This is a genomic window from Rhodospirillaceae bacterium, from assembly GCA_028819475.1.
GTDB lineage: Bacteria > Pseudomonadota > Alphaproteobacteria > Bin65 > Bin65 > Bin65.
In genome coordinates, this window is record JAPPLJ010000053.1 from 1 (window position 1) to 56,440 (window position 56,440).

Here is a 56,440-nt window from a genome sequence, read left to right on the forward strand (position 1 = left end):
CGCCAGATCCCTCCCTACCGGCCTTTTGCAGAGGAATCCTCTGAAGAGGGGGAAGGACAAGTCTCCGGCGGCCCGGCCCTTTTCGCAGAGGAATCCTTGGGGGAGGGGGGACGCTTTGAGGCCCGGTATCTGGCCGGAAACGGAGAAACATGACGAATCATGACATTCCCTGACGCCTGCGTGCGTACAACTGCCGCCGCTTGCCCTGTCCGTCATCCCGGCCGGGCGCTCTCCCTTTCCGTCATCCCGACTGAGCGAAGCGAATGGAGGGATCTCGGCTCGAACTCGACGACAAGAACCCGAATCCGGCGACGGGATTCCTCCACTCCGCCCCGGATTCAATCCGGGGCTACGGGTCGGAATGACGATTGGAGCGGAGAGGGACGCCATGACGAATCATGACAAAACATGACACATCATGACATCCGCAGACGGCTACCGCGCCAGAAAGGCGGCCAGCCCGGCCCGCTCGGCGGCGGCGATGGCGCGGTCCTGGTGGGGCTGGAGGGCCTGCCAGGGGTTGCCGGCGAGCGCCGGCAGGAAGGGGTCGGTCACGCCGGTCGTCTCGCCGGCGAGCGCCTCGAACACGGCGAGCGCCATGAAGGGCACGATATGGGGCGCATAGCCGCCCTCGTGCAGCATCACGATGCGCCCGCCGCACAGGTCGCCGGCCGCCGCCAGCAGCAGCTCCGTCATGCGGCGGAAGCTCTCGCTGGTCAACATCATGCGGGCGAGCGGGTCGTGGCCGCCGGAATCGAAGCCGCTGGGCACGAAGATCAGGTCCGGCCGGAAGGCGGTGAGCGCCGGCAGCACGACGCGCTCGAACGCCGCCAGATAGGCGCCTTCGCCGGAACCCGGTGGCAGGGGAATGTTGATGTTGGTCCCGGCGCCGGCGCCTTCCCCGGTCTCCTCCGCGGCGCCGCTGCCGGGCGGGAAGGCGCAATCCTGGTGCAGCGAGATGGCGAGCGCCCGCGGATCGGTCCAGAAGGCCGCTTGGGTGCCGTTGCCGTGATGGGCGTCCCAGTCGACGAAGGCGATGCGCGCCAGCCCGCCGGCGTCCAGCGCATAGGCGCCGGCAATCGCCGCGTTGGCGTAGATGCAGAAGCCCATGGCCTCGTCCGGCTCGGCGTGGTGGCCGGGCGGCCGGTGCAGGCAATAGGCGTTGTCGGCCGTTCCGGCGAGCACAGCGTCGACCGCCGCGATCCCGGCGCCGGCGGCGAGGCGGGCGATCTTCTCGCCGTCCGCGCCGACCCGCGTCGTGGCGAAGCGGCGGGCGACGTTGCCGCCGCCGGCCGCGCTCACCGCCGCCACATGGTCGAGATGCGCCTGGGTATGGACGCGCAGCAGGTCGGCATCGCTCGCCGGCGCGGGCGCGAGCATGACCAGCGCGCGGGACAGGCCGCTGGCGTCGAGCAGGTTCTTGATCCGCCGCTTGCCCGGCGCGCTCTCCGGCGGCTCGACGGGCTCCATCCAGTCGAGCCCGCCGATGGGTCCGAAGCGCGTGCCCGTGTCGTGCCACATGAAGCGCTCATCCCAGACCAGGCCGGTCGTCATGGCCGCCTCCCCTGCCTTCGGTTTCCCGCCACCGTCCGCGGGCGCGTCATCCACTGCCGCCGAACCAGTCGGGCGGCACCCGTTCGGCGCGGAAGATCGCCCAGCCCTGCCCGGCGTCGCCGTCGCGGTCGTTCAGTTCGGCGTGGAACAGGATTTCCGGCGGGTCGGTCCGCGTCACCTCGAAGACCTCCGCGCTGCCGTAGCCTTTCGGCGGCAGGTCGGTGCGCGCGCCCTCCGGCCGGGTCAGCGTGATGCCGCCGAAGGTGACGAAGACGTTGCCGGTCTCCGGCAGTTCGCAGGCGCCGCTGACATACATGGAATAGGGCCCTTCGAACGACCAGGCCGGCTTGCAGGTCATCGCCCCTTCGTCGATCCGGTAGGCGATGGCGCGGCTGACCAGCGTATCGATGTCCGGCTTGGGCGCCGGCGGGAAAGCGCCGCTCTCGCCGTTGTCGAACAGCAGCAGGGAGCCGTCCTGCATGAGGCTCGGATCGTGCAGATGCCAGAACCAGTCCGGCCGGCCGGCGGGGTTCAGCAGCTTCGACGCCCAGGGCTCGCGCCAGCCGTCCGGCGTGCCGAGGATCCATGTGAGCGCGCCACTCTTGCGGTCGATCTTGATGGCGCAGTCCTGGTGGCGGACCGTGACGATGAAGCTGTCGTCCGACGGATCGTGGATCAGCCCGTTGGCGTGGGTCCAGTCCGCGCCGCCGGGCACGACCTCCGCGATGGTCCAGAAAGGCGCGTCCAGCCCGTGGCCGATCCGGTGCGGGTCGATGATGTCGAAGAAATCGTGTTCGCGCACCACCGTGCCGTCGGCCGTGAATTCGACGACCGTGTCGCCGGCCAGCTCGCGCTGGCCGCGCGGCCCGGCGATGTCGTGTTCGGAGAGCGGGTAATCGTCGAAGGTCCGCGTCGTCAGCGACAGGGCGGCGAAATTGCCGTCCGGCAGTTCCTGCACCGAATGGTGGAAATACAGCGTATCGACGGGGATCGCGTTTTCCGCCTGCGGGCCGCGGCCCGGCGACGACCAGGCGCGGATCGTCTCGCCCGATTGCGCGACCTCGAGGATGCAGCCGTCGGTCGTCAGGACCAGCAGCGTGTCGCGCGGCGTGCGCTTGACGTCCATCAGCGAGCGGTTGCCGGGCGAACGCCATTGCCAGGCGACTTTGCCGTGACGGTCGAGCGCGACCAGCGCCTCGAACTCGGAATCGCGCGAGATCGCCCGCACCGCCTTGCCGACCGGCAGCACGATGAAGCCGGGCTCGCGCCGCTCCGGCTCGCAGACGTGGATTCGGAAAGGCGGGTGCTCCATGCTACGCGGCCTTCCGCCCCCACAGCCGGTCGGTCGCGAGCGCCGCGCCGTCCGCCAGCGCGCGCAGCTTCTCCCAGACGATGCTGGGCCAGACCCGCGGCAGGCTGGCCAGCGTGGAGAAGCCGCAATCGGTGCCGGCCTGGACCCGCTCGCGCCCGACGATATCGGCGTAGGCGCACAGGCGCTGGGCAACCAGCTTCGGGTGCTCGACATGGTTGGTGTTGGTGTCGATGACGCCGGGCGCCAGAATCTTGTCGCCGGGGATGGGCAAATCGGCCAGGTCTTCGTGCTGGTGGCCGTGCTGGGGATTGGCGCCCTCGAACAGCACGGTCGACGGCCTGGCCCGGAACACGATGTCCGCCATCGCGGCGAAGGGCACGTCGTGGGTGTGCGGGCCCGGATAGTTGCCCCAGCAGATGTGCATACGCATCGCTTCGGCCGGGATGTTGCGGGTCGCGTGGTTGAGCGCCTCGACGCCGACTTCGGCGGCGTGGCGGAAGTCTTCGAGGGACCGGCCGGCGAACTCCATGTGGCGGATCATGGCGAGGTCCGGGCAGTCGATCTGGAGCAGGAAGCCGGCCTCGTGGATCGCCTCGTATTCGCCGGTCAGCGCCTCGCCGAGCGCCAGGACATAGGCGTCGCGGGTCTCGTAAAAGGCGTTGGGCATGAAATGGGCGACGACGCCGGGGGAGGCGGCGTTCATGAAGGCGCCGGCCGGCTGAGCCGCGTCCACTGCCGCGCGATAGTTCGCAAGGTCGGTTTCCAGCGGCCCGGTATCGCCGGGCTCGATCGGCGCGCGGCAGGCCGGCGGGTCGAGGTTCGGCAGCTTGGCGTTCGCGCGCATGCTGGCGGCGTAGTCCGGATGGGCCTTCAGGTCCGACGGCAAAAAGCGCAGCGGCTCCGGATCGCCGAAGCCCCTGAGCCGGTGCTTGACATAGTTGGTGTAGGAGATTTTCGACATCTCGCCGTCGCTGACGATGTCGACGCCGCAGTCTACCTGTTTCCGGACGATCTCCGTCACCGATTCGGCGACGCGGCGCTCAAGCAGCGCAGCGTCATAGGGCCGGTCGCGGTCCCTGGCGACGAGCAGGTCGATCAGGTCGTCGGGCCGAGGCAGGCTGCCGACATGGGTGGCGAGGATGCGATCGGCGGGGAGGGTGTACGGAACGGGGGTCAAGGCTCAATTTCTCCCTATCGTCGGCGAGGCCCCTCGCGTTATGCCGAAGCCGTATAACGCTTCAAGCCGGTACGCGGTAGAAGCGCCTTTGCAGGCCGCCGGACAGAACAGCGACGACGCCGGGAACGAGCGACTGCAAATCCTGCAACCGGTTACGGGCGGCGATCATGATCACAACCGGAATCGGCAGGTCGTCCGCATTCTGTTGATGCTCGATGCCCCGGTCGACCGTAATGACGGCGGCGAATTCTCTGCCGGCGGCGAGGGACAGCAGAAGGCCGTTGTCAGTGCCCGTCCAGCCTATCTCCTGCACCGTGTGCACTGTAAACGATTTCGGAAAGTAAAATGCGAGCCGCCGCGGCACGGAATCGTCAAGCAGCAGCTTCATCGGTGCCGGACATCAGCATCGCCGTTGCACGCTCCAGCACTGCGATCGCCTGGCGCCGCGAGACGGACGGGTAGTCCTCCAGAAATTCGTCAAGCCGGTCGCCCGCTTCCAGATGCTCCATCAGGATGCGCACCGGAACCCGGGTGCCGGCAAACACGGGAGTCCCGCCCAGGATTTCCGGGTTCCGGTCGATGAGTGAGTCGGTCATTGCCCTCTCCGCGGATGCGCTCCCGCGCCGATCGTCCCCAGAATACCGTACTTCAACGCGGCGTAAATGCGGCTATCCCGGCACCGGCGCACCTCGCCGGTCACGCCGCCGCGAACCGCTCGACCGCGATCCGGCCGGCGCGCTCGCGGGCCTGCCAGAGATCCCAGGCCATCTGCATGCCGAGCCAGGTTTCCGGCGTCGAGCCGAAGGCCTTCGACAGCCGGATCGCCATTTCAACCGAGATCCCGGTGCGCTCGTTCACCAGCTCCGAAAGCGCCTGCCGCGTGACACCCAACCCTTCGGCGGCCCGCGTCACGGTCAAACCCAGGGGTTCGAGGCACTGCCGTTTCACGATGCCGCCCGGATGCGGCGGGTTATGCATGCTCATGACCGACCTCCTCAGTGATAGTCCACATAGTCCACATCGACCGCCGCGCCATCCTCGAACCGGAACGTGACGCGCCAGTTGCCCGATACCGAAACCGCCCAATGGCCCTTTAAGCGTCCTTTCAGTTCGTGCAACCGAAAGCCCGGCAGGTTCATGTCCTCCGGCCCCCGGCTGAGATCGAGCGCCGCCAGGATATCCCGCAGTTTCCCGACATGCGCCGGTGCCACGCGCCGGGCCGTCCGGCCCTCGTAAAGCGCCTTCAGCCCGCGATGCCGGAACGAAACGATCATTGCGCAAGTATAATCTGTCGCCTGTCAGTTGACAATTTGCAACCGACACAGGCAGAGGGTATGAGGCGCCATTCCCATGTGAGTTGACCGGGCCAGCCCCCTGTCGGAGAAAATCGCGACAGAACCCAAGGAGAAGAGGCAACACTCATGCGCGTCATCATTACCGGCGGGGCCGGGTTTCTCGGGCGGAAGCTGGCGCGGGCGATCCTGGAGCGCGGTACGCTCGCCGGGCCGGACGGCGCGCCGGCGCAGGTAACGGAACTCGTGCTGTTCGACAACGTCCCGCCGGACGATCTCGGCGGACGGGCCGAAGCGGTGACCGGCGATATCGGCGACGCCGCTACGGTACGCGACCTAGTCGGCGGCGATGCGGCCAGCGTCTTCCACCTCGCCGCCATCGTCAGCGCCGGGGCGGAGGAGGATTTCGAACTCGGCTACCGGGTCAATCTGGACGGCACGCGCAACCTGCTCGAAGCCTGCCGCGGGCTGACCGCGCCGCCGCGCCTGGTCTTCGCCTCGTCTATCGCGGTCTATGGCGGCGACCTGCCGGAGACGATCGAGGACGATACCCCGCCCCTGCCGCAGACCTCCTACGGCATCCAGAAGCTGGTCGGCGAGCAACTGATCCACGACTACACCCGCAAGGGCTATATCGACGGCCGGGCGCTGCGCCTGCCGACGATCATGGTGCGGCCGGCGCCGAACCGCGCGGCCTCGACCTGGGCAAGCTCGATTATCCGCGAGCCGTTGCAGGGCAAGGATTACGACTGCCCGGTCGAGCCTCATGTCGCGATGGCCTGCCTGTCGCCCCGGCGCACGGTGGACGCGTTCATCGCCGTCCACGACCTGCCCGGCGAACGGCTCGGCCTGAAGCGGACGCTGCTGCTGTCGGGCCTCCGGGCGACGGCGTCGGACATGGCCGATGCGGTGGCGCGCAACGCCGGCAACCGCAGCATCGGCGCGATCCGCTGGAGGCCGGACCCGGCAATCATGAAGATCGTCGGCGGCTGGCCCGGCGCGGCGCACGGCGCCAGGGGCGAGGCGCTCGGCATCGCGCCGGACGCATCGATCGACGAAATCGTCCGCGGCTTCATCGCCGACGATCTGGCCGGGGGAAACGGGGCCGCCGAGGGGGATGCCGGCCCATGACCGATTTCGTCCTGGTCCATGGCGCCTGGCACTGGCGGGATGTCGCCGGACGGCTGCAAGCGGCCGGCCATCGGGTGTTTGCGCCGACGCTGACCGGCCTCGCCGACCGCGCGCATCTGCTGACCCGCGAGACCGGCCTGGAGACCCACATCCTGGACATCGTCAATCTGCTCGAATGGGAAGAACTGGACGACATCGTGCTGTGCGGCCACAGCTATGGCGGGATGGTCGTTACCGGCGCCGCCGACCGCGCGGCCGGGCGGCTGCGCGCGCTTGTCTATCTCGACGCCTTCGTGCCGGGGGACGGGCAGTGCGTCAACGACATGGCGCCGCCGGAGCGCGTCGCGGCGTTCGAGAGGTCTGCCGCGGAACGGGGCGACGGCTGGAAGGTGCCGCCTCTGCCGGCGAGCGCCTGGCTCGACGATCCGGCGCAGCAGGCCTGGGTCGAGCCCAAGGTGACGCCGCACCCCCTGCGCTGCCTTACCGACCCCCTGCCGCTCAGCGGCGCCTGGCAGACGGTCAGCCGCAGGATGCATGTCCTGGCGACCGCCAACGACCCGTCGCCCTTCCACGCGATCCATGCGGGCGTGGCGTCCGGACCGGGCTGGCTGCGCCGCCGCATCGACGGGCCCCACGACCTGATGATCTCGCACCCGGCCGAGACCGCCGCGCTGCTGCTGGAAGCGGCCGGCTAACGCCGCTCCAGCATCCCCTTGATCTCGTCCATCTGGCGCTGCAGGGCTGCCATGCGCTGCATCAGGGCGGAGGCTTCGGCCTCGGTGACGGCGTGCATCTCCTCCTTGAGCGCCGCGGATTCGGCCTGGCTCTGCTCGGTCATGGCGTTGACGATCACGGCGATGAACAGGTTGATGACGGCGAAGCTGGTCATCAGGATGAACGGCACGAAGACCATCCAGGCGCCGGGATATTGCTCCATCACAGGCCGGACGATGCCCATCGACCAGCTTTCCAGCGTCATGATCTGGAACAGGGAATACATGCTGTCGCCGACCGTGCCGAACCAGTCGGGGAAGGCCTTGCCGTAAAGCTTGGTCACCATGACGGCGAAGACGTAATAGACCAGCGCAAGCAGGGCGATGACGCTGGAGACGCCCGGAATCGCCGCCATCAGCGCCATCACCACCTTGCGCATCGACGGCACGATGGCGACCAGCCGCAGAACGCGCAGGATGCGCAGCGCGCGCAACACCGTGAGATCGCCGCTCGCCGGCGCGAGCGCGATGCCGACGATGATGAAATCGAAGACGTTCCAGCCGTTGGTGAAATAGCGCCAGCCGAAGGCGAACAGCTTGGCGAGCAGTTCGATCACGAAGATCGCCAGCACGATATCGTCGAGGAGCAGCAGAATCGGCCCGACGCGCTCCATGACGCCGGCCGAGGTTTCCAGGCCGAGGGTGATCGCGTTGAACACGATCACCGCGGTGATCGCGCGCGTGACCCGCGGGCTCTCCATGAAGGCGCCGACCCGGCGGCGCACCCGGTTGAGCGGCGAGGTCGGCTCCGGCAACGCGGTCACGGTTTTTCCGCCAGCAGGGATTTGAGCTCGCGGATCTCGGCCTTGAGCGCGCCGATCTCGGCCGTCAGCTCCCCGGTCTGGGCGTCGACCTTCTGGCCGAGGATTTCGGTCCGCGCCTTCGCTTCCTCGGTCAATTTCATGGTCTGCTCGGCGATATCCTGTTCGAGCGTATCGCGGGCCTCCTCGAGATCGTAGGCCTGCTGCTCCTGCATGGCGTTGACGATCACCGCGATGAACAGGTTGAGCACGGCGAAGCTGGTGACGAGGATGAAGGGCACGAAGACCAGCCAGGCGTTCGGGAAGGTTTCCATCACCGGGCGGACGATGCCCATGGACCAGCTTTCCAGGGTCATGATCTGGAACAGCGAATACATGCTCTCGCCGACCGTGCCGAACCATTGCGGGAAGGTCTCGCCGTAGAGCCGCGTTGCGATCACCGCGAAAATGTAGAAGACCAGCACCATCAGCATCATGATCGAACTGACGCCGGGAATGCTGGCGAGCAGGGCGAGCACCACCTTGCGCATCGCCGGCACGATCGAGACGAGCCGCAGGACCCGCAGGATGCGCAGGGCGCGCAGGACCGAGAAGGCGCCGGCGCTCGGTACCAGTGCGATCCCGACAATGACGAAATCGAAGACGTTCCAGCCGCGCCGGAAGAAGCCGAGGGGCCCGTAGGCGACCATCTTGAGCAGGATTTCGACTACGAAAACGCCGAGAATGATCCGGTCCAGCCCGGCGATCAGCCCGCCGGCATGGGCCATGGCGACCTTCGAGGTTTCGAGGCCGAGGGTGAGCGCGTTGACGGTGATGAGCGCGGTCACTGCCCACTGGAAGTGCGGCCTGTCGATCACGGCGCGCAGCCGGCCGCGCAGCCCGTCCGCGTCCGCGGCGGGCGCACTTTCCGCCTGCTTCCTTCCGGCGCGGCTCCGGCCGGGCAGCGCTTCGCCCGGCCTCATGGCGCCGACCCAGCGACGGGCTCTCACTCCGATACCTCCCTCGTGCTCCGCGACGGGCGGAAGAAAGCGACAGTCGGCTTGTGTTTTAGAGGCGGCGGGCGGCGGATCAACCCTGACTCCGCGTCGCGCGGCTGGTGGCGCACGCCGGTTTCACAGCGCTGTTATGTCGATTTGTGCTGAAAGCCCGGTTCGCGATACCCACATGGAAGCCGATCCCGAACCCCGTACCGTGCGGAGGCCCCGATGACTCTCTCCCGCCGCTTCCTTCTCGCCGCAGCCCTCGCCGCGCCGGTCGCGGCCCTTGCGGGCCATTACACCGTCGCGCCGGCGACCGCCGCCAAGCCGGAAATCTTCGCGCCCGGCGGCATGGCGATCCGCGGCTACGATCCGGTCGCCTATTTCACCGAGGGCAAGCCGGTCGCCGGCAAGCCGGAATTCACCCACGTATGGAAAAGCGCGACCTGGTATTTCTCCAGCGCCGCCAACCGGGACAAGTTCAGGCAGGATCCGGAGCGCTGGGCGCCGCAATATGGCGGTTATTGCGCCTATGGCGTCGCCCAGGGCTACGCCGTCAAGATCGAGGTCGACCAGTGGTCGGTCGTCGACGGCAAGCTCTACCTCAACTACGACCGCAGCGTACAGCGGACCTGGAAGCGGGACATTCCCGGCTACATCCGCAAGGCCAACAAAAACTGGCCCGGCGTGCTCAAGTAAGCCGCCCGCGCAGCCAGGCCAGAACGTGGAGCCGCAGGGCGCTCGACAGATTGCCTTCCGACGCTTCGTCCACTTCCGCGATCAGGCCGGCGAGCGAGCGGCCCTCGGCGGCGGCGATGTCTTTCAGCGCTTCCCAGAACGGCGCCTCCAGCGATACGCTGGTCCGGTGCCCGCGGATCGTGACCGAGCGCTTGACGACCCGCTCCGTCATCGGGAGACAACCGCCATGCTGATCCTGAAACCGGGTTGCGAATGCTGCGACCGGGATCTGCCGCCGGACGGTGCCGATGCGCGCATCTGCAGCTTCGAGTGCACCTTCTGCGCCGCCTGTGCCGGGAGCCGGCTGAACGGCATCTGCCCCAACTGCGGCGGCAACCTGGTAGCGCGCCCGATCCGTCCGGCGGCCCTGCTGGCCAAATTCCCGGCTTCGGCCGAGCGGGTGTTCAAGCCGGAGGGTTGCGCCGCCTGATCCATTCATTTGCCGGGCCGGGATCGCCGATCCGCGCCTCAGCCCGGCCGCGTCATCTTCTCCGGGCGCACCCAGGCGTCGAACTGTTCCTCCGTCAGCAGGCCGAGTTTCACGCCGGCTTCCTTGAGGGTCGAGCCGTCGGCATGGGCCGTCTTGGCAATCTTCGCCGCGTTGTCGTAGCCGATATGCGGGTTGAGCGCCGTCACCAGCATCAGCGAATCGCTCATCAGCCGGTCGATCCGCGCCTCGTTCGCCTCGATGCCGGCCACGCAATTGTCGGCGAAGGAGACGCTGGCGTCGGCGATCAGGCGGATCGATTGCAGCAGGTTGTGGATGATCACCGGCTTGAAGACGTTGAGCTCGAAATGGCCGTTCGAGCCGGCGACGGTGATCGCCGTGTGGTTGCCGATCACCTGGCAGCACACCATGGTGAGCGCCTCGCACTGGGTCGGATTGACCTTGCCGGGCATGATCGAGGAGCCGGGCTCGTTAGCCGGCAGCACCAGCTCGCCCAGGCCGGAGCGCGGGCCGGAGCCGAGAAAGCGGATATCGTTGGCGATCTTCATCAGCGAGGCCGCCAGCACGTTGAGCGCGCCCGACGCCTCGACCGCCGCGTCGTTGGCCGCCAGCGCCTCGAACTTGTTGCGCGCGGTGCGGAAGCGGAAGCCGGTGATCTCCGACACCCGGGCGGCAAACGCCTTGTCAAAGCCCTTCGGCGCGTTCAGGCCGGTGCCGACCGCCGTGCCGCCCTGTGCCAGTTCCGACAGACGCGGCAGCGTCTGCTTCACCCGGTCGATGCCGTATTTCATCTGCTGGACGTAGCCCGAGAATTCCTGGCCGAGGGTCAGCGGAACGGCGTCCTGAGTATGGGTCCGGCCGATCTTGATGACCCGGTCGAAAGCCTTGCGCCGTCCGTCAAGCGTGTCGCGCAGATGCCGCAGCGCCGGCAGCAGCAGCGTCTCGATCTGCACCACCGCTGCGATGTGCATGGCGGTCGGGAAGGTGTCGTTGGACGACTGGCTGCGGTTGACATGGTCGTTCGGATGGACGGGGTTCTTCGAGCCGATCTCGCCGCCCATCAGCTCGATGGCGCGGTTCGAGATCACCTCGTTGGCGTTCATGTTCGATTGGGTGCCCGAACCGGTCTGCCAGACGACCAGCGGGAAATGATCGTCCAGCTTGCCCTTCATCACCTCGGTCGCCGCTCTGACGATTCCCTTGCCGGTCTTCTTCTCGAGCGCGCCAAGCTCCATGTTGACTTCGGCGGCCGCCCGCTTGAGCACGCCGTAGGCGTGGATCACCTCGCGCGGCATCCGCTCCTCGCCGATGCGGAAGTTGCCGAGCGAGCGCTGGGTCTGCGCCCCCCAGTAGCGGTCCGCCGGCACCTTCACGGCGCCCATCGTATCGGATTCGGTGCGCATTTCCCGTTTATCGTCCATCGTCTCTCGCCCGTGCTTCAGGGAGTGTCGGTCGGTGAGGATGTAACCCGCGGCCGCCCGCCGGTGAACCGGCAGCGGCGACGCATGACGGGCCTTCCGGAAATGCCGCCTTTCCCCGCTTTGACGCGCCCGCCTGTTGGTATAGGCTACCGGCAAAATACCTTCCGGAGGGATGGCCATGCACAACATCGCGACGCTGCCGGCCCCGCGTAACGCGTGGTATGTCGGCGCCTGGTCTCACGAAGTCACCGAAAAGCCTCTGGCGCGGACCATCCTGAACGAGCGGGTCGTGCTGTTTCGCGACCGGGAGGGCAAGGCGGCGGCGCTGGAAGACCGGTGCAGCCACCGCGCGACGCCGCTGTCGCTCGGCGAGGTTACCGAGCGCGGCCTGGAATGCGGCTATCACGGCCTGACCTTCAACGGAGACGGCGACTGCGTCTTCATCCCGGGCCAGGACAGCATCCCGCCCCAGGCCTGCGTCCGCGCCTATCCAGTGGTCGAACGCCAGGGCATGGTGTGGCTCTGGACGGGCGATCCGGAGCGGATCGACGATTCGACCCTGATCGACTGGCCGTGGAACGACGACGCCGAGAACTGGCCGGTCCGCTACGGCCGGATGCACCTCAAGTGCAACTACATGCTGGTCATGGAAAACCTGATGGACCTGACCCACATCCCCTACATCCACCGCAAAACCATCGGCGGCGGCGACCAGATGGGCCAGGTCAACGCCGAGATGATCACGAAGCGGACGGATACGGGCGTCCACTACATTCGCTGGATGGAGGGCATCCAGCCGCCGCCGACCTACGTCAAGGCGGCCGGATTTGCCGAGGGCGCGAAGGTCGACCGCTGGCAGGAATTCGAATACGTCGCGCCGATCACGGTGCTGCAATGGACCGGCGCCCTGGAGAGCGGCCGCGGCGCGCGCGAGAACCGGGACCAGGACGGCGGCTTCTCGCTGCGCATCTATCACGGCGCGACTCCTGAGACCGACACCAGCTGCCACTACTATTTCGCGATCAACAACGGCTGCATGGCGCGCAGCGAGGCCGACAACGACAAGCTGTTCCAGGAAATCTGGAACACGTTTCTGGAAGACATCGACTTCGTCGAGCGGCAGCAGGCCTGCCTGGAAACCGATCCCGAACGCCCGCTGGTCGACATCAAGCACGACAGCGCGCGCATCCACGCCCGGCGCAAGATCGAGCGGATGGTGGCGGCCGAAAGCGCGATGGCAGTGGCGGCGGAATAAGACGCCCCCCGGGCGCCGCAGTCCCCTCCCGCCCTTTCCCGGCATTCGGGCCCGTCCACTGCGGCTCTTTCCTCTCCCGTCATTCCGACCGGAGCCGCCCGAAGGGTGGCGGAGTGGAGGAATCTCGTCGCCGAACACGGGCTCTTGTCGTCGCGTTCGAGCTGAGATCCCTCCACTCCCTCCGGTCGGTCGGGATGACGAGTGAGGTGGTCGGTGGTGATGACCGGACAGGGCGATATGCCCCGCCGGAACCCGCCCGCATATCCGCCCATTGCGCTTCGGCGCAAAAATCGACACTCTCCGGGCTATTGCGATACCCGAGCGACGAGAGTGACATGAGCGACGACAGGACCAGCGATTCGATGCGGGCGACCCGCGCTTCCGGCGGGATCGGGCCGCGCTACCAGCCGCGTTCCCTGATTGACCGGGGGACCGACCCGGGCGGCCGTGCGCCCGGCGGCGGCCCGCCGCTGGCCGCTCCGACCCGCCCTGCGCCCGCAGCGGCAGCCTCGGGCGGCGGCAAGAAGGACATCCTGTGCGCCATCGGGATCGATGTCGATGCGGTCGCCGGCTGGCTCGGCTCCTACGGCGGCGAGGATTCGCCCTGCGACATCTCCCGCGGCCTGTTTTCCGGCGAAATCGGCTCGCCGCGCCTGGTCCGGCTGTTCGACAAGTTCGGCATCCGGACGAGTTGGTTCATCCCCGGCCATTCGATCGAGACCTTTCCGAAGCAGATGAAGATGGTGGTCGACGCCGGCCACGAGATCGGCATGCACGGCTATTCCCACGAGAACCCCATCTCCATGACGCCCGAGCAGGAAGAGGCGGTTCTGGACAAGTGCATCGAGCTGATCGAGCGGCTGTCCGGCCGCCGGCCGACCGGCTATGTCGCTCCTTGGTGGGAGTTCAGCACCGTTACCAACGAACTGCTGCTGAAGAAGGGTATCAAGTACGACCACAGCCTGATGAACAACGATTTCCACCCCTTCTACGCGCGGGTCGGCGACAGCTGGACCAAGATCGACTATTCGAAGAATGCGGAAGAGTGGATGAAGCCGCTGGTGCGCGGCGTCGAGACCGACCTGGTCGACATTCCGGGCAGCTGGTATCTCGACGACCTGCCGCCGATGATGTTCATCAAGTCGGCGCCGAACAGCTTCGGCTTCGTCAACCCGCGGGATATCGAAGACCTGTGGCTCCAGCAGTTCGAATGGGTCTACCGGGAATACGACTACGCGGTCTACACGCTGACCATCCACCCGGACGTCGCCGGCCGGCCGCAGGTCCTGCTGATGCTGGAGCGGGTGTTCGACTATATCAGCCAGCATGCCGGCGTGCGCTGGTGCACCTTCGACGAGATCGCCGACGATTTCATCCAGCGCTATCCGCGCGAAGGGGCGGCGCGGCCGGAATCGGTGCTCGTCTGAGCGTGGCGCCGGCCCGGCTTGGCGGATAGTTGCGTCGCGGCGGCTCCGCCATGTGCAGCCTGTGCGGCGTGCTCGGCGGGCGCGGCCACTGGACCGAGAGCAGTTCTTCGCCCGAAGCCTTCGCCAGCCGCCGGGAAGAGGTGACCCGGCGGCGCGAGCGCCAGGAGCGCATCCGCCTCGCCAACCGCATCCTCGGTCATTACGGCCTGAAGCTCGCGGATTTCAGCGGCGGTTCCTATGTGCTGTCGACCCACACCGGGCGCTCGAAGATCGTCGACAACATCACCGAGGTCTGGATTGCGGCCGAGGCCCTGACCGGCCGCGGCTGCGATCCCCTGGACCCGGCGCTGCTCGCCGGCCTTGCGGCGCGATGACCGCCTACGACACGCTGATCCCGATCAACATCGTCACCGGCTTCCTCGGCAGCGGCAAGACGACGCTGCTGGCCCGGCTGCTCAGGTCGCCGGCCCTGCGCGACACCGCCGTCCTCATCAACGAGTTCGGCGAAGTCGGCCTCGACCATCACCTGATCGAGCATGCCGAGGAAAGCGTCCTGCTGATGGACAGCGGCTGCCTGTGCTGCGCCATTCGCGGAGATTTGCAGGGCGCGCTGAGAAGCCTGTTCTCCCAGCGCACGCGGGGCGAGATCCCGCCCTTCCGGCGCGTCGCCATCGAGACCTCCGGCCTCGCCGACCCGACGCCCATCGCCTACACGATTCTCGCCGAGCCGGTGCTCCAGCATCACTTCCGGCTCGGCAACGTCGTCACCGTCATCGATGCGGTGAACGGGGCGGCGCAGCTCGAACGCCATCCCGAATCGGTCAAGCAGGCGGCGATCGCCGATCGGTTCGTGCTGACCAAGACGGCGATGGCGGACGACGGCGGCCGGACCGTCCGCGCCGCCGTGCGCGAAATCAACGCCGCCGCGCCGGTATTCGACATGGACGCCGATCCGTTGAAACCGGACACCCTCCTGACCGACGATCTTTATGCGACCGGCGGCAAGCGGCGCGAGGTTGCCGGCTGGCTGGAGGGATTCGCCGCGGCTTCCGGCGACGGACACGACCACGACCATAGCCACGGGGTCGGCTCCTTCTGCCTCCGGTTCGACGGGCCGATGGACTGGACGGCGTTCGGCCTGTGGATGAGCATGCTGCTCAACCGGCACGGCGAGCGCGTCCTGCGCGTCAAGGGCATGGTGAACGTCGCCGGCGTCGCCGATCCGGTGCTGATCAACGGCGTCCAGCACATCGTCCATCCACCGACCCACATGACCGGCTGGCCCGACGGCGACCGCCGCTCGCGCATCGTCTTCATCGTTCAGGATATGGACCGGGCGGAAATCGAAAGCTCGCTCAATGCCTTCAACGCGCTGGCGGCATAGCAGCCGCCTAGGCGTTCGAACTGCGGCGCGGCGGGGTGCGGCCCGGGCGGCGCCCGAGGCGGAAGGCGCGCACCATACGGTGCAGCAGGTAGAAGCCGATCGCCAGGATCACCAGCACGATCATTGCGAGCAGCTTGCGCCCGAAGAGCGGGTCGAGCACCGTGCCTTTATCGATCAGGTGCAGGCTCAGCATCTCGATCAGTTGGAGAATACCGCCGGCGCACAGGATCAGGGCGACCAGAAGCGCGACCTGCAGCGTGTCGAAGACCAGTCCTTCAGCGTCCAGATCGCTGACCCGGCGGAAGAAGTGCTGGCGGAACGACTGCCAGTGCGCAATGACGTAGGCGACGACGCCGACGAAGGCGGCGAACCAGAAGACGATGGTCGACGACGCCAGGCCCCGGATGCTGTCGCTGACCAGTTTCTCGAAGGGCGGATAGAAATAGACGAAGACCGCCAGGATCACGAGGCCGACGATAACGATCCAGAATCGAAGGGAACGTAGGCCCTCGGTTACCTGCGCCATGGCTCGAACGGGGTCCGGTGGTTGAAACGGCCGGCAGTACAGCATACCGGGTTTCGGAAAAAAAGCCCTGACGCAGGGGCCGATCGGTCGCCCCGCAACGGGCGCTGCATCGGTTGACGGCGCGGGCCGCGTTGGGAATTATCCGCCTGCGCGCCGGCCCGCGGACGGCGCGCGGGAGGAATGACGGAAAACCCCATGCCCCATCGCCTGGGTATCGATATCGGCAAGACTTTCACGGATTTGTTGCTGCGCGACGATTCCGGGACGGTGCATGCGCTCAAGACGGCGAACAGCCCCGGCGATCCGGCTTCCGCCATCGCTGGCGGCATTCGCGAACTGGCCGCCGGGGCCGGCGTCGCGCCCGGCGACATCGCGACGGTCGTTCACGGCGTCTCGGGGCTCGACCCTGCGGAAACAGACGGTCCGGCCGTCGGCCTGCTGGTCACGGCCGGCTTCGAGCATGTGCTGTTGCTCGGCCGCGGCCAGGGGGCGAGCCCGCTGGCCGGCCGCATCGTCGCAACCCTCGGCATTGACGAGCGCATGGAGGCCGGCGGCCAGGTCCGGCAGCCGATCGACGAAGCGAGGGCAAGAGACGCGCTCCAGACGCTGCGCGACCTCGGTGCGACGGCCATCGCGGTTTCGCTGCTCCACGCCGCCGCGAACCCGGCGCACGAGCGGGCGCTCAAGGCGCTGATCGGCGAAATCGCCGCCGACATGCCGGTCGTCCTGTCCAGCGATGTCGTCCGGGAAGCGGCCGACTACGAGCGGACGGTTGCGGCGGTGTCGACGGCGGTGCTGCGCCCGGCGCTCACCCGCTATTTCGAGGGCTTTGCAGACACGCTACATACCCTGGAAGCCGCGGCGGAGATCCGTGTCGCGCGCGCCGACGGCGGATCGATGTCGGTCGCGCATGCCGGCGACTCCCCGGTCGATGCGCTCAATGCCGGGCCGGCCGCGGGCGTTGCCGCCGCAGCTGTAGCGGCGGCGCATGCCGGCTGTCGCGATGCGCTCGCCCTGGATATGGGTGGCGGCGCGACCACGATCGGGATCATTCTCGACGGCGCGCCCGTCGTCACCCGCAAGACGCCGGTTGCCGGCGCGAACCTGACGCTGCCGTCCATCGCCGTCCTCCAGGCGGGCGCCGGCGGCGGTGCGGCGGTGCGGATCACGAGCCACGGTGCGCTGCGCGTCGGGCCGGAGGCCGCGGCCGGCGGACCCGCCTGCTTCGGCGGCGACGGGCCGACGCTTACCGATGCAAATCTCGTGCTCGGCCTGATCCCGGCCGGGTCCGACCAGGGTTCCGCGCAGGACAGGGCGCCCGACCGCGCCGCGGCGGAGGCCGCGATCGCCCGCCTCGCGGACCGGCTGGGCGTGAACCCCTATCACGCGGCACAAGGCGTTCGCGACCTGGCCAACGAGAAACTGTATGGCGCCCTGCGCCAGGCTACGGCGGCGCACGGCGTCGACATCGCGTCGATGCCGCTGGTCGCCTATGGCGGCGCCGGGCCGCTGCACGGCAATGCGCTCGCTATCCTGTGCGGCGACGGGCCGGTCGTCATCCCGGCGCGGCCGGGTTCGATGTCGGCCCGCGGCTTTGTCGATGCGCCGCCCCGGCAGGAATTCGGGCACAGCTGCCGCTGCCTGCTCGACGATACGAACGCCGCGGCGGTCGGAGAGATTCTCGATTCGCTGGGCGGCAGCGCCAACGCCTGGCTGGACGAGGAGGGCGAATCCGCAACCGGCCGGCAACTCCGCTTCGAAGCGGATGTGCGCTATCGCGGTCAGGGCAGCGATTTCACGCTCGATATCGATCCGGTGAACCTGCCCAACTGGGGCCTGCGCGACCTGGCGGACCGCTTCTCGACGGCCTTCGAGCAGCGTCACGGGGTCCGGCTCGATGCGCCGGTCGAACTGGTCCGGCTGCGCGCCGTCGCCGGCGGCAGGGCGGCAGGACGGCGCAACGGCGCATCGCCGGGCCGATCCGCGCCGCGGCCGTCCGGCCCGGGCGACGCTTCCGGCGCAAAGGTCGACGACCAGCGCATCTATCTCGACGGTAATTTCCTGACCGCGCCGGTTTATGCGGCGGGCCGGCTCGACGCCGGCAGCCGGGTCGCCGGTCCGGCGCTGGTCGCCGGGGACGGTTGGACGGCGGTGGTTCATCCGGGTTATGCCGGCGCGGCCGGGGCCGACGGCGCTCTCGTCATCGCGCCGGACCGGGACGGGGGCAACGCCGCATGACACCACCCCGTTCCTCGACGCCGTCCCTCGACGCGATGCTGGAATCGACCCGCGAGCAGTTCGACCGGACCTTCGCCGACCGGCTGCGCCAGGCGGACGCCGCCGGGCTGCGCAACCGCCGGCAGCGTGCTGCGGCTCCGGAAGAGCCGGCGACCGAACCGCACGCCGAAGCGGATTCGGACATCGATGCCGTGCTGAACCGGCGGTTCGGCGCGGACTGGTCTGCCGAGCTGGTCGAAACACAGGTGACCGGCAACACCCTTTCGGCGCTCTACCGGCTGACGGTGGACGGCCGCTCCGCGCTCGAATTCGGCGATGCGCCGGCAGACGGAAACCGCGAGGCGGCGCTGGAAGCGGCGCGCCGGTCGGCGCTCGCGAGGGCGGCCGATGCGCTGGCCCACGGTGCGCAACCGTCGGCGGCCACGACGGATCCTGCCCCGCTGCGCACACCTGCGTCCCCAACGACGACGGGGCCGCGCGCCGCTCCGGCCCCGAGCGGCGCGCTGGACGCGCTCGCCCTCGACCGGATCGAGGCGGCCTGGCGTCAGATCCGCAAGGAAGCGGGCAACGTTCTGGCACAGGCTGCGATTGCCGAACCGGCGCGGCAGAAGGCGGCCGAAACGGCGACGCTGACCGACGCCCGCGGCGCCACATTGATCGGCCGTCCGGTGCCGGCCGTCGCCGACCTGGCCCGCAACCGGTCGCGCGATCTCCGTCCGGGCGACGTATTCCTGGCCGGCGATCCCTACGCCGGCGTTCAGGCCGGGACGTGGACGGCGATCGTTCCGGTATTCGCCGCGGAAACCGGCGGCGATCCGGTCGGTTTCAGCGCCGCGACGGCGCCAATGGCCGGCAGTGCCGGCGCGGTCCCGGGAAGCGCCCCGAACGGCGCGCGCTCGGTCTACGGCGAAGGGCTGCGGATTCCGCCGATCCGCATTTTCGACGATGGCCAGGCCAGCAGCGCGGCGCTGGACCTTATGCTGAACAACATTCCCGAATCCGGGGCGGCCCACGGCGACCTCCGCGCGCTGGTCGAAGCGGCGCAGGCCGGCGAACGGGGGATCGCCGACCTGTGCGTCCGCTTCGGGGCCGAGAGCTACCGGCAGGCCTGCGCCGCGGCGCTGGAGCGCACCGGGCGGGCCCTGCGCCGGATCGTTGCCGAGCATCTCCCCGAAGAGCCGAAATCCTTCGAGGACAGGATCGACAGCGACGGCTGCGGCAACGGACCGTTCACACTCAAGCTGGCGGTATGGCGCGAGGGCGAGCAGGCGTTTTTCGACTGGACCGGCACGGCTGCCCAGGCCGAAGGGCCGGTCAACCTGCTGCTTGACGATACGGTCTTCGCCCATATCGCCGCCGGTCTGCTGGTTCGGACGTTCGATCCTGAAATCGCGGTCAACGACGGGGTGCTTGCGCCGCTGCGCATCACGCTTCCCCCGGGCAGCCTTTTGCACCCGCGTTTTCCGGCGCCGCTGGGCAACGGCGCCCAGACCCTGGCGCGGGTCTACGATGTGTTGAACGGCGCGCTCGGCCAGTTCGCGGGCGCAGCGGGCGCCGCGGCCGGCTACGGGTCCAGCCCGCAGCTTGTTTTCACCGGCGAGGACAGCCGCGGCAGGGCGGTTTCCCTGACTGACCGCCTGTTCGGCGGCGCGCCGGCGCGCTCCGGGCGCGACGGCGGGGACGGCCGGTCGCTTTCCGCCGGCGCCAGGAGCCGGCCGGCCGAGCAGCTGGAATCAAATTTTTCCGTCACGGTCGAGAGCGTAACGGCAATCGCCGACAGCGGCGGCGCCGGTGCGCATCGCGGCGGCTGCGGTGTCGAGAAAGTCTACAGGTTCCGGACGGCGGGCACGCTGAGCTTGCGCGACGAACGGGAGCAATCGCAGCCCTGGGGCCGCAACGGCGGCGAGGCGGGGGCGTGCTCCGAAAAGATCGTGGTGCGAACCGACGGATCGCGCGAACAGCCGGGCTCGAAGGCCGGCGGCGTGAGGGTGGCGCCCGGGGACCGGCTGATCTTCCGGACCGCGGGCGGCGGCGGATGGGGCAATCCGCTGGACCGCAGCCCCGAACAGGTCCAGAAAGACGTCCGGCGCGGCCTGGTCTCGACGGCCGGGGCCCGGGATCGCTATGGTGTCGTCGTCGCCGGCAGCCCGGCGGCCTGTACGGTCGACAGGAATGCGACCCAGGAACTGCGCGAGACGCTCGGCAGGTCCCGCGGCCGCTCCGGCGGCGGGAGCGCGCGGTGATTTCGGGCGGCGGACGAATGAACGGCCATCGCAGGCCGGCAACGGGGAGGCGGCGGCCGGTGGCAGGCCGCCATACGAGGATGCCCGACACGGAGGGGCGGAAGCATGGTTGAGAACATCATCGTCGGCATCGTGCTGGCGATCATCGTCGTCGCGATCATCTACATCCTGTCGATCTGGGTGTATAAGCGCGCGCCGTCGAACATGGGCTTCATTCGCACCGGCTTCCTCGGCACCAAGGTGTGCCTGGGCCGCGGCGCGATCGTCCTGCCCGTCTTCCATGAGGTGACCTGGGTCTCGCTCGAGACGATCAAGCTGATCGTCAGCCGCTCGCGCGACCAGGCGATTCTGACCCACGACAACGTCCGCGTCGACGTCGGAGCGGAACTCTACACCCATGTCGGCCGGACCGAGCAGGAACTGCTGACCGCCGGGCGCAGCCTGGGCGAGAAAACCTTCGATCCGGAGAAGGTGCGCAGCCTGCTCGAAGCCAAGGTGGTCGGCGCCCTGCGCAGCTATGCCGCCACCAAGTCGCTCAAGGAACTGCACGAGAACCGCGAAGCGATGGCCGAGGCGATCAAGGCCAACGTGACCGAAAGCTTCAACGCCAACGGCCTGACGCTGGAAGAGGTCACCGTCGTCACCCTGGAACAGACCGGCAAGGAGCATTTCAAGACCGACAACGTGTTCGACGCCGAAGGCCTGAAAATCATCACCGAGATCACCAGCGACGCGCGGCGCAAGGTCCACGACACCGAGAAGCGCACCACGGTCGCGATCCGGCAGAAGGATCTGGATACCCAGCTCGAACTGCTCGAGATCGAGCGCCAGGAGGCGACCGCGCGCGCCAACCAGGACAAGGCGGTCTCCAACGAGGAAGCCCTGCAGATGCGCGAGAAGCAGGTCTTCATCCTCAATCAGCGCAAGGCGGTGGAAGAGCAGGAGATCGGCAACGAGGTCGAGCTCGAAAAGATGCGCACCGACCGCGAACTGGCGATCACGGAAGAGGCCCAGAAGCGCGAGGCGTCGGAGATCCAGAAGGCTCTGAAGCTGGAGCAGGAGCGCCGCGACAAGGAAATCGCCATCATCGCCAAGGCCAAGGAAGAGGAGCTGGCCGAAATCGACCGCGCGCTGGCGCGCGAGAAGGCGGAGAAGGACAAGCAGATCGGCCTGATCCAGAAGGAGGTCGAGCGCCAGAAGGCCGACATCGCCCAGGCGACGGCTGTGGCCGCCGAGGAGGAAGCCGCGCGCATCGAACGCCACAAAGCGGCCGAACAGGCGGCGCTGGAGACCCGCCGGCTGAGCCTCGCGACCCGGCTGAACCTGCTGGAACTGGACAAGGAGGAGGAGTTCGCCTCCGCCAACCAGGAGCAGGAAGTCTCCAACGAGAAGGCGCGGACGATGAGCGAATCCCAGCGCTTCATCATCGAGCAGCGCTGGACCGTGCAGCAGGAGGAGATCGACAAGGAACGCGCCCTGGAGGCGGCGCGCATCGAGAAAGACGCGGCGATCATCGACGAGGGCACCAAGAAGGAGGCCGCCGAGATCAAGCGCCTGCTCGCCGTCGAACTGGAGGAGCGGGAGCGGGAAATCGCCCTGATCGGCAAGGAGCAGGAACGCGAGGCGGTCGATATCCGGCGCTTCCTGGCGCGCGAAGTCGAGGAGCGCAACCGGGAGATCGCACTGGAGGAGAAGACGCGGGAGTTGGAGGCGGCCGAAGCGGGCCGGCTGGCGACGACCGCAGACCGTGTCCGCGCGACCCATGCCGCCGAGGCCGCCGGCCATCTCGCCGACGCCGAGACGGAAAAGGAAATCCGGCGCATCGAAGCCGAGAAGCAGGCCACGGCCGAGCGGATCGCCGAAGAGGCCAAGGCGCAGATCGCCAGCATGCACATGGTGACCCAGTCCGAGGCGCGCCAGCAGGCGGCGGAGCGCGAGGCCGCGGCCACGTTGACCAAGGCCAACGCCAACAGCGAGGCGCAGAAGATCACCGCCGAGGGCGTCGAGCGCGAGGCCGGCGCCCGCGGCCGGGCCGAAATGGAGATCGAGGCGCTGCGCGTCCAGCGGACCGAGGAGAAGCTGAAGGCCGAGGCGGCCGGCATGGAGGCCAAGGCCGACGCGCTCAAGAAGTACAACGAGGCCGCAATGTTCCTGGAGCTTTCGAAGCTCTTCATCGAGGCGGAGCGCGACGTCCATATCGACCAGGCAAAGGCCATGGGCAACGCCCTGGAAGGCGCGCATATCCGCATGTATGGCGGTAGCAACGACGGCACGATGGACACGATCCGCGGCTTGTTCAACTCCGGCTTCGGCCTGGGCGAGGCGATGGAGGGGCTGGCCCATTCGATGCCGGACGGCCTGCGCGACCGCTTCAACGCCAACGGGCTGCGCGGCCTGTTCGGCCGGCCGGCGGACAGCGGCCTTCTGCTCCAGACCCACGGGCAACTCAAGGTTCTGGTCGAGCGCGAACTGGGCACCGCGGCGGCTCGGCAGGCGCCGCTCGGCGAGGCGGTCGGCAAGCTGGAAGAGGCGGCCGGCAGCGATCCGGCGCAGCAGCGCGCCGTCGGCCTGCTCAAACAGGTCGTAGCCGAAGGCGATTTCGCCGACGTGCCGTTCGAGACGATCTGGTCGCTGCTGAGCGCGCTGACGGAAAGGACCGACTGACCGAAGCGCTCGCCGGGCCGGAGGAACCGTTGCCGATGCGACGGCGGAACCGCCGATGACCGACCACGACGTCGTCCTGGAGGGGGTGAACAAGACCTTTCCGGGCAACGTACGCGCGGTGATCGACTTCAACTGTGAAATCCGGCACGGCGAGTTCGTCGCAATGCTGGGGCCGAGCGGCTGCGGCAAGACGACGACCCTGCGCATGATCGGCGGGCTGGAGGAAGTGACCAGCGGCAAAATCTGGCTCGCCGGCACCGACGTGACCGACCTGCCGCCGTCCCAGCGCAACACCTCCATGATGTTCCAGAGTTTCGCGCTGTTCCCGCACCGAAACGTGCTTCAGAATGTCGAGTTCAGCCTGAAGATGCAGGGCGTGCCCAGGGAGGAGCGGGCGCGCCGGACCCGGGATATGGTGGACATGGTCGGCCTCACGCCGCTCGCCGACCGCCGGCCGCACGATCTCTCCGGCGGTCAGCAGCAGCGCGTCGCACTCGCCCGGGCGCTGATCAGCGAGCCGACGGTGCTGCTGCTCGACGAGCCGCTCGGCGCGCTGGACTACAATCTGCGCCAGTCGATGATCATCGAGCTGAAGAAGATTCAGCGCGACACCGGCATCACCTTCATCATGGTGACCCATTCGCAGGAGGAGGCCATGTCGATGGCCGACAAGGTGATCGTGATGAGCGACGCACTGATCCAGCAGACCGGCACGTCGCGGGAAATCTACGAGTCGCCGCGCACCAGCTTCGTCGCCTCCTTCATCGGCAACAACAATCTGATCCGGGGCATTGTGCGCTCGCGTTCCGGCTCCATCGTGCTCGTTGAGGCCCACGGCAAGATGTTCTACGTCCGGGTGCCGGACTATATCGCCACCGTCCATGTCGACCGCGAGGCGCATTTCTCGGTGCGCGCCGACCTGATGCACACCGGCGACCATCCGGACATGGCGAACCGGGTCGAGGGCAAGTACGTCACCACCGAGTTCCGGGGATCGCTGGAGACCGACGTGTTCGAGATTGCGCCGGAGGCCTACGTCTCGGTCGAGCAGCACCGCGGCGTCCACGACCGCATGTACGATCCCGGCGAGCGCGAGACCATCTGCTGGCCCGCCGACGCGGGGGTGCTGCTGGAGCAGAACCCTTAAGCGGGCCGGGAAAAAGCGCCCGCCTCCCAGACAGTCGTTTTTCCGCTCCGCCCAGGGTTGGGTCCAGGGCTTCGGTCGAAACGACCGACGGGTTTCGCCGCGGCCGGTGTTCTTACACGCCCGTCCAAGGGTCGATTGCCTCGACGCCAATATCGGCGAAATCGCGGACGTTGCGCGTCGCTACGGCCATGCCTCGGCAGCGGGCGATCGCGGCGATCTGGCAGTCCGTCTCGCCGATCGGCCGGCCGGCGAATCGGCGAACGGCGGCAATTTCCGCATAGGCGCGGGCGGCGGCGCTGTCGAACGGCAGAATGCGCTCGGCAAATCCCAGGTTGAGCCACCGGGTGATCGAAGCTTCAAGCGAGTTTCTGCGTCGGCCGACCGGCAGGATGGCGATGCCGTAGCGCAGTTCTGCTTCGCCGACCGCAGTCAAAAACAGGTCTTCTGCATCCCATTGCGCAACCCAGGCCGTAACCGCCGGCGCAGGCGCCGGCCGCATGAGTTCGGATGCCACATTCGTATCGAGCACAAACATCCGATCCGGCTCACCTGAAGTCCGGCGGATCGCGCATCGGCCCGCGCGGCGGCAGTTCGAGGTCTAGACCGCCGAGGGACGCGAAGCATTCCCGGGTGAATTCAGCCAGGTCCTTGGGGCGCTCTTTCTTGTCGTTCACCGCTTCGCGCAGGATCACCCGCGCCTCTTCTTCCATTGACCGGCCGTTCCCGGCCGCCCGGATGCGCAGACGGATCTTCACGTCGTCGTCGAGTCTTCGGATCGTGATGCTCGCCATGGCCCTTCCCTCCGCGTCGTGCATCCCGGGATATACGGGGTGCCAGCAATGCAATCAAGCGACAGCCCGGAGGCGGTGCGCCGGGTCGTCCGGGAGGTTTCGTGGTATGAAGGGTGAAGGCGTCCGGGCCGACGGGTGTGGCACCGGGCCGGATCGCCGGCAGCCCGATTTTGCGAAGGCGGGTTTCGGAATCCACGCGCCGCCAAATCCTCCTCGAAGTTTTCCGGGACGAACCATGACCATGCCGACCGACCCGCCCCGCACGCTGTTCTCGCCGGACCACGAGATGTTCCGCGCTTCCGTGCAGTCGTTTCTGGAAGCCGAGGTCGTCCCGCATTACGCGGACTGGGAGGAAGCCGGATATACGCCGCGGGATATCTGGCTGCGGGCCGGCGAGATGGGTCTGCTCGGCACCGGCATACCCGAGGAATACGGCGGCGCCGGCGGCGATTTCCTCTGGGACGCCATCGTCATAGAGGAACTCGGCCGATACGGCCTCGCGGCGCCGGCCTGGGACATGCACGGACACATCATCGCGCCGATGATCGCCGCCCACGGCACCGGGGAGCAGAAGCGCAGAATCCTGCCGGCGATGGCGGCCGGGGAATCGATCTTCTGCATCGGACTGACCGAGCCCGGCGGGGGCAGCGACCTCGCCGCGCTGCGGACCCGCGCAACGGAGTCCGGCAACGGCTTCCTCGTGAACGGCTCCAAGATCTTCATTACCAACGGCCACATCGCCGATTACATTCTCCTGGCGGCGAACCGCCATCCGGACCGCGGTGCGAAGGGGGTATCCCTGTTTGTCGTGCCGCTCGATTCGGACGGCGTCACCCGCGGCCGGAATCTGAAAAAGATCGGCAACAAGGCGCAGGACACCGCCGAACTCTTCTTCGACGACGTTCGCCTGCCGGGATCGGCGCTGCTCGGCGCTTCGGAGCAGGGCTGGAGCCAGCTCATGCACGGCCTGGCCCGCGAACGGATGGTCACCGCCGTCCGGTCCATGACGATCGCCGAGGTCGCGCTCGAGCAGACCGTCGCCTACACCAAGAATCGAACCGCCTTCGGCCAGAGGGTCTTCGATTTTCAGAACACCCAGTTCAAGCTCGCCGAACTGGCGACGGCCTGCACGGCCATGCGCCCCTTCGTCGACCGGTTGATCCGGTTGCTGGCCGCGGACGAACTGAGCGCAGAACTCGCAGCGATGGCGAAACTCGCGGCCACGGAACTTGCAGACCGGGTGCTCGACGAATGTCTGCAACTCCATGGCGGGCATGGCTACATGTGGGAAACGCCGATCGCCCGGGCCTGGGCGGACGCCCGCGTGCACCGGATCTACGCCGGCACCAACGAGATCATGAAATATATTATCGGGCGATCGCTGTAGCGGCGCCAGCAATCGTTCCGGCCCGGCGTGTCCGGCTATTACCGCGCCCGCCGGTACAGGATGGTGTAGACCACGATGAACAGCCCGATCAGGCAGAAGGAGAAGATGGTGGAGGCAGTGCCGAGCGCGAACAGGGTCGGTCGGATGCGCTGGGTCATCGAGGCGTTAATGTCCAGCGGCAGGGTATTGTACTCGCCCGACAGCAGGGTCGTCCGGGCGAACTCGTCGTAGGACAGGGTAAAGCCGAACAGGCCGGCGGCGACGATGCCGGGCAGGATGAGCGGCAGGGTGATCTCGCGGAACACCGTCCATTCGCCGGCGCCCATGTCCCGGGCGGCCTCCTCCAAGCTGCTGTCGAACCGGTTGAACACCGCCATCATCACGAGAAAGCCGAACGGCAGGGTCCAGACGACATGGACGCCCAGGCCCGACGACCACCAGGCCGGCGGAATGCCGATCTGCTGCAACAGGGTGGCGAGGCCCAGGCTGAGCAGCACGCCGGGCACCATCAGGCCCAGCATGATCGTGTAGAACAGCAGGTTGGAGCCCCGGAACTTGCGCCGGAACGCCATCGCCAGCATGGTCGAGAACAGCGCCGTGATGACCATCACGACGAGCGCCAGGATGATCGACCGCGCGAGCGCGCCCTGCAGGTCGCCGATCGAGGACGGCTCCAGCAGCTTTTCCCACCAGTAGGTGCTGAAACCGCGCATGGGAAAGCTGGTGCCGCCGCGCCGGCCCTGGAAGGACAGGGCGAACATCGCGATCATCGGCCCGAAAATGAAGATGATGAACAGGATGTAATAGACGCTGAAGCCGGTCTTCACGGCCAGCGCCTTCGTCCTCCGCCTGGTCCAGCGTGCCATCGCCTACAGCTCCTTGCGGATGTCGACGACGCGCAGGATGAAGAACACGCCGATCATCATCGCGATCATCAGCATGATCGCGTTCACGGCCGCGAACGGATAGTTGGCGGTCCCGTAGTAGTTCAGGATCACCGTGCCGGTGGTCGAGGTTTTGCCGCCATAGACCACGACGGCGGTGGCAAACTCGCCCATCAGCATGACGAACAGGAAGATCATGCCGATGGCGACGCCGGGCAGGGACAGCGGCAGGATGATTTCACGGAAGACCTGGAAATTGCTCGCCCCCATGTCCCGCGCCGCTTCCAGGATATCCTTGTCGATCTTGGCGAGCGAAAAGAAGATCGGCCCGACGCACAGCACGACATAAAGCTGCGCCAGCGCCATCGTGTAGCCGAACTCGGAATACAGGAAGAAAGAACTCGGCTTGTCGATGACGCCCAGATTCATCAGCATCTTGTTGAACAGGCCGCGCCGGCCGAGCATCGGCAGCCAGGCCACGGCGCGGATCAGGTAGCTGGTCCAAAACGGCACCATGGCGACCAGGAACAGCGCAAGCTGCCATTTGAAATTCTTGACCTGCATCGCCAGGAAAAAGGCGATCGGGTAGCCGATGATCAGGCAGACGACCATCACGGTGAATGTAAAGCGGAAGGTCGTCCACAGGGTCGTGATGAAAATGCTCAGCTTCAGGAAATTGCGGTGCTCGGGGTCGAAGAACCCTTCCTGGCGGAAGAAGTTGCCGAAATTGATGAGCGTGAAGTCGGGCGTCATGCCGCCCCTGACCGGCGTCCAGAAGCTGAACACCACGATGCCGATCAGCGGCACCACGAGAAAGACGATCAGCCAGAGGCTTGCCGGTGCGACCAGCCAGCCCGGATGGATCATCTGGTCGCGCTTGGTCTTCTTGACGCGGACGATGTCCATCGCCGGCGGCGCCGGCTGGTCGCCGATCAGGCCGCGGTGATGCTGTTTTGCATGCGCTGGCGCGGTCTGAAGCATGGCGGCGTCAAGCGACGCCCGCCGGGGCGGCCGGGCGGACGAAAGGGGAAGGATCGGGGCGGCGCCGCAGGGGCGGGAACCGGCCCCGCCCCTGCCTTGCCGCTTCGGCCCTGAAGGCCGGCGTGTCTAAGCCCGTCAGGCGCTCAGGAACTCGGTCCAGCGCTTCACGAGGTAGTCGTTCTCCTTCATGAGCGAGTTCCAGACCGCGATATTCTTGAAGCGCGCCTCGTAGGAACCGCCGTCGCGTATTTCGCCTTTCTTGACGATCGGCGTGCCGAACGGATCGTTCAGCTCCTTGGCGGCGGGCTTGCCGAGGTACCAGAAGTCCCATTCCTCCTGCGAGAGATGGTCCTTCACGTTGCTCCACACCGACATGTAGTAGCCCTGGCGGGCGACGAAGGCGCCGCCCCAGCCGTCCAGCCACCAGTTGAGATACTCATAGGCGGCGTCAAGCTTCTTGCCGGTGACCTTGGCGGAGATGGCGCAGCCGCCGTGCCAGCCGCGCATGCCTTCCTTCGGCGCCGCGTAGATGCAGGGCACGCCCTCGGCCTTCACGGCGGTAACCGCCGGCGACCACATGCTCTGGATCGCGACTTCGCCGCTCACCATCAGGTTGACCGACTGGCCAAAGGTTTCCCAGAAGGCGCGGAAATGGCCCTCCTTCTTCTTCTTGATCAGGAAGTTGACCAGCTGGTCGATCTCGGCCCGGGTCATGTCGCCCTTGTTGCCGAACTTCATCAGGCCCATGGCCTCGACGGCCATGGCGGCGTCCATGGTGCCGATCTGCGGCGCGTTCACCAGCGCGACCTTGCCCCTGAAGTCGGCGTGGAACAGCTCGGCCCAGCTCTCGATCTTGCGGCCGGTCTCCTCCGGGTTGTAGCCGATCGAATCGGCGTTGTGCCAGCCCGGCAGCATGGAGATGTAGCGCGACGGCCCGTCGGCCCGGCTGCCGTCCGCGTTCAGCCAGAGATGGCGGAACGGCGCATCGCCCTGTCCCAGGCTCGAGCCCGGTGTCAGGCGGCCGGTCTTGGTCAGGTTCGAGACCTTGTCCCAGTTCTTGATGCGCTTGGTGTCGATCGGCTGCCAGACTTTCGCCGGGATCATCAGATCCATGTCGTTGAAGTAGCCTTCGGCGACCTCGTACTGGTCGTTCTGGTTCAGCATCTTGCCGACCATGGCGCCGTAGCCGAGCGCCTGGCCGCGGATCTTGTCGCCGGTGTCCTTCGACGCCCGGCTCTGGATCTCGTTGATGATGCTGACGCCGAGGCCGATGGTCCGGACAGATTCGGCGCCATAGACGATGGCCGGCGCACCGGTCATGGTTCCGGCCGCGGCGGCGCCTGCGGTTGTCAGCACGAAACGGCGACGCGACAGGCCGGTCTTCATCTCGTGCAATGTCGGTTTTCTCGGCATGGTCATTCTTGGATTCCTCCCTAGAGAAAAACGGGGTTGGCCCGCCCCGCCGCCGCTTTCCGCCCCATGGCGGTGCGGCGCGCTGCGAAGCGGCGCAACCTGTCACACCATACAAGTCAACGGGGAAACCGCAAACCGAAAAGCCGCGCCGGCAGGTCAGGCGCGTTCGGTGTGGAAGCGCACCAGCCGCAGCAGCCAGAAGATGATCGAGAACACGCCGGTCAGCACGATCAGCGCCAGGACGGCGGCGATCCGTTTGCCGAGGTCCGGGCCGAGGACGACCGGCTCGCGCACCAGGTAGACGATCAGGGTCTGGACCGATTGCAGCGTCGCGCCGGCGCCGATCAGGATGGCGATGAAGGTCGAGCCGCGCAGCGAACTCAGCACCATGTTTTCCATGCTGCGCTGTTCGACGATGTGCAGCCGGTAGGCCCGCCAGTGATATCCGCAGAAGCCGACGATGCCGGTGAGCAGCGCCGCCCAGAATACGACGTTGTCGAACGTTGTGTCCGCGATGATGAAATTGAACAGTTCTTCGAACGGCTTGTAGAAGAACAGGAAAATCAGGACGACGATGTAGACGAGGAAGCCGACGAGCGTCCAGAACCACCCCCAACCGCTCATCGCTCACCCCCGTTGCTGCCATGGCCGGCCGGCCGCAATGCCTTCCGCGCCGGATCGTGCTGAATAGCCGAAGACGGAAGGGTTAGGCAAATCGGCATTAGCCTGCCCGCTTTTCTTCCGCGTCGGCCATCGGCGGGCGCCGGCCGGCCCAGCCGCCCGCGGCTTCATAGCAGGCCGCGATTTCGAGCAGTTTCGCGTCGGCGTTCCAGTCGCCGATCAGTTGCAGCCCGGCCGGCAATCCGCCGGATGTCAGGCCGCTGGGAACCGAGACCGCCGGCTGGCCGGTGAAGGACGCCATGCGGGCCAACCGCCCGAGCGCCGCCGTACCGTCCACCGGGGCGCCGTCCAGGATGCCCTGCCCGTCGTTGGCGTCGACCGCCGGAATCGGCGTCGTCGGCAGGACGAAGGCGTCGAACCGCTGCATGAGGTCCGATACCTGCGCTTGCACTGCCTGCTGGATCGTCAGTGCCTTGTCGACATCCGCTGAGGATATGTCCCGGCCGGTGAGAACGCGTTCGCGGACGCTGGGCGAGAGCTTGGTGTCCGCCGCCTCGGCGCGCGCGCCGTGCAGGGCGTAGACCCGGCCGAGGGAGATCGTCGTCCAGGCCGCCACCGCATCGTCTGCGAATGGCAGGTCGAGGCGCTCGGTCTCCGCGCCGAGCGCTTCGAGAACGGCAATGGCTGCCCGGCAGTGCCTGTCGATATCCGGATCGACGGCGCTGTCGAACAGGGTTTCCGCAACGCCGATCCGGATGCCTTCGAGCGACGGCCTTGCCCGATGCCCGGCAAACCCGCCTTCCGGATCGAGCGCTTGCATCATCAGGGCGGTGTCGGCGACCGAGCGGGTCATCGGTCCGCCGGTATCGAATTCGCCGGCGAGCGGATAGATACCCTGCTGGCTGACGCGCAGGTGGGTCGGCTTCAGGCCCACGATGCCGCACAACGCCGCCGGGATGCGCACGGAACCGCCGGTATCCGTGCCCATGGCGCCGGGAACCAGTCCGGCCGCCACGGCGCAGCCCGATCCGCTGCTCGATCCGCCGCACACCTTGCTGCGGTCCCACGGATTCTTCGCCGTGCCGAAATGCGGGTTGATCCCGGTCGGGCCGAAGGCGAATTCGTGCAGATTGGCGAGGCCGACGACGATGCCGCCCGCCGTGCGCAGGGCGGCGACGGATTCGGCGTCCGCGGTGCCCGGACCTTCGGCAATCAGGCGCGAGCCGCAGGTCCGCGCCATGCCGCGCACGGCGAACAGGTCCTTGATGGCCAGCGGCACGCCGTGCAGCGGGCCGAGATCGTCGCCTGCCATGACCGCAGCCTCGGCGGCGCGGGCGTCGGCCAGCGCCAGGTCCGGATAGACCGAGATAAAAGCGCGCAGCCCGTCGTTCAGCCGCTCGATCCGGTCGAGGCAGGCCTGCACCGCCTCGACCGGCGAAACCCGCTTCTTCCGGATGTTCTCCGCCAGGTCGGCAATCGGCATCCATGTCAGGTCCGTCATGGGCTTCCTATCCTTCCGCCGCCGGGACCGCTGCGACCAGCGCGATGCCGACGAGGACGACATAGAGGCCGTCCTTGATCGCCGGCACGGCCTGCTTGTCCCGGTCGCGCGACGCGATCACTGCGATCAGCTCCAGAATGAAGAAGATGACGCCGAGGGAGAAGACCGGCCAGATCGTGTCCCACCAGGACGGATCCTTGGCTGCCGGGACGCCCTGCATCGCACGCCAGATCAGCAGCAGGATCGGCAGCAGCGTCAGGTAGAGGTAGGCGGCCAGGAAGCGGAGCCGCGTCAGCCGGCGGTCGAGCAGCCAGAAGACCAGGAAGAACGCCGCCAGATGCAGCATGTCCCAGATCAGCGACTCGTATTTGGCGCCCGCCGTCGACTCCAGCAGGTTCAGGAAACCGAGGATCAGGAAAAAGACCAACAGGTCGCAGAGCAGCCATTCGCGGAAGGATTCGCCGCCGTTCTTGGCGCTCCACGACCGGGTCGCCTTGTCGAACAGCATGACCAGCGCGACCGCGAACGACGCCGGATACAGCAGATACAGCACGATCGCGTATTGCTGCTCGGGCTTGAGGGCGATCCAGCACAGCAGCAGGATCGCCGCGACCGGCAGCAGCAGGCCGAACAGCCGCGCCGCGGACGGCGCTTCGACTGTGGCGGGCGCCGTCGCCTCCGCCGCTTCTTCCCCGTCGGCGGGCTGCGCGGTCAGACGCGGATGGGCCCGGATGACCAGGGTTGCCAGAAAGATGAGGACCGCACCGCCGGCGACCGCCAGCATCACGATGAAGAAGGCGAGCGCGTCGGGGTCGCTGCGCCACCGGCCGGCCTTCGCCTGCGCCGGGTCGCCGTCGAGCGGCGGAAACTGCCACACGACGATCAGGGCGACGGCGACGAGCAGGACGAGCGCCAGAACGATCTGCGGCCAGCGGATGTTGAGCTGGCGCGCGCCGGCGGACGTCGCCATGCGGATGCGCCCGGCCAACAGCAGCACCAGGAAGGCCAGCAGGCCGACAACGGCGATGCCGATCATGACTTCAAGAAAAGCGGTCGACCTCGCGTCCATCGAAGCTCCGTCCAGGGTATGCCGTCGGGCGGCGGCGGCCGGACGTTAGCCTGTTCGCCCCTGAATTCCAAACGGCTTGGACTCTCCGCCGGCAATCTGGTTTTCTGGCGCCCGCCGCTGCCGGAGGAAACCATGACCGACCCATCGAGCGAAACCTATGTCGACCGGACCTATGGCGCGGCCGGGATCGGCTATGGCGGCCGGCCCGGCGTCATCGTCGTCGATTTCCAGACCGCCTTCACCGAGCCGCAATACGCGCTGGGCGGCGCACCGCTGATCGAACGCGCGGTCGGCAATACCGCGCGGCTGCTGGACGTGGCGCGCCGGGCGAATGTGCCCATAGCCTCCTGCTATACCGCCTATTCGGCGACCGGCCGGGACCGGCCCTACTGGAAGGTCCAGGCGGTGATCGAAGACCTGGTGCACGGCCATCCGTCCACGCAGCTCGATCCGCGCATCCACGATCCGTCCTACGATGTCGCCTTCTGCAAGTCCGGCGCGTCGATCTTCTTCCAGACGCCGCTCGTCGCATTCTTCGCGAAAGAGCGGGTCGATACTGTGATCGTCACAGGCTGCGTGACCAGCGGCTGCGTGCGGGCGTCCGCGGTCGACAGTTTCCAGTGGGGCTTCCGGACCATCGTTCCGGAGGATTGCGTCGGCGACCATCATGAAGCGCCGCACCGCGATAATCTCCGCGACATCGGCCGGCGCTATTGTGATATTACCGACGCGGATTCGGTGATCGGCTGGCTCGAAGCGTGGCGCGGCCGCAACCGCCACGAGCCGAAATGACGAGAGACGCCCGATGAGCAGTTCCGGCAGCGATCTGACAAACTGGTTCGACAGCAAACTCGCCGATCTGCAGGAGCAGATCGACAAGCTGGGCAACGGCGAGGCGACCGCCCGCGCCCCGGAACCCGGCGGGCCAGCGGCCCCTGCGGAACCGTCCTCGCCGATGCCGCCCGCCCGCCCGAACGGCGACGGCATCGAAGCGCGGGCGCCTGCGCCGCCGCCCGGCGACGGCGACGGACGGTTCGTTCCCGAGGTCGGCCGAGGCAATGGCGACGGCGCTGCGATCGAGGCGCGCGAGGCCCGCTCCGGGCCGGGCAGTGCGGTCGCCGAGCGCCGTCCGGCGCCCATGGCCCGGCCGCGCCGGCGCACCGCCGTCGGCGGCGGCTACCGGCTCGGCGTCGATGTCGGCGGCACCTTCACCGACCTGCTGCTGATCGAGGAGGAGACCGGCCACGCCTGGACCGCCAAGGTGCCCTCGACGCCGCAGGACTCCGCCCAGGGTGTGCTGCACGGCATCGAGCGCATCTGCGGCTACGCCGGGATCGGGCCGACCGATATCGGCGCGGTGATGCACGGCACCACGGTCGCCACCAACACGATCCTGACGCAGACCGGCGCGCGGGTCGGCCTGGTCACGACCAAGGGCTACAAGCAGACGTTGCAGATTGCGCGCTCCTATGTGCCGGGCGGCCTCGGCGGCTGGGTGATCTTCAACAAGGCCGATCCCCTGGCGCCGCTGGAACTGACCATCGAGGCCGACGAGCGGACCGGGGCGAAGGGCGAAATCGTCGAGCCGCTGGACGAGGACGCGCTGCGCCGCGACCTTAAGAGGCTAAGCGGCGAGGGCATCGAGGCGCTGACCGTCTCGCTGATGAACGCCTATGCCAGCGGCGTCCACGAGCAGCGCATCCGGCGCATTGCCGAGGAGATCCTGCCCGGCGTGCCGATCTCGATTTCCTCTGAGGTCGTGCCGGAGATGTACGAGTACGAGCGGACCGAGACGACGGTCGTGAACTCCTACATCCGCCCGGTCGTCTCCCGCTATATCGAGAGCCTTAACGCCGAACTCGACCGGCGCATGAACGGCGTGCAGTTGCACATCCTGCGCTCCGACGGCGGCCTGGCGAGCGCCGACGCCGCCAAGGCGACCCCGGTCAACCTGCTGATGAGCGGCCCGGCCGGCGGCGTGTCCGGCGCCATCTGGATGGCCCGCCAGGCCGGCTACGACAATCTGCTGACCTTCGACATGGGCGGCACCTCGACCGATGTCGCGCTGATCCAGAAAGGCGTCGCCCAGACGCGGCGCGAGACCCGGGTCGGCGACGTGACGGTGCGGGCGTCGTCGGTCGATGTGCGCACGGTCGGCGCCGGTGGCGGCTCGATCGCCTATGTGCCGGAATTGACGAAGGCGCTGCGCGTCGGGCCGCAGAGCGCCGGGGCGGAGCCGGGCCCCGCGGCCTACGGCCGGGGCGGCGACGAGCCGACCGTGACCGACGCCAATGTCGTGCTGGGCTATCTGCCGTCCGGCGCCCGGCTCGGCGGCGAGATGGCGCTCGACTACCGGGCCGCCGAGGAGGCGGTCGGCAAGGTCGCGAAGGCGATGGACCTGCCGCTCAAGGCCGCGGCCGAAGGCATCGTCAACATCGTCAACGAGAACATGTTCGGCGCCCTGCGGCTAGTCTCGGTCGAGCAGGGCTTCGACCCACGCGATTTCGCGCTCATCGGCTTCGGCGGCGCCGGCCCGCTGCACGCCAACGCGCTCAGCCGGCTGATGAATTCCTGGCCGGTCATCATCCCGCCGGGCCCGGGCGTGCTGTGCGCCTACGGCGATGCGACGACCCGGGTGCGCGACGAAGCTTCCCGCACCTTCGTGCGCCGCTTCGACGAGACGACGGACGCCGAGGTCGCCGAAGCGCTGGAGGCACTGGCCCGGCAGGCGGCCGAGGCGCTCAATGCCGAAGGCGTGCCCAGTAGCGAGCAGTCGGCGCTCTACCAGATCGACCTGCGCTACCACGGCCAGGGCATGCAGCTCACGGTCGACATCACGCCGGAGGATTTTGCCCAGGGCGGCCTGCGCGAGGTTGCGCGCCGCTTCGACGAGCTGCACGAGCAGCTCTTCACTTTCCGGCTCGACACCATGCACGAATCCTACAATCTGCGGGCCCTGGTGCAGGGCCGGGAGAGCGCTGCGACGGCCGAGGAGCTGCCGCAGGGCACCGGAGACGCCTCCGGCGCCGTCCGCGAGCAGACGCGGGTCTATATCGAAGGCCGCGAACACCCGGCGCAGATTTACGACCGCGCCCTGCTCAAGGCCGGCGACCGCATCGCCGGGCCGGCCATCGTCACCGAGATGGATTCGACGACCCTGATTCTGAATGGCCATACCGGCGCCGTGGACGAGGTCGGCAACATCCTCATCCGCCCGATGAACGGCCGATAGGGAGGACAGCAGCCATGCCAGCCCGCCTGATCCAGACCAATACCGCCCCGTTCAAGAAGGTCGACGTCGATCCCGTCACCCTCGACATCATCGAGAACGCCATGCGCAACGCGCGCACGGAGATGGACGCCGTGCTGTTCCGCACCGCCATGTCGCCCGGCATCCGCGAGCAGCACGACGCCTTCCCCATGATCGCCAATGCCGACGGCAAGATGGTGGTCGGCCAGTTCGGCTCGTTCTTCTGGGGTTTCCAGCAGGGTTACGACGGCGAGATCGAGGAAGGCGACGTCTTCCTGACCAACGACCCCTATTCCTGCAACGGCGCGATCAGCCATCTCAACGACTGGCTGACCATGATGCCGATCTATATCGACGGCCGGATCGTCGCCTGGGCCGCCATGTTCGGCCACATGACGGATATCGGCGGCAAGGTGCCGGGCAGCCTGCCGACCGACGCGGCGCAGATTTTCGAGGAAGGCATTCAGATCCCGCCGGTCAAGATTTACCGCAAGGGCAAGCTGAACGAGGAGATCCTCGAACTCATCCTGCGCAACTGCCGCCTGCCGGACTGGAACCGCTCGGATTTCAACGCCGTCGTCGCCGCCCTGCGCCTCGCCGAGCGTCGGGTGCACGAGATGGCCGAGCGCTTCGGCGTCGACGAGCTCAACGCGGCGATGGCCGAGATGCTCGACCGCAACAAGCGGGCGATGAGTGCGATCCTCCAGATGGTGATTCCGGAATCGCGCCGCTATTTCGAGGATTTCATCGACGACGATGGCCTCGGCATGGGGCCCTACAAGGTCGCCTGCACCATGTGGCGCGAGGGCGAGAAGGTGATCTTCGATTTCGAGGGCACCGATCCGCAGTCGATCAGCTCGGTGAACTTTCTCCTCAACGAGGAGATGTTCAAAATGTTCCTCGGCTCCTTCTTCATCAACATTTTCGATCCGCAGATCCTGTTCAACGACGGATTCTACGACCTGGTCGACGTGCGCATTCCGCGCGGCACCATCCTGAAGCCGATCCGCCCGGCCGCGCTGTCTTCGCGCACCCATATGCTGGCGCGCATCTTCGACATCATGAGCGGCCTGCTCGGCCAGGGCTCGCCCGAGGCCCTGTGTGCAGCCGGCTTCTCCGACAGCCCGCACTTCATGTATTCGGGCTACGACAAGTCCGGCGAATGGTATCAGCTCTACCAGATCGGCTTCGGCGGCGTGCCGGGCCGGCCGGCGGGCGACGGGCCGGACGGCCATTCCCTGTGGCCCTCCTTCACCAACGTGCCGAACGAGTTCCTCGAGGCCTATTTCCCGCTGCGCATCGTGAAATACGAGACGATCGCCGACAGCGGCGGGCCCGGCCTGCACCGCGGCGGCAACGGGCTTTCGATGGGCTACCAGTTCTTGGAGCCGGGCGAGATCTCGATCCACGACGACCGCTGGCTCACCCATCCCTGGGGCGTCAACGGCGGCCTGCCGGGCCGGCGCAGCACCAAGCTGATGGTGCGCGCCGACGGCTCGGAGCAGTGGATGGAATCGAAGGCCGACCGCGTCCATGTCGAGCCCGGCGACACCCTCTACTTCAACACCTGGGGCGGCGGTGGCTGGGGCGACCCGCTGGAGCGCAGCGCCGAGCAGGTGGCGCTCGATACGAAGCGCGGGCTGGTGACGCGTGACGGCGCCCGGCGCTACGGCGTGGTGCTGAACGAGGATCTGAGCGTCGACGCGCGCGAGACCGAAACCCTGCGCAGCCGCATGGCCGCCGAGCGCGGCGACGTCGCCCTGTTCGACACCGGCGGCACGGTCGAGGAGCTCAAGGCCCGCTGCAAGGCCGACACCAGCCTCGACCCGCCGCGCCAGCCCGTCTTCCAGAAATGGATGCAGGCCCAGCCGATGAAGCTGGCGGCGGAGTAGGGGGCGGACCTTCCCCAACCCCGCCCTTCGATACGCCGCCTCCGGCGGCTACTCAGGATGAGGAGAAGTATTAGTTTCGCCCTCATCCCGAGTAGGCGCTTCAGCGCCGTATCGAGGGACGCCTCATCCCGGCCCGCAAGGGCAACAGGAAGAAAGTTCGGGACAATGAGTACAAAGCGAATCGTGATTGACCCTGACGATCCGCGCAGCCTGCCCGCGGGACGGGTCGATCATGCGGTTCTCGACGCAACATCCGAGCGGGACCTCGCCGTACAGCAGGCGCAGGACGACGCCGAGGCGATGCGGCGAAGGCGGGACAGAAATCCGACGCCGGCTCTTCGCGCCGCTCGCAGCGGCTAAGCGACGCCAAGTCGTTGGCCTCAACGCGCCAATAAATCCCGCCGTGCCACCCCGGATGGAGCGCAGCGGAAATCCGGGGACCAGAGCCACGGGCGCAGGATTCTCGGGTCGGCACTGGGCCCCGGATCGGCCTTCGGCCGTCCAGGGCGGCACGTTTATCGATAATGGAATGTCGCAGCGTCTTGGGCGCGGAGCGATTCACCGCCGCCGCCCCCTCAATCGTTCCTGAAATTCACCGACCTCAGATACGCCAGGCACGCCTCCAGCGGTTCGACGTCGCCGAACTTGGCGTCGATGTCGAACAGGTTCCATTCGGTGGCGCCGGGAATGCGGTCGCCGATGGCCTCGCGTACGGCGATGGGGCGGAAGCCCTCGGCCAGTCCGTCGGTCACCGTGGCGCGCACGCAGGCCGAGGCGGTGACGCCGGTGACCAGGATGGTATCGACCCCGGCGGCGCGCAGGTATCCGGCGAGATACGTCCCGTGGAAGGCGCTCGCCCGCTTCTTGATCATGACCTGCTCGCCGTCGATCGGCGCGATCCGGCTGTCGATCGCCCAGATGTCCTCGTTCTTCTGGTCGGCGATCTCGATCGGGATCTTGTAGTGCCACAGGCCCATGTCGGTGCGCGGGTCGTCCGGGTCCGGGTTCTGGTAGCAGACCGTGGTGTAGACCACCGGATGGCCGTTCTCTCGGCAGGCGTCGATCAGTTGGCGGGTTGCCGGGATGATCCGGTCGTCGATGCCCTCGCAGGTGAAGGGATAGCCCGGCCGGGTCCAGGCGTTGGCGAGGTCGACGTTGATCAGCGCCGGCTTGCGGCCGAAGCCGATGCGGCGCTGGAAGCCGCGCTCCCGGTACAGCGCCGTCGCGGCGGCGAAGGCGTCTTCGAGCTTCGTTTGCAGGTCGGCGATTTCGCGGTCCATGAGTCAGTTTCCTTTCGCGGCCGTGACGGCCTTGAGGTCGATATCGAAGCCGTCGCGCAGAATTTGACAGATCTCGTCGTAAGCGGCGCCGACCCGGATGGTCTCCCAGGAAATCAGGTCGACGATGGAGCTGCCGAGCCCCTTGTCGTTGTGGAACGGCGTCAGGCCGTAATCGACCGAGAGGTCGGCCGCCGCCGTCACCTGCGCCTCGATATCCTGGTAGACGAACTTGCTGCCGGTGCCGGAGCGGTTGGCCGACGAGCCGATCACGGCATAGGCGTTCTCGCGCGCCAGCCGGGCGATCTCGTCGTGCAGGGGGCCGGCGTTGAGCAGCATGTCCATCGTGCCGGCGAGGGTCGCGTTCTTCAGCGCGAAGGGCGGCAGGCTGCGGATCAACGGGTGGCTTTCGTCGAACGGCGCGACGATGGAGAAGGGCAGGTCGTGATCGTGGATCACGGCGCTCACGACGTCGCGCGCCCGGTCCGGCACCCGGATCGCTTCGGTGAACAGTTGCCAGTCGCAGAAGTTGCCGCACGGCTTGCTGAACGGCCGCTCCTTGGCGCGGTACATGCGCTGGACGGATTCCTCCTCATGGCCGACAATGGCGTAGCCGACGCTGACCGGAAAGATCGCGACGCCGCCGTTGCAGACGGTCTCGAAAATGCGCGCTGCGTCTTCCGCGATGGGTCGGCCGTCGAACACCCTGTACCTCCCTGCTGCGCCCCGATCCGTTCGGGGCGGCGCCACAATAGGGCGGCGGCGCAATTGCACAAGGCCCGCGGCGGAGGCCGGCAGACGAAGAGGCGAAGAACCATGGCGAGACCGGATATCGCCGGCGATGCACGGCGCGCCTTCGATGTCATCGCCGCCGGCGGCATCGGCATCCTGCCGATGGACGTCGGCTATTCGATCATCGGCGGCAGCGCGGCGGCGCTGAAGCGGATCTTCGAGGCCAAGCGGCGCGCGCCCGCAAAGCTCAACGCCATGGTGGCCGATAACGCCATCCACCGCGCGGTCCATGTCGTCGACCGGCGCGGCGCCGAGATCGTCGCCTGCATCACGGAGGACTACGACCTGCCGCTCGGCGCCATCGCGCCGGCGCGCATGGATCATCCGCTGCTCGCGGCCCTGCCGCGCGAGGCGGTCGCCGCCAGCCAGAAGGACGGCACCGTCGTCATGCTGCTCAACGCCGGCCCGTTTCACCGGGAGATCTGCCGCCTGAGCCGGGAGGAGGGCCATCCCCTGTTCGGCTCGTCGGCGAACCTGTCGCTTACCGGCACCAAGTTCCGGGTCGAGGATATCGAGCCGGAGATCGCGGGCATTGCCGATCTCGTCATCGATCACGGCCTGCGCAAATACCATCCCTACAGGGCGTCCTCGACCCTGCTCAACGTGATGACCCTGGAGGTCGTGCGCGTCGGCGCCTGCTATGAGCTGATCGCCGATATCCTCGAAAGGCATTTCGGCGTCGCCCTGCCGCCGGCCTGAAAGGCAAGCCGGGTCCTGCGACAGACAAAGAGGGTCGAACGATCCAGCCCGCATGGTATGGTCGGGCAGCCGAACGAAACCGACGACCGGGGAGCCTTCCCATGTCACCCGTCACCCGCACCGCGGCGCAGTTCGCCGCCGGCCTGACCTACAGCGACCTGCCGCCGGAAGTCGCGCGCCGCGCCAAGCTGCTGTTCTTCGACACGCTCGGCATCGCCCTGCGCGCGCGGCGGGACGCCGAATCGACCGAAAGCCTTGTCGCGGCGGTAAAGCGCCTCGGCATGACGGGCGGCGCGGCGACGGTTATCGGCGATCCGGAGCGCTACACGGCGGCCGGCGCGGCGCTGATCAACGGCGCGCTCGCCCATTCGCTGGATTTCGACGACACCCACGCCCGCGGCTCAATCCACGCCAGCGCGCCGATCGTCCCGGCGGCGCTCGCCGCGGCGGAAGAGGCCGGCGCATCCGGCGCGCAGACAGTCGCCGCCATCGTCGCGGGCTACGAGGTCCAGATCCGGCTGAGCCTCGCGCTGGGCCCGAGCGACCATTACGAACGCGGCTTCCACCCCACGGCGACCTGCGGCGCCTTCGGCGCGGCGGCGGCGGCCGGCAACATCCTGGGCCTCGACGCCGGGCAGATCGAGAGCGCCTTCGGCATCTGCCTCAGCCAGGCCGCCGGCTCGATGCAGTTCCTCGCCGACGGCGCCTGGACCAAGCGCTCCCATGTCGGCCACGCCGCCATGTGCGGCCTGATGGCGGCGACCCTGGCGGCCGAGGGCTATCGCGGCCCGGCCCAGGCCTTCGAGGGCAAGGCCGGCTTCCTCGCCAGCCACGCGCCGGACCCGGATCCGGCGAAGGCAATCGCCGGCCTCGGCGCGGAATGGGAGACCATGCAGATCGCGGTGAAGCCCTATCCGTCCTGCCGCTACGGCCATGCCGCGATGGACGCGATCATCGGCCTGCGCGCGCAGCACGGCCTCCGGCCGGAGGACGTGCAGGAGATCGAGGTCGGCCTGCCGGAGACCGGCTGGAAGATCGTCGCCGACCCGCTCGTCGACAAGCAGAACCCGCAAGGCATCGTCGACGGCCAGTTCTCCATGCCCTTCGTCGCCGCTGCCGCCCTGATCAACGGCGGGTTGGTGTGGGACGACTACGGACCGCTGCTGGGCGACGAAAAGGCGATGGCGCTGTGCCGCAAGGTTCGGCCGGTCGCCGATCCGCGGGCCGAAGCCGAATATCCGGCCAACCTGGCCGGCGCGGTGAAGGTGACGACTTCGGCCGGTGCCTTCGAGGATTTCGTCGCCGTGCCGAAGGGCGAGCCGGGCAATTTCCTGACCGAGGACGAGTTGCGCACCAAGTTCGACGGCCTGGCCGCGCCGTATCTCGCGCCTGCCGATCTCGAGGCCTTCGCCGACGGCCTGCTGGCGCTGGAAACGGCCGGGGACGTTTCCGCCGTGCTCCGGCTCTCGGCCGGGGAATCGGCAATCCGCGCGGTGGCCGGTCAAGCGGCATGATCGCGACGATGGAGGAGGTCGCCGCCGGGCGGTTCCGCGAATCCGCCGGCCGCTACTACGAGGATTTCACGGTCGGCGACATCTACGAGCACCGCCCGGGCCGGACGATCAGCGAGGCCGACAACACCTGGTTCACGCTGCTCACCATGAACACCCACCCGATCCATTTCGATGCCGAATACGCGAAGCACAGCGAGTTCGGGAAGCTGCTGGTGAACAGCGCGCTCACCCTTTCCATCGTCGCCGGAATGAGCGTCAGCGACCTCAGCCAGAAGGCGATCGCCAACCTGGGCTGGACCGATATCCGCCTGACCGCGCCGGTCTTCGTCGGCGACACGATCTATGCCGAATCCGAAGTGCTGGAGAAGCGCGAGTCGCAGTCCCGGCCCAACCAGGGGATCGTGACCGCCAGCACGACGGGCACGAAGGCCGACGGCACCGTCTTCATGACCTACCGGCGCTCCATGCTCGTGCCCAGGCGCGGCTTCGGCGTCGACGACCGGCTCGCCGGAGTCGCCACGGCCTGACCATGAACGCGCCCCATAACGATGGCGACGCCGCCATCCTCGACGCCATCGACCGCTTCGTCGAGCGCAGCATCCTGCCGGTCGCCCACGATCTCGAAGCGAAAGACGAATACCCCCACGCCATCGTCGAGGACATGAAGGAGCTCGGCCTGTTCGGCGCCACCATCGCGCCGGAATATGGCGGCCTCGGCCTGTCGGCGGTGACTTACTCGGCAATCGTCGAGCGGATCACGGCGGGCTGGATGTCGATTTCCGGCATCATCAACTCGCATCTCATCATGGCGGCGGCAGTCCAGCGCTTCGGCACCGAGCAGCAGAAGCAGCGCTACCTGCCGAAATTCGCGACCGGCGAACTGCGCGGCGGCATCGCGCTCACCGAGCCGGACTGCGGCACCGACCTCCAGGCCGTGCGCACAAGGGCCGAGCGCAAGGGCAACGCTTATGTCGTCAACGGCACCAAGAGCTGGATCACCAACAGCGTCGAGGGCGATATCCTCGCCGTGCTGGTCAAGACCGATTCCGAGGCCGAACCGCGCCACCGGGGCATGAGCCTGCTGCTGGTCGAGCAGGGCGAGGGCGTCGAAACGAGCCGGCTGAAGAAACTGGGCTACAAGGGTGTCGATACCGGGCAGGTGATCTTCGACGAATGCCAGGTGCCGTTCGACAACCTGGTCGGCGGCGAGGAAGGCCGCGGCCTGCAGCAGATTCTCGCCGGCCTGGAACTGGGCCGCATCAACGTGGCGGCGCGCGGCGTCGGCATCGCCCGGGTCTGCCTCGAAAAGGCCGTGGAGTACGCCCAGATCCGCAAGACCTTCGGCAAGCCGATCGCCGAGCACCAGGCGATCCAGATCAAGCTCGCCGACATGGCGACACGGGTCGAGGCGGCGCGGTTGCTGACCGGTGCGGCGGCGCAGGCTTACGACCGGGGCGAGCGCTGCGACATGGAAGCCGGCATGGCGAAGCTCTACGCCACCGAGGCGGCGGTCGAGAACAGCCTGGAGGCCATGCGCATCCACGGCGCCTACGGCTATTCCACCGAATTCGATATCGAGCGCTACTACCGCGACGCGCCGCTGCTGGCGATCGGCGAGGGCACCAACGAATTGCAGCGCCTGATCATAGCCAGGCAGCTGATCGCGCGGAACCCGGTGTAACCGCCATGCTGCCGCTCGAAGGGGTGCGCGTGCTGGCGGTCGAGCAATACGGCGCCGGGCCGTTCGGCACTATGTTCCTCGCCGACCAGGGCGCCGAGGTCATCAAGATCGAGAACCCGAACGACGGCGGCGACATGGCGCGCACCGTCGGCCCCTATTTCTTCCCGTCGGGCGACAGCCAGTTCTTCCACAGCTTCAACCGCAACAAGAAGAGCCTCACGCTCGATCTGAGTCGGCCGGAGGCGCGGCCGGTGCTGCACGACCTCGTCCGCTCCGCCGATGCGCTGGCGAGCAACATGCGCGGCGACGTGCCGGAGAAGCTGGGCCTGACCTACGCGCATCTGAAGGCGGCGAACCCGAAGATCGTGTGCGCCCATCTCTCGGCCTACGGGCGCGACGGACCGCGCGCGGCCTGGCCGGGCTTCGACTATGTCATGCAGGCCGAGGCCGGCTATTTCGCCCTGACCGGCGAGCCGGAGGGCGCGCCGTCGCGCTTCGGCCTGTCCATCGTCGACATGATGACGGGTCTGGCGATGGCCTATGCCCTGCTGGCCGCACTGACCGGCGCACGCGCCACCGGTCAGGGGCAGGATATCGACGTCAGCCTGTTCGACGTCGCGCTGCACAATACGGGCTATCTGGCGGCCTGGTATCTCAACGCGGGCTTCAACCAGCCGCGACTGCCGCGCTCGGCCCATCCGTCGCTCACGCCCTGCCAACTCTACAGGACGGCGGACGGCTGGATCTTCCTGATGTGCAACAAGGAGAAGTTCTGGCCCGCCCTGTGCGGCGCCGTCGGCCGGCCGGACTGGGCCGACGACCCGCGCTTCCGGCGCTTCCCGGACCGGCTGGAGAACCGCGACCTGATCACCGGGATGCTGGACGAGGCCTTGCAGGCCGGCACCACCGCCGACTGGCTGGCGCGCTTCGCCGGCATCGTGCCGGCCGCGCCGGTCAACGATATCGCCGCCGCGCTGGACAACCCCTATGTCGCCGAGACCGGCCGGCTCCAGACCGTGGAGCACGGGGCCGACGGCCCTTACCGGCTGGTCGCGCCGCCGGTACGCACCGCGGAACCGGCCCCCGCCCGTCCGGCGCCCGGCCTGGGCGCAGATACCGGGAGCGTGCTGGAAGGCCTGGGCTACGACGCCGCGAAGATCGCCGCCCTGCGCGCCGGCGGGGTGATTTAGGGGCGTTGTGCGAAACCCGCTGCCTTCCTCCTGCCAATCCCCATCCGTGCCACCCCGGACGGAGCGGAGCGACGATCCGGGGTCCAGAGCCACAGGTAAACGTCGTGCCTGCCGCTCTGGACCCCGGCTCTCCCTCCGGTCGGCCGGGGTGACAATCCGGGTTTCCTGAATCAGCCCGCCCATGATCCCCCGCATCAAGGCGGCGATCTGGGTCGATGCGGAAATCCGGCGCTGCCGGGTCAACGGCATCGATGCCTACCTGGTGCGCCGGGGCGACGAGCATGCCGGCGCCATCCTGATCAAGCACAATCGGTTCGACGCCGGCTGCACCGTCTATGTGCCCACGACGTCGCCGGACGGCGGCCGGGCCTGGCGGCGCGGCACCGGCGACGATCCGGTCCCGGAGGCCGACGCCGACGCCTATATCGCCCGCCAGCGCGGCTATGACCCGGACCTCTGGGTCGTCGAGATCGAAGACCCGCGCGACGCCTGGGCGCTGGCCGAGCCGGTTCTGGAGTAGGCCGCGCGCTGCGCTACGGCACGAACTTGTAGCCGCCGTCGGCGATGTGGGTCTGGCCGGTGGTGAAGCTGGAGCGCTCGCTCAGCAGGAAGTGGACCAGTTCGGCGATCTCCTCCGGCTGGCCGAAGCGCTTGAGGGCCGCTGCCGCGGTCAGCCGCTCGTGCGCCTCCTCCGACACGTCGGCCGTCATGTCCGTCTCGACATAGCCCGGCGCGACGCCGTTGACCCGCACCGCCGGGCCGAGCGCGGCGGCGCATTGCCGGACGAAACCGATAATCGCCGCCTTCGACGTGCCGTAGGCGAACATGCGCTCGGTCGCGATCGGGTTCGGCACCAGGCCGAGCACCGAGGAGATGCAGACGATCCGGCCGAAGCCGCGCTCGACCATGCCGTCCTTGGCGCGCCAGACGGCGTGGAAGGTGCCGTCGAGATTGACCCGCATGATCTCGTGCCAGGTCTCGGCAGTCATGGAAAGCGCGTCGGCCGAGCGGGCGATGCCGGCGTTGGTGACCAGCAGGTCGACCGGGCCGAGCTCGCGCTCGACGGCGTCGAACATCGCCTCGGTTGCCGCCCGGTCGCCGACATCGGCCATGTAGACGCCCGCTGTGCCCCCGGTGGCCTCGATGGCCGCGCGGGTCTCTTCGGCCGCCTCCCGGTTGGCGGCGTAGTTGACCGCCACCTTTGCGCCGCTCGCCGCCAGGCGCAGGCAGATCGCCCGGCCGATGCCGCGCGATCCGCCCGTCACCAGGGCCGTGCGGCCCGCGAATTCCCCGTCGGTCATGGGGTCCTGCACGGGACCGGCGATATTTCCATCGCCGGCGGCCCGTTGCTACGGACTATGCCAGCCCGAGCAGCGGCGCAACGTCGGTGCTTTCCCAGGCCGGCAGCGCCTCCATTCGGCCCATCCATGCGCTGAGGTTCGGATGCTCGCCGAGCGGGAGCTGCTGATACTGGTGCAGGTGCATCGGCGACGCGACCGCGATATCGGCGATCGTCGGCTCCGGCGTCCCGCACAGCCAGTCCTGCCCGTCGAGCCGGTCGTCGAGAATCGCTGCATGCTTGTGGAAATTCGGCCCCTCGCCGTCGAGGATCGCCTGGTCCGGCTCCGCTTCGAGGATCGGCTTCACCACATTCTCGACCAGGTAGACGTAGCAGGTCGGGAACCAGGCGCTCGATTCCCAGAGCAGCCAGCGGTTGACGTCCGCCCGCGTCGCCAGGTCGCTCGGATAGGCCCCTTCGGCGCCGACCTTGTCCGCGCCGTATTGCAGGATCGCGTTGGATTCCCAGAGCTTGAGATCGCCGTCGACCAGCGCGGGCAGGGCGGCGTTGGGGTTGATCGCCATGTAATCCGGCGACTGCTGGCCTTGCGTGAAATAGTCGACATCCTCGGAGTCGAACGCGACGCCCATATGCTTGAAACCGGCGACGACCTTGCGGCAGTTCACGGTACGCGGATCGTAGTAGAGCTTCATCGGGATCCTCCCTTCCGGATTTGGCAGCCTGATTCCCGGGCGACGCCGCGGCGAAGCCGGACGGCCGGTCTCCCGGACTGGCGCGGACCCTAGCGCGCCGCCGCGTGCCGCCGCAAGAACGCGCCTCGTCCCACGATGCGCCTTGCCGCCGGTTCCTGAAAAAAAATGAACGGCGATCTTGAATATTTGGAATAAACCCTATATTATGAAAAATTACCAAAATGGCCGGATACCCCCGGTCCTGCAATGAATCCTGACATTTCATGACACATCGCGACCTTCTCTTCCGTCATCCCGATCGGACGCTCTTCCTCCGCGTCATGCCGACCGAGCGCAGCGCGTGGAGGGATCTCGGCTCAATCCATCGAATGGGCACAAGAATCCCGCGACGAGTTTCCTTCACTCCGCCGTCCGATGGGCGGCTCCGGTCGGAATGACGGACGCGGGCGAACGGGACGGCGCGAAAGCCGAACATGACGAATCATGACATTTCATGACGCCCCGCCATCTCCCATGGGCTTCCCCGGACGGAGTGCAGCACCGATCCGGGGCGGCAGGAAGAGTGGAAACGGGAAACATGACGAATCATGACATTCCATGACACCCGCCGATATGGGTGCGGGGCGCTGGCCTGCCGGGTGGGCGCCCTGTATAGTCGCCGCGCGGCAGCGGCCGCCCGCGACGGGCCCGCGACAGGAGAATCGGATGAAGTTCAGGATCGAATACTGCGTCGTTTGAAACTACGAGCCGCGCGCGCTCCGTGTGAGCGACAGGTTCTCCCGAATCGATGGCGCCGAGGTCGAACTGGTCAAGGGCGGGAACGGCGTGTTCGAGATCAGCCTCGACGGCGAACCGGTCTTTTCCAAGAAGGCGACCGGCCGCTTCCCGGAAGAGCACGAAATCGAAGCGATCGCCGATCGCGCCTGAGGCCGGCCCTTCGCCAGTCAGGAACCGGCGGCCATCTCGTCCGCGACCTGCTGCAGGCGGGCGATGACCGTATCGAGGATCGCCGCCTCGGCCGGGGTCAGCCGCGACAGCAATTCCCGTTCCCATTCCAGGGTGGCCGGGGCGACCTCGCCGTATACCGTGCGGCCGCCGGCGGTCAGCCGCAGGTGGGCCCGGCGGCGGTCGGCTGCGTCGACCTCGCGCGCGATATAACCGAAATCGAGCAGCCGCTTGACGGCCCGACTGACCTGCACCTTGTCCATCCGGGTGCGGGCGCAGAGCGCCGTCTGGGTCAGCGGCCGGTCCGGGTCCATGCCCAGGACCGCCATCAGACGCCAGTCGGCAACCGACAGGCCGTGGCGCACTTCGTAGATCGCCGCGATTGCGCCGGAGACCGTATTCGACAGGATCGACAGGCGGTAAGGCAGGTAGGCTTCGAGATCGAGGCGCCGGGGTACAGCGGGACCGGCCATGTTTTCCTCTTGATTTAGTTTCAAATGAAACTAATATGGTTTCCGGAGGAAATCAAGGGAGCGGATTCATGTCCGGGGCAACACGACCCGCCGGCAATGGCGGCAGCGATGGGAGCTATCCGACGGGCAACCCGATGGGCACGGACGGCTTCGAATTCGTCGAATACACGGCGCCGGACCCGCAGGCGCTCGCCGGCCTGTTCGAGCGCATGGGTTTCCGCGCCGCCGCGCGGCACAGGCACAAGGATGTCACCCTCTACCGCCAGGGCGACGTGAACTTCATCCTGAACGCCGAGCCGGACAGCTTCGCCCAATCCTTCGCCCGGGTACACGGCCCCTCGGTCTGCGCCATGGCCTTCCGCGTGAAGGATGCCGTGAAGGCCTGGCAACGCGCCCTCGATCTCGGCGCCGAGCCGGGGCCGGACCAGGCCGGACCGATGGAGCTGAACATCCCGTCGATCAAGGGCATCGGCGGCTCGCTGATCTACCTTGTCGACCGCTACGGGGCGGGCGGGACGATCTACGATGTCGATTTCGAGATCGACGGGTCGCTCGATCACGACGGCGTCGGCTTCGAGGCGGTCGACCATCTCACCCACAACGTCCACCGTGGCCGGATGGACAGCTGGGCGGCCTTCTACGAACGGCTGTTCAACTTCCGCGAGATCAAATATTTCGATATCGAGGGCAAGCTGACCGGCCTCAAATCCCGCGCCATGACCAGCCCGTGCGGCCAAATCCGCATCCCGATCAACGAAAGCTCCGACGACAAGAGCCAGATCGCCGAATATCTCGAGGCCTATAACGGCGAGGGTATCCAGCATATCGCGCTGTCGACCGCCGACATCTACCGGACGGTCGAGGCCATGCGCGCCCGCGGCACCGATTTCATGGCGACGCCGGACACCTATTACGACGGCATCGAGGCGCGCCTGCCCGGCCACGGCGAGCCGGTCGACGAGCTGAAGCGCCTGCAGATACTGATCGACGGCGCGCCGACCGAAGACGGCGGCCGGCTGCTCCAGATCTTCACCGAAAACGCCATCGGGCCGATCTTCTACGAGGTCATCCAGCGCAAGGGCGACGATGGCTTCGGCGAGGGCAACTTCCAGGCCCTGTTCGAGAGCATCGAGCTTGACCAGCTGCGCCGCGGCGTGTTGAAGGCATAGCGCCGCCGGCCCGGCCTCCTTTTGCGCCATCCTGTTGCGCCGGCCGCGCCGCAGTCCATCTCGGAAAGGGCCCTTCGCATGAAACTCGGAACGCTCAAGGAAGGCGGCCGGGACGGTACGCTCGTCGTCGTCTCGCGCGATCTGGCCTATGCCGTGCGGGCGGGCGGCATCGCGCCGACCCTGCAGGCGGCGCTGGACGACTGGGCGGTGGCCGAAGCGCCGCTGCACGGCCTGTACGACGACCTGAACGCCGGCCGGGCGCCGGGCGCGTTCGACTTCGACCCGGCGGCCTGCGCCTCGCCGCTGCCGCGCGCCTACCAGTTCGTCGATGGCAGCGCCTACCTCAACCACGTTGCCTTGGTGCGCAAGGCGCGCGGCGCGTCCATGCCGCCGGAATTCCTCGACGATCCGCTGATGTACCAGGCCGAGAGCGACGCCTTCTACGGCCCGCGCGACGACATCCCGATGGCGAGCGAGAGCTACGGCATCGACTTCGAATCCGAGGTTGCCGTGGTCGTAGACGACACGCCGATGGGCGCGAGTCCGGAGCGGTGCGCCGGGCGCATCCGCCTCGCCGCGATCCTCAACGATGTCAGCCTGCGCGGCCTGATCCCGGCCGAACTGGCCAAGGGCTTCGGCTTCCTCAACGGCAAGGGCAGCACGGCCTTTTCGCCGGTCGCCGTCACCCTCGACGAGCTCGGCGGCGCCTGGCGCGACGGCAAGGTCCATCTGCCGCTGGTCACACACTGGAACGGCCGGGAATTCGGCCGGCCCAATGCCGGGGTGGACATGAATTTCAGCCTGCCGCGGCTGGTCTCCCACGCCGCGAAGACCCGCCGGCTCGGCGCCGGCACGATCGTCGGCTCGGGCACGGTCTCCAACGTCGACCCGAAGGACGGCTATTCCTGCATCGCCGAAATCCGCGCCATCGAGACCGTTGAACACGGCGCGCCGAACACGCCGTTCATGGCGTTCGGCGACACCGTCCGGGTCGAGATGTTCGACGACGCCGGCGCCTCCATTTTCGGCGCCATCGAGCAGCAGGTGGTGCGCTACACGCCGCCCGCCTGAGATCCTGCAGGCCCGGCGCCGCCGAATCGGAGGCCCGGGGCCGTCCCTTCGGCGGTCAACCGGGCGGGCTGTCGCCGCAAGCGGCCGGCGGTTCGCGCCAGTCGCGATCGATCAGCGGGTCGGGCGCGCAATTGGCGCGCACCAGGTCCGGGTTCCGGAGCTTCACCGTGCGTCCGGACACCGAAACGCCATATTCGCGCAGTGCGGCGAATGCCCGGGATACGCTTTCCGGGGTCATGCCGAGTTGAACGGCCAGCTGCTGCTTGGGGACCGGCAGCGCGAACGCGATGCTGCCGGTCCTGTCGCACTGGGAAATCAGATAACAGCCCAGCCGCTGCGTTGCGCTTCGCAGGTTGAGGTTCTTGATCCGGCGGATGATCGTCCGGACTTGCCGCGCCTGTTCGCCCATCAGGTTCAGGGCCAGGAGATGGTCGGACGCCGCGCCGTCCCTGACGCTTCGCGCGGGGATCGACACCAGCTCTACCGGCGCGACCGCGATCCCGCCCGCCAGGCTGGGCGCATCGGTGAGTACCGCAGCCAGAACGAAGCAATCCATCGGTTCGCAGGACTGGACGACGGTCTCGCGCCCGTCCGGTCCCTTGCCGATCAGGTCGACATTTCCCTCGAGCAGCACGTCGAGAAAGGCCGGCCTTGCGCCCTGTTCCGCAACCAGTGCGCCAGCGGGCAGGCGGCGGACCCGTGCGTCGCGGAAAACCGCCTCCAGCGTTTCGCGGGAGACACCGGAAAACGGGCCGATCGAGGCAAGCCGATTGAGGATCTCGCTGTTCACCGGGGAACTGCCAGTCAGGTTCGGGCAAGCCGGACATCGCGGACTTAACACAGCGATAAAAATCGACTCTTGATCTAGATCATTTTTTCCCCCGGCCGCGGCACATAATGTTCGGCGAAAGCCGCGAATGCGTCGCCGCAAATTCGGGGAGCCTCGTTCCATGCACGACCTGACGGAGGTAACCGGGGGCGACCGCTACCGTGCGCTCGGCCTGAGTACTTTCTCCTTCACTGTGTGTTTCGCCGTCTGGACGATCTTTTCGATCATCGGCGTCAAGATCAAACAGGATCTCGGTCTGTCGGAGACAGAATTCGGCATTCTGGTGGCAACGCCGGTCCTCACCGGGTCGGTCAGCCGGATATTCCTGGGCGTATGGACGGAGCAATATGGCGGACGCCTCGTCTTCACCATCCAGATGCTGGCGACCGCAGTCGCGTGCTGGCTGCTGTCCGAGGTGCAGACCTACGAGGTGTTCCTGATCGCGGCCCTCGGTGTCGGGCTGGCCGGCGGGTCGTTCATCGTCGGCATCGCCTACACGTCTCAATGGTTCGAGAAACAGCATCAGGGCACGGCCCTGGGCATTTTCGGCGTCGGCAATGTCGGCGCTGCAGTCACCAATTTCGGCGCGCCGTTCCTGGTGCTGGCCTTCGGCTGGGAACAGACCGCGCAGATCTATGCCGTCGTGCTCGCGCTGACCGCCGTCGCGTTCTTCTTCCTGGCCAAGCCGGATCCCTCCGAGGTGGCGCGCAAGCGCGAGGGGCTCAAGCCGGTTTCGGCCAAAGAGCAGCTCGCACCGCTCAAGAACATGCAGGTCTGGCGCTTTGCCACCTATTATTTCTTCGTGTTCGGCGGCTTCGTCGCGCTCGCGTCCTACCTGCCGCGCTTCTATGTCGGCGCCTACGACCTGTCGCTCGCCACCGCCGGAATGCTGGCGGCGGCCTATTCCATGCCCGGTTCGGTCTTCCGCGCGCTCGGCGGCTGGATGTCGGACAAGTGGGGCGCGCGCTTCGTGATGTACCTGACCTTCATCGTGTCGCTGGCCTGCCTGTTCATCATGAGCTACCCGAGCACACGGTACACGGTGCAGGGGATCGAAGGACCGATCGAGTTTACCTTCGGAGTCAGCCTGACGGTCTTCGTCATCCTGAGCGTGCTGCTCGGTTTCGTGATGTCGCTCGGCAAGGCCGCCGTTTACAAACACATCCCGGTCTACTACCCGCACCATGTCGGCTCCGTCGGCGGGCTGGTCGGCATGATCGGCGGCCTCGGCGGCTTCGTCCTGCCGATCACGTTCGGCATTCTCAACGACTGGTTCGGCGTCTGGACCAGTTCCTTCATGCTGATGTTCGCAATCGTGCTGGTGAGCACGGTCTGGATGCACGTCGCCATCCGTCTCATGGAGCGCCGCCGCCATCCGGGGCTCGCCGAAGAGCGCTATCTCAGCGACGTTCCGAACGAGCCGGAACCGGCACCGGCCTCCGCGCAGTAAGGGATCCCGGCTCGTCGGCCATTTCGTGGACGGCAACAGGAAACGGAGAGGGAATCAGATGGCCAAGAACCTGGCGGCCTGGGATCCGGAGGACGACGCCTTCTGGCAAGCCGAAGGCAAGCGTGTCGCAACGCGGAACCTCTGGATCTCGATTCCCTGCCTGCTGTGCGGCTTCGCGGTGTGGCTGTACTGGGGGATCATCACGGTTCAGATGATCAATCTGAAGTTCCCCTTCTCCCAGGCGGAACTATTCACCCTTGCCGCGATCGCCGGACTGAGCGGCGCGACCCTGCGTATCCCTTCCTCCTTCTTCATCCGCATTGCAGGCGGCCGCAACACGATTTTCCTGACGACGGCGCTGTTAATCCTCCCGGCGGCGGGAACGGGCTTCCTGCTGCAGGATCCAGCAACGCCCCTGTGGCAGTTCCAGATCATGGCTCTGCTGTCGGGCTTCGGCGGCGGCAACTTCGCCTCCTCAATGTCGAACATCTCGTTTTTCTATCCGAAGAAGGTCCAGGGTTACTCGCTCGGCATGAATGCCGGCCTCGGCAATTTCGGCGTCACCACAATGCAAATCCTGGTGCCGCTGGTGATGACGATCGGTGTTTTCGGCGGTTCCGCACTGATTCTCGAGAACAGTTCGGGCACCCTTGTCGGCAAGATTCCCGCCGGGACCGAGACCTATATCCACAACGCAGGCTATATCTGGGTCGCCATCCTGATTCCGCTGGTGATCGCCGCATGGTTCGGCATGAACAACATCACTGCGAGCCATGTCTCGCCGGGCCTCGGCTCGACGGTCGCTGCCTTCGGCAAGATCCTGGGCATGCTGGCGATCGGCCTGATTACCGCGGCGATCGGACTGTGGCTGCTGCTGCCGGAGAAGGCCGGCGGCTCCGGCCTGGAACTGAGCAAGTGGCTCGTCCTGCCTCTCGTCATTGCTGCAACGGTATTCGCCTTGCGGCTCATTCCCGGCACGATCCGCCAGAGCCTCGACCAGCAATACTCGATCTTCCAGAACAAGCACACCTGGGCGATGACGGTCATCTACACGATGACCTTCGGTTCCTTCATCGGTTACGCCGCCGCCTTCGGCCTCGCGATCAAGGTGGTGTTCGGCTTCCAGCATATCGAGGTCGACGGCGTGATGACCCACACGACGGTCAACCCGAACGGGCCGAGCGCCTTGATGTATGCTTGGACCGGGCCGTTTATCGGCGCGTTGATCCGCCCGATCGGCGGCATGATTTCCGACCGCCTGGGCGGCGCGCTGGTTACGCAGATCATCTCCGTCGTCATGGTCGTCTGCGCGCTGGGCGTCGCGTACTTCCTGTCGCTCGCCTACGCCTCGCCGACGCCGGAAGAATATTTCGTACCTTTCCTGATCCTGTTCCTGATCCTGTTTGCCGCGACCGGGATCGGCAACGGCTCCACCTTCCGCACCATCGCCATTGTCTTCGACAAGGTGCAGGCCGGCCCGGTTCTGGGCTGGACATCGGCAGTCGCCGCCTACGGCGCCTTCATCATCCCCAAGGTGTTCGGCGAGCAGATCAAGGCGACCACGCCGGAATACGCCCTTTACGGCTTCGCAGCCTTCTATTTGGTTTGTATCGGCATCAACTGGTGGTTCTATCTGCGCAAGAATGCGTATGTGAAGAACCCGTAAGGAGACGGACCCGATGAGCCATTTCCTGGACCGGCTGACCTTCTTCAGGAAGACCGTCGATACCTTCGCGGACGGACACGGCATCGTCACCAACGAGGACCGCGACTGGGAGGATTCCTACCGGGCGCGCTGGCAGCACGACAAGATCGTGCGCTCGACCCATGGCGTGAACTGCACCGGCTCGTGCAGCTGGAAGATTTACGTCAAGGGCGGGATCATCACCTGGGAAACGCAGCAGACCGACTATCCGCGGACCCGGCCGGACCTGCCGAACCACGAACCGCGCGGCTGCTCGCGGGGCGCCAGCTATTCCTGGTACATCTACAGCGCCAACAGGCTGAAATATCCGCTGGTGCGTAGCCGGCTGGTCCGGCACTGGCGCGAGGCGCGCAAGACCATGGCGCCGGTCGCGGCGTGGGCATCGATCGTCGAAGACCCGGCCAGGCGCACCGACTACCAGCGCGTGCGCGGGCTGGGCGGTTTCGTCCGTTCCGACTGGGACGAGGTTAACGAGATTGTCGCGGCGGCCAACGTCTACACGATCAAGACCCACGGGCCGGACCGGGTGATCGGCTTCTCGCCGATCCCGGCCATGTCTATGGTCTCCTACGCGGCGGGCTCGCGTTACTTGTCGCTGATCGGCGGCGTGTGCATGAGCTTCTACGACTGGTATTGCGACCTGCCGCCGTCGAGCCCGCAGACCTGGGGCGAGCAGACCGACGTGCCGGAAAGCGCGGACTGGTACAACTCCACCTTCCTGATGATGTGGGGCTCGAACGTGCCGCAGACGCGCACGCCCGACGCCCATTTCATGACCGAGGTCCGCTACAAGGGCGCGACCACGGTGACGGTCACACCGGACTACAGCGAGGCGTCGAAATTTGCCGACATCTGGCTCAATCCCAAGCAGGGCACAGATGCCGCGCTGGCAATGGCGATGGGCCATGTGATCCTCAGGGAATGGCACCTCACCGGCAAGAGCGCGTATTTCGAGGACTATTGCCGGCGCTACACCGACATGCCGTTCCTGGTGACCTTGCGGAAAACCGGGGACGGCTACGTGCCGGACCGCATGCTGCGCGCCTCCGACGTGCCCGGCGCGCTCGGGCAATCCAACAATCCCGAGTGGAAGACCGTCGCGGTCGACGAGGCCCGGGGCGACGCGCTGGTCTGCCCGGTCGGCTCGATCGGCTTCCGCTGGGGCGAAACCGGCAAGTGGAACATCGAGGAAAAGGACGGCGCCGACGGCGCGGAGACGAAACTGCGCCTGAGCCTGATCGACATCAGGGACGATATCGCTCCGGTCGGCTTCCCCTATTTCGGCAACGCGCAGCACGATCATTTCGCCGGCACGGACCATGACGACGTGCTGTGGCGCAACGTGCCGGTGAAGACGGTCGAGACGCTGAACGGCGCGACGCCGGTCGCTTCGGTC

Annotated in this window: 54 protein-coding genes (1 of these 54 cut by a window edge); 28 read left to right on the forward strand and 26 right to left on the reverse strand. The window is 67.3% G+C overall.

All coding sequences use genetic code 11. From position 1 onward, the window contains the following. Positions 1 to 435: 435 nt before the first annotated feature. The 7 genes from OXM58_16645 to OXM58_16675 form a co-directional block, all read right to left on the reverse strand. Positions 436 to 1,554 carry a class II histone deacetylase gene (locus OXM58_16645; protein ID MDE0149992.1) on the reverse strand — a complete coding sequence of 373 codons (1,119 nt, stop codon included), beginning with the start codon at positions 1,552 to 1,554 and terminating at the stop codon, positions 436 to 438. A 46-nt stretch (positions 1,555 to 1,600) separates the two neighbouring features. Continuing rightward, complete coding sequence (locus tag OXM58_16650) at positions 1,601 to 2,866, reverse strand: aryl-sulfate sulfotransferase (GenBank protein MDE0149993.1); 1,266 nt, start codon at positions 2,864 to 2,866, stop codon at positions 1,601 to 1,603. A gap of 1 nt (position 2,867) precedes the next feature. Beyond that, the gene (locus OXM58_16655; protein MDE0149994.1) at positions 2,868 to 4,043 is read right to left on the reverse strand and encodes a cobalamin-independent methionine synthase II family protein; all 1,176 of its coding nucleotides are present in this window, start codon (positions 4,041 to 4,043) and stop codon (positions 2,868 to 2,870) included. A 61-nt stretch (positions 4,044 to 4,104) separates the two neighbouring features. Further along, complete coding sequence (locus OXM58_16660; protein MDE0149995.1) at positions 4,105 to 4,431, reverse strand: hypothetical protein; 327 nt, start codon at positions 4,429 to 4,431, stop codon at positions 4,105 to 4,107. Then, the gene (locus tag OXM58_16665; GenBank protein MDE0149996.1) at positions 4,415 to 4,639 is read right to left on the reverse strand and encodes a DUF433 domain-containing protein; all 225 of its coding nucleotides are present in this window, start codon (positions 4,637 to 4,639) and stop codon (positions 4,415 to 4,417) included. The genes OXM58_16660 and OXM58_16665 overlap by 17 nt, the downstream gene beginning before the upstream one ends. 100 nt (positions 4,640 to 4,739) lie before the next feature. Beyond that, positions 4,740 to 5,027, reverse strand: coding sequence for a HigA family addiction module antitoxin (locus OXM58_16670; GenBank protein MDE0149997.1), 288 nt, complete (start codon positions 5,025 to 5,027; stop codon positions 4,740 to 4,742). 11 nt (positions 5,028 to 5,038) lie between these two features. Further along, the gene (locus OXM58_16675; GenBank protein MDE0149998.1) at positions 5,039 to 5,317 is read right to left on the reverse strand and encodes a type II toxin-antitoxin system RelE/ParE family toxin; all 279 of its coding nucleotides are present in this window, start codon (positions 5,315 to 5,317) and stop codon (positions 5,039 to 5,041) included. Positions 5,318 to 5,464: 147 nt separating this feature from the next. Between OXM58_16675 and OXM58_16680 the strand changes: the two genes are divergently transcribed. Both OXM58_16680 and OXM58_16685 read left to right on the forward strand, forming a co-directional pair. Then, positions 5,465 to 6,466, forward strand: a complete 1,002-nt coding sequence (locus OXM58_16680) for an NAD-dependent epimerase/dehydratase family protein (protein MDE0149999.1) — start codon at positions 5,465 to 5,467, stop codon at positions 6,464 to 6,466. Further along, positions 6,463 to 7,161, forward strand: coding sequence for an alpha/beta hydrolase (locus tag OXM58_16685; GenBank protein MDE0150000.1), 699 nt, complete (start codon positions 6,463 to 6,465; stop codon positions 7,159 to 7,161). Before OXM58_16680 ends, OXM58_16685 begins: the two co-directional genes overlap by 4 nt. Here OXM58_16685 and OXM58_16690 read toward each other — a convergent pair. Continuing rightward, positions 7,158 to 8,003: an ion transporter gene (locus OXM58_16690; GenBank protein ID MDE0150001.1), complete on the reverse strand. Its 846-nt coding sequence runs from the start codon at positions 8,001 to 8,003 to the stop codon at positions 7,158 to 7,160. The two genes, OXM58_16685 and OXM58_16690, sit on opposite strands and share 4 nt — an antisense overlap. Continuing rightward, a complete protein-coding gene (locus OXM58_16695; GenBank protein ID MDE0150002.1) occupies positions 8,000 to 8,989 on the reverse strand; it encodes an ion transporter in 990 nt (329 codons plus the stop codon). The genes OXM58_16690 and OXM58_16695 overlap by 4 nt, the downstream gene beginning before the upstream one ends. 216 nt (positions 8,990 to 9,205) lie before the next feature. Between OXM58_16695 and OXM58_16700 the strand changes: the two genes are divergently transcribed. After that, a complete protein-coding gene (locus OXM58_16700) occupies positions 9,206 to 9,676 on the forward strand; it encodes a YHS domain-containing protein (protein MDE0150003.1) in 471 nt (156 codons plus the stop codon). On the opposite strand, the gene OXM58_16705 is transcribed toward OXM58_16700, so the two are convergent. Further along, positions 9,669 to 9,887, reverse strand: a complete 219-nt coding sequence (locus OXM58_16705) for a ribbon-helix-helix domain-containing protein (GenBank protein ID MDE0150004.1) — start codon at positions 9,885 to 9,887, stop codon at positions 9,669 to 9,671. The two genes, OXM58_16700 and OXM58_16705, sit on opposite strands and share 8 nt — an antisense overlap. A gap of 15 nt (positions 9,888 to 9,902) precedes the next feature. Here OXM58_16705 and OXM58_16710 point away from each other — a divergent pair, with 15 nt between their 5' ends. Then, positions 9,903 to 10,145, forward strand: coding sequence for a DUF1272 domain-containing protein (locus OXM58_16710; protein MDE0150005.1), 243 nt, complete (start codon positions 9,903 to 9,905; stop codon positions 10,143 to 10,145). A gap of 38 nt (positions 10,146 to 10,183) precedes the next feature. Here OXM58_16710 and fumC read toward each other — a convergent pair whose 3' ends face one another. Beyond that, on the reverse strand, positions 10,184 to 11,584 hold the full coding sequence (gene fumC, locus OXM58_16715; GenBank protein MDE0150006.1) for a class II fumarate hydratase: 1,401 nt from the start codon (positions 11,582 to 11,584) through the stop codon (positions 10,184 to 10,186). Between the two features lie 178 nt (positions 11,585 to 11,762). Between fumC and OXM58_16720 the strand changes: the two genes are divergently transcribed. From OXM58_16720 to OXM58_16735, 4 genes are all read left to right on the forward strand, one after another. Next, positions 11,763 to 12,839, forward strand: coding sequence for an aromatic ring-hydroxylating dioxygenase subunit alpha (locus OXM58_16720; GenBank protein MDE0150007.1), 1,077 nt, complete (start codon positions 11,763 to 11,765; stop codon positions 12,837 to 12,839). Positions 12,840 to 13,174: 335 nt separating this feature from the next. Further along, a complete protein-coding gene (locus tag OXM58_16725; protein MDE0150008.1) occupies positions 13,175 to 14,266 on the forward strand; it encodes a polysaccharide deacetylase in 1,092 nt (363 codons plus the stop codon). A gap of 50 nt (positions 14,267 to 14,316) precedes the next feature. Then, positions 14,317 to 14,640 (forward strand): hypothetical protein, encoded by a 324-nt coding sequence (locus OXM58_16730; protein MDE0150009.1) that lies wholly within the window; start codon positions 14,317 to 14,319, stop codon positions 14,638 to 14,640. Continuing rightward, the gene (locus OXM58_16735; GenBank protein ID MDE0150010.1) at positions 14,637 to 15,650 is read left to right on the forward strand and encodes a GTP-binding protein; all 1,014 of its coding nucleotides are present in this window, start codon (positions 14,637 to 14,639) and stop codon (positions 15,648 to 15,650) included. Before OXM58_16730 ends, OXM58_16735 begins: the two co-directional genes overlap by 4 nt. 7 nt (positions 15,651 to 15,657) lie before the next feature. Here the strand turns inward: OXM58_16735 and OXM58_16740 are convergent, their stop codons facing one another. Then, entirely contained in the window at positions 15,658 to 16,176 is a 519-nt protein-coding gene (locus tag OXM58_16740) for a hypothetical protein (GenBank protein MDE0150011.1), read from the reverse strand. Positions 16,177 to 16,371: 195 nt separating this feature from the next. Here OXM58_16740 and OXM58_16745 point away from each other — a divergent pair, with 195 nt between their 5' ends. The 4 genes from OXM58_16745 to OXM58_16760 all read left to right on the forward strand — a co-directional run bounded on the left by OXM58_16745 (position 16,372) and on the right by OXM58_16760 (position 24,468). Beyond that, on the forward strand, positions 16,372 to 18,414 hold the full coding sequence (locus OXM58_16745) for a hydantoinase/oxoprolinase family protein (protein ID MDE0150012.1): 2,043 nt from the start codon (positions 16,372 to 16,374) through the stop codon (positions 18,412 to 18,414). Beyond that, entirely contained in the window at positions 18,411 to 20,657 is a 2,247-nt protein-coding gene (locus tag OXM58_16750) for a hydantoinase B/oxoprolinase family protein (protein MDE0150013.1), read from the forward strand. The genes OXM58_16745 and OXM58_16750 overlap by 4 nt, the downstream gene beginning before the upstream one ends. A 105-nt stretch (positions 20,658 to 20,762) precedes the next feature. Beyond that, positions 20,763 to 23,321: an SPFH domain-containing protein gene (locus tag OXM58_16755; GenBank protein MDE0150014.1), complete on the forward strand. Its 2,559-nt coding sequence runs from the start codon at positions 20,763 to 20,765 to the stop codon at positions 23,319 to 23,321. Between the two features lie 55 nt (positions 23,322 to 23,376). Continuing rightward, a complete protein-coding gene (locus OXM58_16760; protein ID MDE0150015.1) occupies positions 23,377 to 24,468 on the forward strand; it encodes an ABC transporter ATP-binding protein in 1,092 nt (363 codons plus the stop codon). A gap of 112 nt (positions 24,469 to 24,580) precedes the next feature. Here the strand turns inward: OXM58_16760 and OXM58_16765 are convergent, their stop codons facing one another. Then, entirely contained in the window at positions 24,581 to 25,003 is a 423-nt protein-coding gene (locus OXM58_16765) for a type II toxin-antitoxin system VapC family toxin (protein ID MDE0150016.1), read from the reverse strand. Between the two features lie 10 nt (positions 25,004 to 25,013). Next, entirely contained in the window at positions 25,014 to 25,259 is a 246-nt protein-coding gene (locus tag OXM58_16770; GenBank protein ID MDE0150017.1) for a plasmid stabilization protein, read from the reverse strand. 235 nt (positions 25,260 to 25,494) lie between these two features. On the opposite strand from OXM58_16770, the gene OXM58_16775 reads away from it, so the two are divergent. Further along, the gene (locus tag OXM58_16775; GenBank protein MDE0150018.1) at positions 25,495 to 26,646 is read left to right on the forward strand and encodes an acyl-CoA dehydrogenase family protein; all 1,152 of its coding nucleotides are present in this window, start codon (positions 25,495 to 25,497) and stop codon (positions 26,644 to 26,646) included. 38 nt (positions 26,647 to 26,684) lie between these two features. On the opposite strand, the gene OXM58_16780 is transcribed toward OXM58_16775, so the two are convergent. From OXM58_16780 to OXM58_16805, 6 genes are all read right to left on the reverse strand, one after another. Further along, complete coding sequence (locus tag OXM58_16780) at positions 26,685 to 27,512, reverse strand: ABC transporter permease (protein ID MDE0150019.1); 828 nt, start codon at positions 27,510 to 27,512, stop codon at positions 26,685 to 26,687. A gap of 3 nt (positions 27,513 to 27,515) precedes the next feature. Beyond that, positions 27,516 to 28,511, reverse strand: a complete 996-nt coding sequence (locus OXM58_16785) for an ABC transporter permease (protein ID MDE0150020.1) — start codon at positions 28,509 to 28,511, stop codon at positions 27,516 to 27,518. 135 nt (positions 28,512 to 28,646) lie between these two features. Beyond that, positions 28,647 to 29,930 (reverse strand): extracellular solute-binding protein, encoded by a 1,284-nt coding sequence (locus tag OXM58_16790; GenBank protein MDE0150021.1) that lies wholly within the window; start codon positions 29,928 to 29,930, stop codon positions 28,647 to 28,649. A gap of 150 nt (positions 29,931 to 30,080) precedes the next feature. Further along, positions 30,081 to 30,548 carry a hypothetical protein gene (locus OXM58_16795; GenBank protein ID MDE0150022.1) on the reverse strand — a complete coding sequence of 156 codons (468 nt, stop codon included), beginning with the start codon at positions 30,546 to 30,548 and terminating at the stop codon, positions 30,081 to 30,083. Between the two features lie 97 nt (positions 30,549 to 30,645). Further along, on the reverse strand, positions 30,646 to 32,046 hold the full coding sequence (locus OXM58_16800) for an amidase (protein MDE0150023.1): 1,401 nt from the start codon (positions 32,044 to 32,046) through the stop codon (positions 30,646 to 30,648). Positions 32,047 to 32,053: 7 nt separating this feature from the next. Beyond that, positions 32,054 to 33,115: a hypothetical protein gene (locus tag OXM58_16805; protein MDE0150024.1), complete on the reverse strand. Its 1,062-nt coding sequence runs from the start codon at positions 33,113 to 33,115 to the stop codon at positions 32,054 to 32,056. Positions 33,116 to 33,247: 132 nt separating this feature from the next. Here OXM58_16805 and OXM58_16810 point away from each other — a divergent pair, with 132 nt between their 5' ends. From OXM58_16810 to OXM58_16820, 3 genes are read left to right on the forward strand one after another with little or no spacing between them, the layout of a single operon-like run. Next, positions 33,248 to 33,907, forward strand: coding sequence for an isochorismatase family protein (locus OXM58_16810; protein ID MDE0150025.1), 660 nt, complete (start codon positions 33,248 to 33,250; stop codon positions 33,905 to 33,907). A gap of 13 nt (positions 33,908 to 33,920) precedes the next feature. Next, positions 33,921 to 36,347 (forward strand): hypothetical protein, encoded by a 2,427-nt coding sequence (locus OXM58_16815; protein ID MDE0150026.1) that lies wholly within the window; start codon positions 33,921 to 33,923, stop codon positions 36,345 to 36,347. A gap of 14 nt (positions 36,348 to 36,361) precedes the next feature. Beyond that, a complete protein-coding gene (locus OXM58_16820) occupies positions 36,362 to 38,257 on the forward strand; it encodes a hydantoinase B/oxoprolinase family protein (protein MDE0150027.1) in 1,896 nt (631 codons plus the stop codon). A gap of 575 nt (positions 38,258 to 38,832) precedes the next feature. Here the strand turns inward: OXM58_16820 and OXM58_16825 are convergent. Beyond that, a complete protein-coding gene (locus OXM58_16825; GenBank protein MDE0150028.1) occupies positions 38,833 to 39,537 on the reverse strand; it encodes an isochorismatase family protein in 705 nt (234 codons plus the stop codon). 3 nt (positions 39,538 to 39,540) lie between these two features. Continuing rightward, positions 39,541 to 40,239: a Sua5/YciO/YrdC/YwlC family protein gene (locus OXM58_16830; GenBank protein MDE0150029.1), complete on the reverse strand. Its 699-nt coding sequence runs from the start codon at positions 40,237 to 40,239 to the stop codon at positions 39,541 to 39,543. A 111-nt stretch (positions 40,240 to 40,350) separates the two neighbouring features. On the opposite strand from OXM58_16830, the gene OXM58_16835 reads away from it, so the two are divergent. The 6 genes from OXM58_16835 to OXM58_16860 all read left to right on the forward strand — a co-directional run bounded on the left by OXM58_16835 (position 40,351) and on the right by OXM58_16860 (position 45,930). Then, a complete protein-coding gene (locus tag OXM58_16835) occupies positions 40,351 to 41,025 on the forward strand; it encodes a Sua5/YciO/YrdC/YwlC family protein (protein ID MDE0150030.1) in 675 nt (224 codons plus the stop codon). A gap of 101 nt (positions 41,026 to 41,126) precedes the next feature. Next, positions 41,127 to 42,539, forward strand: coding sequence for an MmgE/PrpD family protein (locus OXM58_16840; GenBank protein ID MDE0150031.1), 1,413 nt, complete (start codon positions 41,127 to 41,129; stop codon positions 42,537 to 42,539). After that, the gene (locus OXM58_16845; protein MDE0150032.1) at positions 42,536 to 43,066 is read left to right on the forward strand and encodes a MaoC family dehydratase; all 531 of its coding nucleotides are present in this window, start codon (positions 42,536 to 42,538) and stop codon (positions 43,064 to 43,066) included. Before OXM58_16840 ends, OXM58_16845 begins: the two co-directional genes overlap by 4 nt. A gap of 2 nt (positions 43,067 to 43,068) precedes the next feature. Then, positions 43,069 to 44,220 carry an acyl-CoA dehydrogenase family protein gene (locus tag OXM58_16850; GenBank protein ID MDE0150033.1) on the forward strand — a complete coding sequence of 384 codons (1,152 nt, stop codon included), beginning with the start codon at positions 43,069 to 43,071 and terminating at the stop codon, positions 44,218 to 44,220. Positions 44,221 to 44,225: 5 nt separating this feature from the next. Continuing rightward, positions 44,226 to 45,410 (forward strand): CoA transferase, encoded by a 1,185-nt coding sequence (locus OXM58_16855; protein MDE0150034.1) that lies wholly within the window; start codon positions 44,226 to 44,228, stop codon positions 45,408 to 45,410. 181 nt (positions 45,411 to 45,591) lie between these two features. Continuing rightward, entirely contained in the window at positions 45,592 to 45,930 is a 339-nt protein-coding gene (locus OXM58_16860) for a DUF1491 family protein (protein ID MDE0150035.1), read from the forward strand. Between the two features lie 13 nt (positions 45,931 to 45,943). Here the strand turns inward: OXM58_16860 and OXM58_16865 are convergent, their stop codons facing one another. Next, positions 45,944 to 46,711 carry a 3-oxoacyl-ACP reductase FabG gene (locus OXM58_16865; GenBank protein ID MDE0150036.1) on the reverse strand — a complete coding sequence of 256 codons (768 nt, stop codon included), beginning with the start codon at positions 46,709 to 46,711 and terminating at the stop codon, positions 45,944 to 45,946. Between the two features lie 55 nt (positions 46,712 to 46,766). Next, positions 46,767 to 47,402: a glutathione S-transferase family protein gene (locus OXM58_16870; protein ID MDE0150037.1), complete on the reverse strand. Its 636-nt coding sequence runs from the start codon at positions 47,400 to 47,402 to the stop codon at positions 46,767 to 46,769. Between the two features lie 762 nt (positions 47,403 to 48,164). On the opposite strand from OXM58_16870, the gene OXM58_16875 reads away from it, so the two are divergent. Beyond that, entirely contained in the window at positions 48,165 to 48,329 is a 165-nt protein-coding gene (locus tag OXM58_16875) for an Rdx family protein (GenBank protein ID MDE0150038.1), read from the forward strand. A 17-nt stretch (positions 48,330 to 48,346) separates the two neighbouring features. Here OXM58_16875 and OXM58_16880 read toward each other — a convergent pair whose 3' ends face one another. Continuing rightward, complete coding sequence (locus tag OXM58_16880; GenBank protein MDE0150039.1) at positions 48,347 to 48,820, reverse strand: MarR family winged helix-turn-helix transcriptional regulator; 474 nt, start codon at positions 48,818 to 48,820, stop codon at positions 48,347 to 48,349. A gap of 68 nt (positions 48,821 to 48,888) precedes the next feature. On the opposite strand from OXM58_16880, the gene hppD reads away from it, so the two are divergent. Then, entirely contained in the window at positions 48,889 to 49,989 is a 1,101-nt protein-coding gene (gene hppD / locus OXM58_16885) for a 4-hydroxyphenylpyruvate dioxygenase (GenBank protein ID MDE0150040.1), read from the forward strand. Positions 49,990 to 50,067: 78 nt separating this feature from the next. Next, the gene (locus OXM58_16890) at positions 50,068 to 51,060 is read left to right on the forward strand and encodes a fumarylacetoacetate hydrolase family protein (protein MDE0150041.1); all 993 of its coding nucleotides are present in this window, start codon (positions 50,068 to 50,070) and stop codon (positions 51,058 to 51,060) included. Between the two features lie 55 nt (positions 51,061 to 51,115). On the opposite strand, the gene OXM58_16895 is transcribed toward OXM58_16890, so the two are convergent. After that, positions 51,116 to 51,850: a helix-turn-helix domain-containing protein gene (locus tag OXM58_16895; protein ID MDE0150042.1), complete on the reverse strand. Its 735-nt coding sequence runs from the start codon at positions 51,848 to 51,850 to the stop codon at positions 51,116 to 51,118. Positions 51,851 to 52,010: 160 nt separating this feature from the next. On the opposite strand from OXM58_16895, the gene OXM58_16900 reads away from it, so the two are divergent. The 3 genes in view from OXM58_16900 to OXM58_16910 are tightly spaced (at most 25 nt apart) and all read left to right on the forward strand, a layout consistent with a single transcriptional unit that may run on beyond the window. Continuing rightward, positions 52,011 to 53,339, forward strand: coding sequence for a NarK/NasA family nitrate transporter (locus OXM58_16900; GenBank protein ID MDE0150043.1), 1,329 nt, complete (start codon positions 52,011 to 52,013; stop codon positions 53,337 to 53,339). 25 nt (positions 53,340 to 53,364) lie between these two features. After that, entirely contained in the window at positions 53,365 to 55,005 is a 1,641-nt protein-coding gene (locus OXM58_16905) for a hypothetical protein (GenBank protein MDE0150044.1), read from the forward strand. Positions 55,006 to 55,018: 13 nt separating this feature from the next. Beyond that, a protein-coding gene (locus OXM58_16910) for a nitrate reductase subunit alpha (GenBank protein MDE0150045.1) crosses the window boundary here: on the forward strand, positions 55,019 to 56,440 show its 5' end (the start). It continues 2,346 nt past the right edge of the window; the window shows 1,422 of its 3,768 coding nt (coding positions 1-1,422); the start codon lies at positions 55,019 to 55,021; its stop codon lies off the right edge, out of view.

Excerpts from the sequence above, each read along its gene's own strand:
- OXM58_16675 (MDE0149998.1), bottom strand. The coding sequence starts at position 5,317 with ATGATCGTTTCGTTCCGGCATCGCGGGCTGAAGGCGCTTTACGAGGGC.
- OXM58_16780 (MDE0150019.1), bottom strand. The coding sequence starts at position 27,512 with ATGGCACGCTGGACCAGGCGGAGGACGAAGGCGCTGGCCGTGAAGACC.
- OXM58_16740 (MDE0150011.1), bottom strand. The coding sequence starts at position 16,176 with ATGGCGCAGGTAACCGAGGGCCTACGTTCCCTTCGATTCTGGATCGTT.
- OXM58_16855 (MDE0150034.1), top strand. The coding sequence starts at position 44,226 with ATGCTGCCGCTCGAAGGGGTGCGCGTGCTGGCGGTCGAGCAATACGGC.
- OXM58_16865 (MDE0150036.1), bottom strand. The coding sequence starts at position 46,711 with ATGACCGACGGGGAATTCGCGGGCCGCACGGCCCTGGTGACGGGCGGA.
- fumC (MDE0150006.1), bottom strand. The coding sequence starts at position 11,584 with ATGGACGATAAACGGGAAATGCGCACCGAATCCGATACGATGGGCGCC.
- OXM58_16835 (MDE0150030.1), top strand. The coding sequence starts at position 40,351 with ATGGCGAGACCGGATATCGCCGGCGATGCACGGCGCGCCTTCGATGTC.
- OXM58_16645 (MDE0149992.1), bottom strand. The coding sequence starts at position 1,554 with ATGACGACCGGCCTGGTCTGGGATGAGCGCTTCATGTGGCACGACACG.
- OXM58_16750 (MDE0150013.1), top strand. The coding sequence starts at position 18,411 with ATGACACCACCCCGTTCCTCGACGCCGTCCCTCGACGCGATGCTGGAA.
- OXM58_16810 (MDE0150025.1), top strand. The coding sequence starts at position 33,248 with ATGACCGACCCATCGAGCGAAACCTATGTCGACCGGACCTATGGCGCG.
- OXM58_16805 (MDE0150024.1), bottom strand. The coding sequence starts at position 33,115 with ATGGACGCGAGGTCGACCGCTTTTCTTGAAGTCATGATCGGCATCGCC.
- OXM58_16730 (MDE0150009.1), top strand. The coding sequence starts at position 14,317 with ATGTGCAGCCTGTGCGGCGTGCTCGGCGGGCGCGGCCACTGGACCGAG.
- OXM58_16685 (MDE0150000.1), top strand. The coding sequence starts at position 6,463 with ATGACCGATTTCGTCCTGGTCCATGGCGCCTGGCACTGGCGGGATGTC.
- OXM58_16795 (MDE0150022.1), bottom strand. The coding sequence starts at position 30,548 with ATGAGCGGTTGGGGGTGGTTCTGGACGCTCGTCGGCTTCCTCGTCTAC.
- OXM58_16840 (MDE0150031.1), top strand. The coding sequence starts at position 41,127 with ATGTCACCCGTCACCCGCACCGCGGCGCAGTTCGCCGCCGGCCTGACC.
- OXM58_16775 (MDE0150018.1), top strand. The coding sequence starts at position 25,495 with ATGACCATGCCGACCGACCCGCCCCGCACGCTGTTCTCGCCGGACCAC.
- OXM58_16900 (MDE0150043.1), top strand. The coding sequence starts at position 52,011 with ATGCACGACCTGACGGAGGTAACCGGGGGCGACCGCTACCGTGCGCTC.
- OXM58_16845 (MDE0150032.1), top strand. The coding sequence starts at position 42,536 with ATGATCGCGACGATGGAGGAGGTCGCCGCCGGGCGGTTCCGCGAATCC.
- OXM58_16660 (MDE0149995.1), bottom strand. The coding sequence starts at position 4,431 with ATGAAGCTGCTGCTTGACGATTCCGTGCCGCGGCGGCTCGCATTTTAC.
- OXM58_16665 (MDE0149996.1), bottom strand. The coding sequence starts at position 4,639 with ATGACCGACTCACTCATCGACCGGAACCCGGAAATCCTGGGCGGGACT.
- OXM58_16825 (MDE0150028.1), bottom strand. The coding sequence starts at position 39,537 with ATGGACCGCGAAATCGCCGACCTGCAAACGAAGCTCGAAGACGCCTTC.
- OXM58_16720 (MDE0150007.1), top strand. The coding sequence starts at position 11,763 with ATGCACAACATCGCGACGCTGCCGGCCCCGCGTAACGCGTGGTATGTC.
- OXM58_16850 (MDE0150033.1), top strand. The coding sequence starts at position 43,069 with ATGAACGCGCCCCATAACGATGGCGACGCCGCCATCCTCGACGCCATC.
- OXM58_16765 (MDE0150016.1), bottom strand. The coding sequence starts at position 25,003 with ATGTTTGTGCTCGATACGAATGTGGCATCCGAACTCATGCGGCCGGCG.
- OXM58_16680 (MDE0149999.1), top strand. The coding sequence starts at position 5,465 with ATGCGCGTCATCATTACCGGCGGGGCCGGGTTTCTCGGGCGGAAGCTG.
- OXM58_16770 (MDE0150017.1), bottom strand. The coding sequence starts at position 25,259 with ATGGCGAGCATCACGATCCGAAGACTCGACGACGACGTGAAGATCCGT.
- OXM58_16755 (MDE0150014.1), top strand. The coding sequence starts at position 20,763 with ATGGTTGAGAACATCATCGTCGGCATCGTGCTGGCGATCATCGTCGTC.
- OXM58_16760 (MDE0150015.1), top strand. The coding sequence starts at position 23,377 with ATGACCGACCACGACGTCGTCCTGGAGGGGGTGAACAAGACCTTTCCG.
- OXM58_16650 (MDE0149993.1), bottom strand. The coding sequence starts at position 2,866 with ATGGAGCACCCGCCTTTCCGAATCCACGTCTGCGAGCCGGAGCGGCGC.
- OXM58_16725 (MDE0150008.1), top strand. The coding sequence starts at position 13,175 with ATGAGCGACGACAGGACCAGCGATTCGATGCGGGCGACCCGCGCTTCC.
- OXM58_16700 (MDE0150003.1), top strand. The coding sequence starts at position 9,206 with ATGACTCTCTCCCGCCGCTTCCTTCTCGCCGCAGCCCTCGCCGCGCCG.
- OXM58_16880 (MDE0150039.1), bottom strand. The coding sequence starts at position 48,820 with ATGGCCGGTCCCGCTGTACCCCGGCGCCTCGATCTCGAAGCCTACCTG.
- OXM58_16745 (MDE0150012.1), top strand. The coding sequence starts at position 16,372 with ATGCCCCATCGCCTGGGTATCGATATCGGCAAGACTTTCACGGATTTG.
- OXM58_16735 (MDE0150010.1), top strand. The coding sequence starts at position 14,637 with ATGACCGCCTACGACACGCTGATCCCGATCAACATCGTCACCGGCTTC.
- OXM58_16800 (MDE0150023.1), bottom strand. The coding sequence starts at position 32,046 with ATGACGGACCTGACATGGATGCCGATTGCCGACCTGGCGGAGAACATC.
- OXM58_16860 (MDE0150035.1), top strand. The coding sequence starts at position 45,592 with ATGATCCCCCGCATCAAGGCGGCGATCTGGGTCGATGCGGAAATCCGG.
- OXM58_16710 (MDE0150005.1), top strand. The coding sequence starts at position 9,903 with ATGCTGATCCTGAAACCGGGTTGCGAATGCTGCGACCGGGATCTGCCG.
- OXM58_16790 (MDE0150021.1), bottom strand. The coding sequence starts at position 29,930 with ATGACCATGCCGAGAAAACCGACATTGCACGAGATGAAGACCGGCCTG.
- OXM58_16705 (MDE0150004.1), bottom strand. The coding sequence starts at position 9,887 with ATGACGGAGCGGGTCGTCAAGCGCTCGGTCACGATCCGCGGGCACCGG.
- OXM58_16815 (MDE0150026.1), top strand. The coding sequence starts at position 33,921 with ATGAGCAGTTCCGGCAGCGATCTGACAAACTGGTTCGACAGCAAACTC.
- OXM58_16820 (MDE0150027.1), top strand. The coding sequence starts at position 36,362 with ATGCCAGCCCGCCTGATCCAGACCAATACCGCCCCGTTCAAGAAGGTC.
- hppD (MDE0150040.1), top strand. The coding sequence starts at position 48,889 with ATGTCCGGGGCAACACGACCCGCCGGCAATGGCGGCAGCGATGGGAGC.
- OXM58_16785 (MDE0150020.1), bottom strand. The coding sequence starts at position 28,511 with ATGCTTCAGACCGCGCCAGCGCATGCAAAACAGCATCACCGCGGCCTG.
- OXM58_16870 (MDE0150037.1), bottom strand. The coding sequence starts at position 47,402 with ATGAAGCTCTACTACGATCCGCGTACCGTGAACTGCCGCAAGGTCGTC.
- OXM58_16670 (MDE0149997.1), bottom strand. The coding sequence starts at position 5,027 with ATGAGCATGCATAACCCGCCGCATCCGGGCGGCATCGTGAAACGGCAG.
- OXM58_16890 (MDE0150041.1), top strand. The coding sequence starts at position 50,068 with ATGAAACTCGGAACGCTCAAGGAAGGCGGCCGGGACGGTACGCTCGTC.